The sequence below is a fragment of the Halolamina pelagica genome, assembly GCF_900115675.1.
GTDB classification, from domain to species: domain Archaea; phylum Halobacteriota; class Halobacteria; order Halobacteriales; family Haloferacaceae; genus Halolamina; species Halolamina pelagica.
Genome location: NZ_FOXI01000003.1, coordinates 53,812 through 106,326 on the forward strand (window position 1 = coordinate 53,812; position 52,515 = coordinate 106,326).

Sequence of the window (52,515 nt, forward strand, 5' to 3'; positions counted from 1 at the left end):
CTCGCCGAGGTAGCCCTCGGGCGTCGCGACGGCGATGCGGTCGGCGTCGCCGTCGTTGGCGATCCCGATGTCGGCCTCGCCGTCGACGACGCGGTCGACCAGCGCGTGGAGGTTCGATTCGGACGGCTCGGGCGCGCCGCCGCCGAACTCGGGGTCCGCCTCACAGCGCAGGCGCTGAACCTCCGCGCCCGCGGCTTCGAGCACCTCGTCGGTCACGCCCCGGCCCGAGCCGTGCATGGCGTCGTAGGCGACGGTGAGCCCGGAGAGATCCACTTCGCCGCCCTCGTCGGTTCCACCGACGCCGGCTCCCCCGTTGCCGGCGTCCGGTGCGAACCCGTAGGAGGCGACCAGCTCCTCGACCGCCGCCGAGTGCGGGCCGATCAGGTCGTCGCGGGTGACGCTCCCGCGCTCGCTCTCGGGTAGGGCCTCCGGCTCGCGGAGGTTCGCCTCGATGCGGTCGGTGACCGCGGGCATCGCCGGCGCGCCGTCGCCGGGGAAGTACTTGATCCCGTTGTACTCCGGGGGGTTGTGGGAGGCCGAGAGGATGACGGCGCCGGCGCAGTCGCGGTCGACGACGGTCCAGACCGCGGTGGGGGTCGGCACGTCGCGCTCGGGCAGGAGCACGTCGAACCCGTTGTCGGTCAGCACGTCGGCGACGCTCTCGGCGAAGCCGGGCGATGAGGGCCGGGCGTCGTAGCCCACGACGACGGGTCCCTCGGCGCCCTCCTCGCGGAGGTAGTCGGCGACGCCCTGTGCGACGATGCGCACGCGGTCGTCGGTGAACGAGTCGAGCGTCGCCCGCCAGCCGTCCGTGCCGAACTGGATGGCTTCGGTTGGGTCGGTCATGCGCCCGGGTTGGTGGGTGGGAAAGAAAAAGGGGGCTGTCACGTCGCCGGCCGTTTCCGACTCGCTTTTCACCGCCTCGGCTATAGCCCGGATAATGACCCGAGTCGTGGCCGTCAGCGGCAGTCTCCGCGACGGCAGTTACACCAAGGCCGCCCTCCAGTACGCGCTCGACGCCGCCGGGACCGCGGGCGTCGAGACGGACCTGATCGACCTCGCGGCGGTCGACCTCCCGCTGTACGACCCCGACCGGCCGACGGCCGAGGCCGGCGACGCGGAGGAACTGCTCGCCCGCGTTCGCGCGGCCGACGGCGTGATCCTCGGGGCCCCCGTCTACCACAGCTCCTACTCCGCGGCGTTCCGGAACTTCCACGACTACTGCGGCTTCGACGAGTACGAGGAGACCGTCGTCGGCCTGCTGGTCGCCGCCGGCGGCGGCACGATCGCGGACACGCTCAACGACATGCGCAGCACCGTCCGGGGGGTCCACGGCTGGACGCTGCCGACGCAGGTGGGGCTGCGAAACGCCAGCGACCGGTTCGAACCACGGACGCGGGAGCCCGGCCCTGACGAGATCGGGTCGGACGCCGAGTACGCGTTCGTCGACGAGGACCTGCGGGCACGCACCTGCAAGCTCGGCTACCGCGTCGGCACGTACGCCACGCGTGCTCCCGAGTTCATGCGAATCGACGACGAACCCGACTGGTGAGGCCGGTCGACGCGCCGCTACTCACTCGTCCAGTTCCGGCTGCGCCGACTCTGCGACCAGTTGCTCCTTCTCGGTCCGTGAGAGCTGCTTGATCTCGTGTTCGCGTGACATCGCCGCCGATCTGGTCCCGAAGGACTCGACGTGGACCAGCTCCACCGGCGTTCGCCCGCGGGTGTACTTCGCGCCCTCGCCGGCGTCGTGTTCCGCGACGCGCCGGGCTACGTCGGTGGTGTAGCCCGTGTACAGCGTGTCGTCGGCACACGAGAGGACGTAGACGTAGTGCACGCGGGCACAAACACGGCCGAGCGCCTAAGCGGTCCGGTCCGGGTCGGCCGAAAGTGAGGATCGGGGAACCGGCGCGGCCGCGGACCACGCCGGGAATCGAGGCAGTTGGCTGACGATACCCCCCTCAGTGGGTTTCGGTACGGGTCCGGTCCCGTGCGACCTCCGCGATACCGGCGTTCGCAGCGCACGAGGGACAGGCGTCGAGCCGGCCCTCCTCGTCCGCGAACACACGGGCGAAGCGCTCGGAGACGTGTGACCCGCAATGGTCACAACGTGACATCTGGTTCACCGGTATCCACCGGTACCGGCACGCGGGGGTACGCCACCCACGGGTCAATAGGTTTGTGGGTATTCCTGGCACACGCAGGTGAAACGAACGGCACTGGGCCGACGCTGTCGGTTCTCTTCACCATTTGTCGGCTGCATCTCGGCTCGAGCGGCGACGCCAGCGGTTGCGCGACGGGCGGCGAGCTGGTTGCCGTGAACTCTCGCCCCGGGTCGCCACACGTAAAAGTCCCGAAATCGGCGCCTGGCGTGTCCCCTTCGGTCGATTTGGGAAATCTTATTAAGTGGCGTCCAGTAGCAGGAGACGCATATGTCCAACCTTATCGTCAAGGCCGCCGTCAAGGAGTACCTGGATGAGAAGAACGTCGCGTCGGACTTCTACGGTGCGCTGGACGAGGAAGTCGAGGAGCTGCTCGAGGACGCCGCCCGCCGTGCCGAGGAGAACGACCGGAAGACGGTCCAGCCGCGCGACCTTTAAATCCGGCCGTAGCCGTTCCCGCTTTTTCCGAACGAGCGCCGACCAGACACGTCACTCTCGACCGCTGCCGACGGGCTCAGTAGCGGGTCACGTCGACGCCGTCGTCGGTACCGACGTGGACCTCGTCGACGAGGTCGACGAACAGTCCGTGTTCGACGACGCCGGGCGTCGCCGACAGCGTCCGCGCGAGCCCGCTCGGGTCGCCGATCATGCCGAACTCGCAGTCGAGCACGAGGTTCCCGTTGTCGGTGACGACGGGGCCGTCCTTCCGCTCGGCGGCCCGCAGTGTCGGGTCGCCGCCGGCCGACCGGACGGCGTCGGCGACCGGGACGCGAGCGTCGGGGAGCACTTCGACCGGAACGGGCTGTGAGAGCTGTTCGGACTCCTTCGTGGGATCGGCGACGACGACGAACCGCTCGGCGGCGCTGTCGACCAGTTTCTCCCGCGCGTGGGCGGCGCCGCCGCCCTTGATCAGCGCGCCGTCGGCCGCCACCTCGTCGGCGCCGTCGATGGCCACGTCGGGGTCGGTTTCGTCGAGGCTGGTCAGCGGGATCCCGACCTCCCGGGCCAGTTCGCGGGACTGGAAGGAGGTAGGGATCCCCCGCACGTCGAGGCCGGCGTCGACGCGTTCGCCCAGTTCGCGGACGGCGTGGGCGGCCGTGCTGCCCGTCCCGAGGCCGACCACGTCGCCGCCCTCGGGGATGTCGGCCGCCGACTCGCCCGCGCGCCGCTTCGCGTCCTCGCCGCCGCCGGTCTGCTTCATGGAGCGGGGTTCGACTCGGGGGGAAAAAGGTGCGTCGGCGTCCGGGCGGAGGTTGTCAGTCTCCGATACCGACCACGGCGACCCGCCCGTCGTCGAACGAGACGGCCCCCTCGCCACCTTCTGCGACGACCGTCAGCGGCGCCGGCACCGCTGGCCGATCGGTCGGGAACCAGTTCCGGCCCGGCGCGGCGAGGACGAACGCGCCGTCGTCGCCGCCGAGGTACGCGAACCCCTCGGCCGGCGAGCCGTCGATCCCGAACATCGACGTGAGCGCTGCAGCGGCCGCGGGAACGTCGTCGACGACGATGCCGATCTCGCCGATATCGAGCAGCGAGTCGGGACCGAACTGGTCGGCCGAGTTCCGGCCGACTGGCCTCGAACGCCCGTCGCGTGCGAGGAGTTCGAGCACGTTCCCCGCGGGGTCGGCGGCGTAGACGGCCGTGGCGTCGAGGGAGTCGTAGCGAAAGCGCGCCCGTCCGTCGTCGGCCAGCAGGTCGGCGCGGGCACCCAGCCAGTCCGCGGCGCGGTCGATACTGCCACCGGGGACGGAGAACGCGACGTGATAGGTCGGGTCGATGTCGGGCGCTGCCGGTCGGAACTCCACCGCGGATGCGCCGATCGCGACGACGAACCCCTCGGCGGTGTCGCTCACGGGGAGTCCGAGCCGCTCGGCGTAGAACTGGCGGAGGGTTTCGGGCTCGGCGGTCGCGAGCGTGACGTGCCGGAGGCGCATCACTCCAGCCGGTCCAACACCGCTTCGGGCTCGTACGCCAGCGAGAGCGAGCGCGAGCGCCCGCGACCCTCCACGTCGGCGTACTCGGTCTCGAGCACGCCGAGCTGTTCGAGCTTCTTGACGATCTCCGAGTAGCGCGTGTAGCCGAGGTCCGTCTCCTGGTGGAAGGCCTCGTACACGTCGCCGGCCTGCTCGCCGGCGTGTTCGGCGACGACGCGGACGAGCGCGCGCTCGGACTCCGAGAGCTCCCGGAGGCTGCGCGCGAGGTGGACGTACTTCGAGCGCTCGTAGGCGTCCTCGATGTCCTCCTCGGAGACGGTGCGGGAGCCCCGCATCTCGGCGTTGAGGCCGGCCCGGCGCAGGAGGTCGATCCCGACCCGGAGGTCGCCGCTCTCGGCGGTGAGTTCGGCGACGCGGTCGAGCTCCGGCGCCGAGAGCACGCCCTCGTGGAACCCCCGCTCGACGCGCTCCCGGAGGATGTCGACGATCTCGGGGGCGTCGTACGGCGGGAAGTAGATGTCCTCCGGGCGGAACACGCTCTGGACCCGGGAGTCGAGCTCGTCCATCACCGACAGCGAGAGGTCCGAGGAGACGACGACGACGCCGATCCGCGCGCCGGCGTGGGTCTCGTGGGCCCGGAGGAGGGAGTACATCGTGTCGGAGGCCTCGTTCTCGTAGAACAGATAGTTCACGTCGTCGAGCGCGACGATCAGGACCTCGTCCTCCTCGACGAGCCGGTCGGTCACCTGCTCGAACAGCTTCTTGAACGAGACGCCGGAGGAGGGCGGTTCGTAGTCGAAGACGCTCTGGAACAGCCGCGAGAACACCGCGTACCGGGTGGAGTCGACCTGGCAGTTGACCCGGACGGTGCGGACGTTCGGCGCCTCGACGCCGAGTTCGCCGAACAGCTTCTGGACCGCCGTGGTCTTGCCCGTGCCGGGCGGGCCGCGGATCACGGTGTTGAGCGGGCGGGAGCCCCGGACGGCCGGCCGGAGCGCGTACTTGAGGCTCTCGAGCTGGCTCTCGCGGTGTTTGAACGTCTCGGGGACGTAGTCGACCTCGAAGACGGACTCGTCGCGGAACACCGACTCGTCCCAGGAGAGCATGCCGTCGGGGTCCCCGGTCATGGCTGAGTGTGTCGGCGGTGACCACTTAACGGTTTACGAGGAGTGGGTGCGGTGTTTGGACTGTGTGGCCCGACCAAAAGCGCTCCTCGCTCCCGTTGGTCGCTCGTCGGCCCGCGCTCACTACGTTCGCGCGGTGAGAAATCGGTGTCCAGTAGTCCGGCTCAGGCAAGCGGCGTCCGCTCGACCACGGTCCCGTCGTAGTTCGGGTACTGTTCGACGATCTCGCCGTCGTTGACGTCGCCGTCCTCGATCATCTCCTCCAGCAGCCACCACGCCACCTCGACGTGGTCGGACTTCACCGTGTAGTACTCCTCGGGCACGCCGAGTTCCTCGAAGCGCGCCGGGTCGGCGTAGCTCTTGCCGTACACCAGCGTCCCGTCGTCGGTCACGTCGTCGAACTCCCGGCGGACGTTCCGGGCCATGCGCTTCAGCCGCCGACGGTGCTGGGCGGCGTCTTTGAACACCGAGGTGCAGAAGTACACCTTCTCGTGGTCGCCCATCACGTCGAGGATGTCGCCGCGGCTGTCCTCGACGGCGCTCATGTGCCCTTCCTTGCGTTCGAAGCCCTCCTCCTGCATCCGGCGGTAGTTGCCGTCGGACATCTCGAACTCGTTGATGTTGCAGAAGTCGGCGGCGCCCTCGTCGATGAACTCCATGAACTCCGGTTCGGGCCGGATGCCGGGGATCTCGAACGCCGGGGTCAGCCCCTCCTCGCGGGCGATGTAGAGGATCTCCTCCCACTCGGTGCCGTGCATGTCGCCCCAGAGTTCCAGCGGCGGGTGGAAGCGGATCTCGTCCAGTCCGGCCTCCGCGAGCCGGCGCATGTTCTCCCGGCCGCCGGTGATGCCGGTGTAGAGGTGGATGTGGTGGTCCTCGCCGAACTCGTCCTTCAGCAGTTCGATGTAGTGGCAGGTGCGTTCGAGCACCTCCTGGGGCTCGCCCCCGGTGATGGAGGAGCCCAGCGCGTCCATCTTCTTCGCCTCCGCGATCACGTCCTCGTCGCTCTCGACGGGCCGCTCGTTGGCGTACACCTGCTCGACGTTCTTCCGGTTCTCGCCGAGGGGACAGTAGAAACAGTCCCGCTGGTCACAGTAGCCGTAGACGAACATCACCATCTTGCCGCCCTTGGCGCACTGTTCACAGCCCTTCGAGATCATCAGTTACCAGTGCTACCCAGCCGAGCCCCAAAAACCGCACGATACGGCCGTGTGCCGCCGTCTCACGGACTCACGCCGACGCCGGCGCAGCCTCACGACTCGGCGCGGAACCGGACCTCGATCCCGTCCGGGCCCGTGACGGCGACGGCGCCGTCGACGGTGGTCGACCCGTACTGGCTCGCCTCGAGTCGGTCCCGGAGCGCGTCGAACGCGTCGGCGTCCGGGAGCACGACCTCGAACCAGGCGAGCCCGGTCCCCGACGCCGGCTCGGAGCGGCGGTGCCACGTGTTCGCACCGAGGTGGTGGTGGTAGCCGCCGGCGGAGACGAACCGCGCGTCCCGCATCGTCGTCTGGCGCTCGAAGCCGACCGCGTCGACGTAGAACTCGGCGAACGCGTCGAGCGAACTCACTTCGAGGTGGACGTGCCCCACGTCAGTGCCGTCCGGGAGCCCCGACGCTCCCCCGGCGGCGCGCGCCACGGCGTCGAGGTCGAGCGGGTCCGTCCCCATCTCGACGCGCCCGTCGTCGGTGTGGGGCCACTCCGAACGCGGGAAGTCCCGGTAGACCTCGACGCCGTTGTCCTCCGGATCCGCGAGGTACAGCGCCTCGCTGACGCGGTGGTCCGAGGCGCCGTCCAACTGCCAGCGGTCCTGGATCCGCGCTAGCGCGTCGCCCAGCGCCGCGCGCGAGGGCACCCTGAAGGCGGTGTGGAACAGCCCGGCGCTCTGCGGGGGTCGAGGCGACACCTCGGCGGCCGCGTCGAGGACGAGCAGCGGCGCGTCCGCGACGCCGAGGACCGCCCGCGACGACGACTCCGAGAGCGGCTCCAACCCCACGACGTCCCGGTAGAACGCGGTCATCTCCCCGAGGTCGTCGACCTGAAGCGCGGTTCGGCCGATACGTGTTGCCGCCGGGAGGCGGTCCGTGTCGGGTCCCATCGGTATCAGTTACTGCGACTGTTCGGCTCGGCGCCGTATATCGCTGCGGGAACAGGAGCCGACCGCCGCGGCCGGATGGTTCTCCCCTCAGCCCTTCAGCGCGTACCAGAGCATCGGCGCCGCGAACAGCATCGAGAACGATCCGGCGGACACCGCCACGAGCACCCTGCCGTCGCCGGCGTCGCCGAGCAGTAGCCAGAGCGCCGGTCCCATCGCCAGCACACCGAGCCCGAACAGCGCGACGGCGCCGCCGAACAGTAGCAAGGCGGCGGCCCCAAGCGGCGCCAGTAACCCGTAGGAGAGGAGGTGAAGTCAGCGGTTCGTCTCGGGCGTGACTGTCCACGAGAGCGATCCGAGGCTGTCGATGGAGGGCTGGTCGGGGACGGGGTCCCGGCACATAGATCAACATCGCTGGCAGCGGTCTTGAACGTTCACTTACCAAACGTTGATTGGCTGGCGCTCCGACGCCGCCCGTATGGTCCCGCAGCCCTCCACCGACCGAGCGACGCCGGCGATGGGTCGGCGCCGGTTTCTCACCACTGGCCTCGCCGCCGCCAGCCTCGCCGGCGTCCCGGTCGTCGGCGCGCAGTCCGATCCGGAGCCACCGGGCGTGGTCCAGCGCCGGACGTACGAGAACCTCCGCGTCACCGGAACCGCCGAGGCTCACGGCGGGGGGCGGATTTTGGTCGGTCGGGAGTGGCCCCGCCCCGACCCGGACGATCCGGTCCGGATCGCGCTCGCCGACGCCGGCGGCGCGATTCGCCAGCGCGCAACGGTCACGCCCGAACTCCCGGAGGAGCCCCACGCTGCCCCGGATGTCGTCCGAACCGACGACGGCTACGCCGTCGCTGCCGGCCCGTGGCTGGCACGCCTCGATTCGGACCTCTCGCTGCGAACGACCGGGAAACACGCGGGAGACATCGGCGCCGCACGCGGGACGACACTCGTCTCGACCGACGACGGCTTCGTCGCCGGGTTCACCGAGTGGCTCCCGAACGCGTTCTGGACGTGGCTGGTCAGCTTTGACGCCGACGGGCAGTACCGCTGGCACCGGGAAGTCAACACCAACGGCTCACAGACACTCGATTTCCTCCTCCCGAACGGCGACGGCGCCGTCGTCGCCGGCGGGACGTTCCCGTGGCTGAGCGAGTTCGGCGCCGACGGTGCGTCCCGACAGATTGAGCTGCCGGACGACCTGCCTGATGGCGTGCTGACCGCCGGTATTCGGGACGGCGATGGGGTTATTCTCTGTAGCGGTACGGACGCCGCACGACTCGACGCCGCGTACGAAATCGACTGGACACGGGAGTACGACGCGCTCGGGGACGAGTACGCGGAGGACATCATGCCGACCGACGACGGCGGGTTCCTGTTCCGGACGACGCTGGTCGATGAGGGTGACTTTACGCTCGCCAAGGCGGACGCCGAGGGCGAACTCCAGTGGCACCACTCCTATCGGGTCGAAACGGAGAACCCGGCGGAGATTCACACGCTGGCCGAGGTGTCCGCGGGCGAGTATCTGCTCGGCGGCGGCGCGAACCTCTCGGCCGACGGCTGGGCACTCGTGTTCTCCGACGCGCAGACGCCGACGCCGGCCTCGACTGCGACACGAACTTCGACGCCGACAGCAACGGAGCGGACTATTTCGACGCCGACTCCCACGCAGACGACTGCGGCGTCAACGACGACCGGATCCGGATTCGGTACCGTCGCTGCCGTGGCGGCGCTGGCCGGGACGCTCGTGGCCGCGCTTCGGCGGGCCGATGACTGATCGACCCCCGAAAACAGATATGCCCCCGCTGTCTACACACGACTAATGCTGTTGGTCCTCGCAGTCGACCTCGACGACGACCTCGGTCGCAAGACCGGGATCTCCACGCCCGTGCTGGGCCGGGAGAACGTCGAGGACGCCGCCACGCGGCTCGCGACCGCCGATCCCGAGGACTCCGACGTGAACGTGCTGTTCCAGGCGATCCACACCCGCGACCAGCTCGAACGCGAGGACGAGGAGGTCGCGGTCGCCGCCGTCACGGGCGTCGACGGCAGCGACGTGAAGGCCAACCGTGCCGTGGGTGAGGAGGTCGACACCGTGCTCGCGGCGCTCTCGACCGGCGAGAACGTGCGTGCGATCGTCATCACCGACGGCGCACAGGACGAGTCGGTCCTCCCGGTGATCCGCTCCCGCGTGCCCATCGACGGCCTGCGACGGGTCGTCGTCCGACAGGCCCAGGACTTGGAGTCGATCTACTACACGATCAAGCAGGTGCTGGGCGACAAGGAGACCCGCGGCACCCTGCTGGTCCCGCTCGGCGTCCTCCTGCTCGTCTACCCGATGGTGCTGATCGCCAACGCGTTCGACGTGGCGGGCGTCTCCGTGCTGGGTGTGCTCTCCGGCGCCCTCGGCCTCTACACGCTGTTCCGCGGGCTCGGGCTGGAGGAGGCCATCGACGACGCCGCGGAGGACGCCCGCCAACTGCTGTACGCCGGCCGGGTGACGCTGATCACCTACGTCGTCGCCGCCGCGCTGGTCGCCATCGGCGGCTGGCAGGGGTACCAGGCGGTGACCGCCGACGCATCGAACCTGTCGCTGCCGACCCAGACCGCCGTCTTCGTCCACGCCGCGGTGAGCTGGGTCGCCGCGGCCGGGGTGACCTCCAGCCTCGGGCAGGTCACCGACGAGTACCTCGACGGCGCGTTCCGCTGGCGCTACCTCAACGCCCCCTTCTACGTGCTCGCGATCAGCATCGTCCTCGACGCGGTCTCGGGCTTCTTCCTCCCCGGCGAGGGGGCGATGGCGATGACTGACCTCGCGCTCGCGCTGACGGCCGGGACGCTGCTCGGCGTGCTGAGTACGCTCACGTTCGCCATCGCGGAGAACCGGTTCCCGGCGAGCGCGGAGGCGGCCTGACCGGCGGCGCGGGGCGGTCCCCTACCGCTCCCGGCTGACGACGTACTCCGCCAGCTGTTCGAGGTACTCCCGGGCTTCGCCGTTCTCGACGGTCGCGGTCGCCAGCGCGTCGAGCGCGCGGTCGGACTCCGCCGTCGCCCGCCTGTCGGCCTCCTCGGCGGTGAGGTCGGTCACCTGGATCAGCGACGGGCGGTCCATCTCCTCGTCCTGGCCGGCGGGCTTACCCAAGTCCGCGGCGTCGGCGGTGGCGTCCAACACGTCGTCGCGCATCTGGAACGCGACGCCGACGCGCTCGGCGTACTCGCCCATCGACTCGACCGTGAACCCGTCGGCGCCGGCGGCGATGGCGCCGACCTCGGCGGCGGCACGGAACAGCGCGCCCGTCTTCCGCCGGGCGAGCTCCATGTACTCGGCCTCGTTCTCGGGCTCGGCGACCAGTTCGGTCGCCTCGCCCTCGCCGAGTTCGACCATCGCCTCGGCGACCACGGTCATCGCGTGCTCGTTCGCCGAAAAGAGCGCGAACGCCTCGCCCAGCAGGCCGTCGCTGGCGACGATGGCCGGGCCGTAGCCGTACTCCGCCCACGCGCTGGGGTTGCCTCGCCGGAGCTCCGAGCGGTCGATGATGTCGTCGACGACCAGCGAGGCGTTGTGGACCAGTTCGATCCCGACGGCGAAGTCGACGGCGTCCTCGGGGTCGCCGCCGGCGGCCTCGCAGGCCAGCAGCGTGACGGCGGGCCGGACGCGCTTCCCCCCAGAGAGCGTGACGTGTGACAGTCGCTCGGCCAGCGCGGGTGGCTCCACGGACTCGACGAGCGTCGACAGGCGCTCGTCGACGAGTTCCACCCGGCGGTCGAGCGTCTCCATTACCGTCGTATCGGGGCGGTTCACCCAAGTACGTGACGATAGCCGCCGGTCTCGCCCCTCTCGAAAAACCGCAGCATTATGCCCCGCGCGCCCGAAGCGCCGCCAATGGGAGTTCTGGAGGACAAAGCGCGGGCTCGCACCTTCTACAAGTATCTCTCGCGGGTGTACGACACCGTCAACCCGCTGGTCTGGAACGAGGAGATGCGCGACGAGGCGCTTTCCCGGACCGGGATCGAAGGGGGCGACCGCGTGCTCGACGTGGGCTGTGGCACCGGCTTCGGCACCGAGGGGCTGCTCCAGTACACCGACGACGTACACGGGCTCGACCAGAGCGTCCACCAACTGGAGAAAGCCTGGGCGAAGTTCGGGAAGACCGACCGGGTGAAGTTCTACCGCGGCGACGCCGAGCGCCTCCCCTTCGCCGCCGACAGCTTCGACCACTACTGGTCCTCCGGGTCGATCGAGTACTGGCCCAACCCCGTCGACGCCATCGAGGAGGCCCGCCGCGTCACCAAGCCGGGCGGCACCGTCCTCATCGTGGGTCCCGACGAGCCGAGCAACAGCCTGTTCCACAGGATCGCCGACGCCATCATGCTGTTCTACGACGCGGACGAGGCCGACCGGATGTTCAGCGAGGCCGGCTTCCCCGAGCGCGAGCACGTCGTGATGCAGGCAAACCCCGGGAGCCCGCGGGCGATCGTCACGATCGCAACCGTCCCCGAGGAGTAGCCTCGCGAGTCCCCGCCCCCCCTCACTCGTCGATGCGCGTCGAGAGCGACGCGAACCGGTGGTCGCCGTAGAGCAGGTCGACCGTCAGCCGCGCGCCCGCCTCGGGGGCGGGCTCGTTCGTCCCCGCGACCCGGAGCGTCGTCGTCTCCCCGACGGTCCACTCGTCGTCGGTCTCGGGGTTGAACGCGCCCCCCGGGCCGCCGTGGAACCCCTCGGCGGCGAAGAACGGCACCGGCGGCTGGTGGGCGAGCGGCTCGCCGTTCACGCTGATCTCGACCCGGAGCGCGTGCACGTCGACGGCGTCGCCGCCCTCGTGGGAGAGCGTGATGCGGTCGCCCTCGGCCGCCACGTCGAACGACGCCGTCGGCGGTGAGACCCCGAGTGCGGCGGCTTGGCCGAACAGGACGGTGCCGAGAACGACGGCGACAGCGACGGTGATCCCGACGAGAACCACCGCGCCGAGCGCCGGGGAGACGGCGCGGTCCGAGTCGGTCGGTGCGGGGATGGCGTCGGTGGGGAGCACGCCGGGGTTGGTCGCGCTCCCCTACTTCAACTCTCGGTCAGCCTTCGATCTCCGGCGGCTCGGTCGCGTTCGTCTCGACGTAGGCCGCCGTCGTCTCGTCGCCGACCGCGAGGACGGTGTAGCTCCCCCGCGGGGAGACCGCCCAGATCGTGCCGTCGTCGCCGGTTCGGCCGATCTCGGTGCGTTCGGCCTGGCCCTGACTCAGCGTGACCGCGAGGTCGATCGGCTCGCCCGACTCGGCGTCGGTGACGGTGATCCGCAGCGGCCCGCCGGGGTAGGTGCGGTTCACGCTGACGTTGATCCCGTTGATCGTGTTCGACGCGACCGAGTCCGACCGGTACTGTTCGAGCGAGAAGCGCTGATACTCCTTGAACACGCGCTCGGAGCCGCTGTCGACGAACGCGGTCAGCGAGCGGCCGCCCCCGGAGACCGTGACGATGTTGGTCGTCCCGGAGGTCGTCGCCGAGGGATCCCCGTACCGGAAGATATCGGGGTAGCTCTCCCGGGTCACGTTGACTGCCTCGCTCGGCTCCATCGTCGCACCGTTGTCCCCGGACTTGACTGCACCGCGGAACGCCTCGCGGTGGTAGTAGCCGTCGTCGACGGTCGCCAGTTCGTACCCCTCGGGGCCGGTGGTCACGAAGAACTGTGTCGGGTCGTCGACGCCCCGAACCGCGTCGACCGCGCGCTCACGGACGGGCCCGCCGAACGTGCGGAGCTCGTACCGGATCTCGGTCGGCCGGGAGAGGCTGAACCCGTCGATCCCGTCGGCGAGTTCCGTGAGTCTGACCATCCGGGCCTCGAGCGCGTCGGCTTTCGCGGAGACGGTCGCCAGCTCGATCACGAACTCCTCGGCGGTCAGTTCGCCGGCGTTGAACGCGCGGATGGCCTCCTCCTGGCGGTCGCGTAGCGTGATGATCTCGGTCTCGACGGTCGAGGACGCCTGGATGATGCGACGACTGCGTTCGCTCTCGTCCTCGGCCGCGCGGATGTACTCGACTACTGCGGCGGTCTCGACCTCGACGGCGGTGACGTTGCCGTTGAACTCCGCCGCCGGACCCAGGTTCAGCGTCGCGCCGTCGACTTCGCTCCGCTGGACGGCACCGTCGGGCACCACGAGCACCCGGGTCTGGTTGCTCCGGTTGAACTCTCCCTCAACCTGTGCCGGCGTGGTCGTGGCGACGGTGTCGCGGGTCTGGAGGCTGTCCGTCGGCGCCGCCGGCGGGGCGCCGGCCGCGCCGATACCCGCCGGCACGGCGAGAGCCAGGGAGAGGGCGAGTGCGGCGATGATCGCGAGGGACCTCATCAGCGATACCTACCGGGGCCTCTCCCTTAAAACTCGCCGGAGCGCCCCGGAGGGGTGATAGAAAGCGTTTTGCCCGGGCGCTGTCACGCTGGGAACATGCGGTACGTCGTCGTCGCCCTCCTGTTAGTCAGCGCACTCTCGGGCGTAGGGGTGGCCCAGGAGTCGCCCGACGTCGCTGCAGCGACGACGACGTTCGACGTTGACCTCCGGGCCGACGGCGACGCGGACTGGACGGTCCGGACGACGATCCCGTTCGACACCGAGGACGAACGGGCGGGGTTCCGGACGTTTGCCGAGGAGTTCGAGGACGGTGAGGCGGCGGCCTCACCGGGGATCGCCTTCTTCGAGTCGGCCGCCGGGGCGGCGTCGACGGCGGCCGATCGGGAGATGTCGATCACGGGCGTCGAGCGTGACTACACCGTGGGCAACGCTTCCGGCACGCTGGTGCTCCACTTCCAGTGGACGAACTTCCTCGACCCCACCGGGGACGGCTACGAGCTCAGCGACGCGCTGCTGACCGAGGACGGGACGTGGCTCCGTTCCCTGGAGTCCGGCCAGGAGGTCCGGATCCGAACGCCGCCGGGCTACGAGATCCAGCGCAGCATCGAGGCCCGACAGGAGAACGACTCGCTGGTCGTCACCGGCCCCGAGTCGTTCGATCCCGAGGAGTTCTCGGTCACCTACGCCGCCGAGGAGAGCCCGGGCGAGTCGCCCGACGGTCCCGTCGACCCCGACGAGGGGGTCGACGCGCTCGCCGCGGCGCTGCTCGGCCTGCTGTTCCTGGTCGTACTCGTGCTGGCAGTGTGGCGCTGGCGCGGTGACGAGCCGATCGCCGCGGACGGCGACGACTCGTCGCCGACGGAGCCCCCGGTTACCGACGCGGACGAGTCCGACGAGGACGAGGGTGGCGTCGACCCCGAACTCCTCTCGGACGAGGAGCGCGTCGAGGCGCTGGTCGAGGCCAACGGTGGCCGGATGCGGCAGGCGGATATCGTCGCGGAGACCGACTGGTCGGACGCGAAAGTCTCTCAGCTGCTCTCCCGGATGGCCGAGGAGGGTCGCGTCGAGAAGCTCCGACTGGGTCGGGAGAACGTCATCTCGCTCCCCGACGACGAGGGCGAGGAGTAGGGTCCCTTCGCGGGCTCATCCGCGTGAAGGCATAGCGAAAGGATTTACCCCCAGCCACGGGAATTTCGTGCCGATGAAGGTTCTGGTAACCGTCAAGGAGGTGGCAGCCGTCGAGGACGACTTCGAGATCGACGGGCTATCCATCGACGATCGGTACCTCGAGTACGACCTCAACGAGTGGGACGACTACGCCGTGGAGGCGGCGGTCCAGATCGCCGAGGCCGCCGACGAGGACGTCGAAGTCGTCGCCGCCACCATCGGCCCCGAGCGCAGCGAGGAAACCATCCGGATGGCGCTGGCGAAGGGGGCCGACCGCGCGGTCCGTGTCTGGGACGACGCCATCGCCGACCAGACCCTGCTCGACGTGAACGCGAAGGCGAGCGTGTTCGAGCAGGTGGTCGCCGAGGAAGAGCCCGATCTGGTGCTGACGGGCGTGCAGGCCGCCGACGACGCCCTCGGCGCCACCGGCGTCGCGCTGGCCAACCGCGTGGGCTACCAGTGGGCGGCGGTCGTCAACGACCTCGACTACGCGGCGGGCGACGACGTCGCCACGGTTCGGCGCGAACTCGAGGGCGGCGTCGAGGAGATCACCGAGGTCGACCTCCCGGCCGTGCTATCGATCCAGACCGGGATCAACGAGCCCCGCTACGCCAGCCTCCGCGGGATCCGACAGGCCCAGCAGAAGGAGATCGCGCCCCACGACCTGAGCGACCTCGGCCTCGACGCCGAAACCGTCGACGGCGCGCTCGAACTGACCGACATGTACGAACCCGAGAGCGAGTCCGACGCGACCATCTTCGAGGGCGGCGCCGAGGAGACCGCCACGGAGTTGGCCAACGTCCTGCGGGACAAGGGGGTGGTCGGCGAATGAGCGACGTGCTGTTCGTCGCGGAACACCGCCGCGGCGACCTGCGCGACGTGAGCTACGAGGGGATCACCGCGGGCCGCGAACTGGCCGACGCGCTCGGGGGCGACCTCCACGTCGCCGTGATCTCCGGCTCCGTCGAGGCGTTCGCGGAGTCGCTGAACACGCCGGCGGTCGACGCCATCCACACTGTCGAGGCCGGCGAGGAGTTCGACCACGACACGTACGCGGCCGCGACCGAGGCACTCCACGCCGAGCTCGACCCGGCCGCACTGCTGCTCCCGAACTCGGTCAACGGGCTGGACTACGCCCCCGCAGTCGCCGACTCGCTGGGGCTGCCCTACGCGAGCGACGCCGTCGACGTCGCGTACGACGACGGGCTGACCGTCACCCGCGAGATGTACGGCTCGAAGGTGGAGACCACCGTCGACGTGGCCGGCGACCAGTTCGTCGTCAGCATCCGGAGCGGCGAGTGGCCGGCGGCGAGCGGGGCCGGCGAGGCGTCGCTCGAGGCGTTCGAGTTCGACGCCGACTCGGTCGACGACGGCGCCCGAGTGCAGGGGTACGAGGAGGTCGGCAGCGGCGACGTGGACATCTCCGAGGCCGACTTCCTGGTCTCGATCGGCCGCGGGATCGAGGAGGAGGAGAACCTCGACCTGATCCGTGACCTGTGTGACGCGACCGGGGCGACGCTGTCCTCGTCGCGGCCGATCGTCGACAACGGCTGGCTGCCGAAGAACCGACAGGTCGGGCAGTCCGGGAAGCAGGTGACGCCGGACGTGTACCTCGCGATCGGGATCTCCGGCGCGGTCCAGCACGTCGCCGGGATGAAGGGCGCGGAGACGATCATCGCGATCAACACCGACCCGAACGCGCCGATCTTCGACATCGCGGACTACGGGATCGTCGGCGACCTGTTCGACGTGGTGCCGGCGCTGATCGAGGAGTTCGAGTAGAACCTTTTGCTGCGGGCCCCGGAGGGCCCTGGCAAAAGCCTTCCTCGCTGCCGTCGGTCGCTCGTCGGCCCGCTCGCTCGGGCGTCGCCCTCGCTCGCGGTGACCAGTCGGTGACCGGACCGCTTCGCCGCGGTGACCACCTGTCGACCGCGAACCGTTCGACGCCCCGGAACCGGCCTGATCCACCGCTCGCTTTCGCAAACACCTTATACGGCCCGGAAAAACCACGAACTGATCAGCTAATGCCCAGACCGGAAGTTCTTGATCGGATCAAGGAGGCGGAGGCCGACGCCGACGAGATCATCGAGGAGGCTCGCCGGGAGAAGGAGGAGCGGATCGCCGAGGCCCGGGACGAGGCCACCGAGATCCGTGAGACGGCCGAACGGGAGGCCGACGAACTCGAAGAAGAGCGCCTCGCGGAGGCCCGCGAGGAGATCGAGCGGGAGAAAGCGGAGATCCTCGAGGAGGGCGAGAAAGAGCGCGAAGCCCTGACCGAGGCGGCCGAAGAGAACGTCGAGGAGGCCGTGGAGTACGCGGTCGACCAGTTCGAGGAGGCGGTGCATGCTCAGGCCTAAACGGATGAGCAAGCTCTCGGTGGCCGGCTCCAAGCGGGTGATGGGGTCGGCTATCGAGGTCGTCCACGACGCCAACGTCCTCGACGTCTCCGAGTACGACGGCTCGTGGGACGGGTTCGAGCCGGGCGATCCGGAGGCCGAAGCCGAACAGGCCTCCGAGAAGCTCGTGACCGTCCGCTCGATCAAGAGCATGCTCGACATCGACGCCGAGTCGGTCGAGACCGACCGCTCCATCTCCGAGGAGGAACTGGCCACGACGCTCCCCGAGATCCAGGACCGCGTGAACGAGCTCGACGACGAGCGCGACGCGCTCCGGAACGAGCTCCGGGGTGTCGAGGAGCGGCTCGACGCCGCACGGCCGTTCGTCGACCTCGGGATCGACATGAACCTGCTCTCGGGCTACGACAGCCTCGAAGTCGCGGTCGGGCGGGGCGACGCGGACTCCGTCGAGCACGAACTGCTCGAGGCCGACGGCGTCCGCCAGTACGAGATCTTCACCGGCGACGACGTGCTCGCGGTGTTCGTCTACCCCAGCGAGCACGCCGAGGACGTGCTCGACGAGGCGCTCGTCGGCGCCGCGTTCACGGGCATCGACGTGCCCGACGCCGAGGTCGCGCCCGAGTCCTACGTCCGCGAACTCGAGAGCGAGAAGGACCGCATCGAGTCCGAGATCGAGGAGGTCGAGGCCGAAATCGCCGAGTTCGAGCGCGAGCACGCCGAGTTCCTGCTGGCCGCCGAGGAGCACCTCTCGATTCAGGTTCAGAAGGCCGAGGCGCCGCTCTCCTTCGCCACGACGAAGAACACGTTCGTCGCGGAGGGATGGATCCCGACCGAGGAGTACGAGCGAGTCAACGCCGCGCTGAAGGAGGCGCTCGGCGACCGGATCGAGGTCGAGGAGGTCGAACGCGCCGCGTTCAAGTCCGACGGCGAGGCCGTCCACGAGCAGGGCGAAGCCGTCGCCGACGGCGGCACCACGATCGGCTCGGACCAACCGCCGGTCGTGCAGGACAACAACGGGCTGGTCCAGCCCTTCGAGGTGCTGGTCGAGGCGATCGGTCGGCCCAACTACAAGGAGTTCGACCCGACGGCCCTGCTGTTCCTGACGTTCCCGGTGTTCTTCGGGTTCATGATCGGCGACGTCGGTTACGGGCTCGTGTACACCGCCATCGGCGGCTTCCTCTACACGCAGTACGACAGTCCCGGCTTCAAGAGCATGGGCGGCGTGACGATCGCGGCGGGGCTGGCGACGGTCGTGTTCGGTTTCCTCTACGGCGAGATATTCGGCCTCCACACCGTCAGCGAGGTCGTCTGGGGTGGTCACGCACCGCTGCACAAGGGGCTCATCCCCGAGTACAGCTACTGGGTGCCCGCGTGGATCCTGGTGAGCGCCATGGCCGCGCTGGTCCACCTCAACCTCGGCTACGTGCTGGGCTTCTTCGAGGAGCTCCAGTTCCACGGGCTCGAGGAGGCGGTCACGGAGAAGCTCTCGTGGATCTTCGCCATGAACGGCCTCTGGATCTTCATCGCTAGCAAGTGGTTCCAGGGCTCGAAGCCCGGGTTCATCTTCACGGTGTTCGATAGCGGCCCCGAGGCCGCCTTCGAACTCGGCTTCAGCGGCTTCCCCGTGATCGTCGGGCAGGCCGGGATCGGCCTGTTCCTGCTGGGAGCCGTGCTGCTGTTCCTCGGCGCGCCCGCCGAGGTCGTCGAGATCTTCGACGCGCTGGTGAACGTGCTCTCCTACGCCCGACTGGCGGCGGTGCTGCTGGCGAAGGCGGGGATGGCCTTCGCGGTCAACCTGTTCTTCTTCGGCGTCGCCGTCACCGGCGAGGGCGAGGAGGCGTCGTGGCACTTCATGACCGGCAAGGCCTACGAGGTCGGCGACATGTACCACGGTCACGAGGTGACCGAGGTGCTGTTCGGCGGCCTGATGCACGGCGGGGTCGCCTCGCTGCTCGGCGGGATCCTCGTGCTCGTGCTCGGCCACATGCTGGTGCTCGCGCTGGGTGTCACCAGCGCCGGCCTGCAGGCGGTGCGTCTCGAGTACTACGAGTTCTTCTCGAAGTTCTTCGACGGCGGCGGCCGCGAGTACGAGCCGTTCGGCTACGAGCGCGTCCACAGCCGCGAGGAGTAGCGGGCCGCTCGGTTTTTCCTTCGCGCTTCGATCAGTCCCGGTGAGCGACGACGCCGTCCCGATTCTCTCCCCACGTGTGTGCCGGTCTCGCACGCTCTCTTCGGCGCCTTTGGGAAGGTTTATGACCGTCGTGGGGCCAACTACGCCTGTTCGGAGACGACCGACTACGAATCCGAGTGGATACCCCTATGTTCGAAAACGCACTCCAAGTCGCAAGCCTCGTACTGCAGGACGCAAGTGGTCCGGCCATCACCTCGACGGGTATGGCGGCCCTCGCGGTCGGTCTCGCCGGTCTCGGTGCCGGGTACGCCGAGCGTGGGATCGGGTCCGCCGCCGTCGGCGCCGTCGCCGAAGACGACGATCTCTTCGTGCAGGCCCTGATCCTGACGGTCCTGCCGGAGACGATCCTGATCTTCGCGCTGGTCGCCATGATCCTGGCGTAACTTTCCTCTCCCTTTCCGCTCATGAGCTTGGAAACCGTCGTCGAGGACGTTCGAGACGAAGCCCGCGCGCGTGCCGAGGAGATACGCGAAGCGGGCGAGAGCCGGGTAGAGGAGATCATCTCGGAGGCGGAGGCCGACGCCGAGGAGATCGTCGAGCAGCGCGAGCAGGAAGTCCAGACACAGATCGACGAGGAGCGCGAACAGGCGCTGTCGAGCGCGAAGCTCACGGCCAAACAGAAGCGCCTGGAAGCCCGTCGTGACGTGCTGGAGCGGGTCCGCGAACAGCTCGAGGAGCGCGTCGCCGAGATCGACGGCGAGCGCCGCGAGGAGCTGACCCGTTCGCTGCTGGATGCGGCCGCCGAGGAGTTCGACGACGACGCGGACGTCGAAGTCTACGGCCGCGAGTCGGACGAAGCGATGCTGACGGACCTGCTCTCGGAGTACGAGGGCTGGTCGCTCGCCGGCACCGAGGACTGCCTCGGCGGCGTCGTCGTCGAGAGCGAGAGCTCCCGCGTCAGCGTGGACAACACCTTCGACTCCGTGATCGCGGAGGTCTGGGACGAGGAGCTCAAACGCATCAGCGAACGCCTCTTCGAAGAATGAGCGCAACCGGCAGTTCCAACCCGGAGTACGTCAACGCTCGCGTGAGCGCCCGGCGTGCGACGCTGTTCGACGAGGAGGACTACCGGAAGCTGCTGCGGATGAGCCCCGACGAGATCTCCCGCTACATGGAGGAATCGACCTATCAAGGACCGATCAACCGGCTGGGATCGCGGTTCTCGGGCGTCGACCTGATCGAGTACGCCCTGAACGCGGGACTGGCCGAGACGTTCGACGAACTGCTCGCGTGGGCGAACGGCCGCCTCTACGAGCAGGTCGCCCGCTACCTGCGGAAGTTCGACGCGTGGAACGTCAAGACCGCCGTCCGCGGCGTCTACGCCGGAACCGACCCCGAGGCGGTCGAGGACGACCTCATCCGTGCCGGCGAGTTCGACGACGCGCTGCTCGACCAACTGGTCGAGGCGGAGAGCGTCGACGCGATCGTCGACCTGCTCGACGGCACCATCTTCGGCGACCCGCTCGCCGCGGCCGCCGAGGAGTACGACGAGTCCGGCATGCTCGTCCCGCTGGAGAACGCCATCGACCGGGCGTACTACGAGAACCTGTTCGAGGGCGTGACAAGCGCCAGCGGCGCGGGGCCGGAGTCGGCCTACGCCGAGTACCTGCAGGCCGAGATCGACTTCCGCAACGTGCGCAACGCGCTGCGACTCGCACGGAGCGGCGCGGAGGTCGACCCGGCCGAGTACTTCATCGAGGGCGGCACGCTGTTCACCCCCGAGGAGCTCTCGACGCTCTCCCGGAACCGCGACCAGCTGGTCGAGCACATCCGCGAGAGCCGCTACGGCGACGAACTCGCCGGCGCGCTGGACGAGATGGCCGAAGCGGACAGCCTCATCGGCTTCGAGCACGCCATCGACGCCGCGCTGGTCGAGCACGCCCGCAACGCCGGTCACGCCCACCCGATGTCGGTGTGTCCGGTGATCGCGTTCGTGCTCGCGAAGGAGCGTGAGGTAGACAACATCCGTGCCATCGCCCGAGGCACGCAGGCGGGGCTCGACCCCGAGGAGATTCGGGCGGAACTGGTGGTAGAATGAGTCAGGAGATCGCCGTGATCGGGAGCCCGGAGTTCACGACCGGGTTCCGCCTCGCCGGCGTCCGGAAGTTCGAGGACGTCCCCGACGAGGAGAAGGCGGATCGGCTCGACGACGCCGTCGCGTCGACGATGACCGACGACGACGTGGGCATCATCGTGATGCACGACGACGACCTCGACTACCTCTCGCGGGGGACCCGCGAGGACGTCGAGACGAGCGTCGAACCGACGCTCGTGACGCTCGGCGGTGGCGCCGGCAGCGGCGGACTGCGCGACCAGATCAAACGAGCCATCGGGATCGACCTGATGGACGACGAGGACTAATAATGAGTCAGGCAACAGACGTCGCCGCGGAAGACCGCGGCCAGATCGAGAGCGTGAGTGGTCCGGTCGTGACCGCCGTCGACCTCGACGCCCGGATGAACGACGTCGTCTACGTGGGCGACGAAGGACTGATGGGCGAGGTTATCGAGATCGAGGGCAACGTCACGACGGTCCAAGTGTACGAGGAGACCTCGGGGGTCGGCCCCGGCGAACCCGTCGTCAACACGGGCGAGCCGCTGACGGTCGACCTGGGTCCGGGGATGCTGGACTCCATCTACGACGGCGTCCAGCGCCCGCTGGACGTGCTGGAGGAGAAGATGGGGTCGCCGTTCCTCGACCGCGGGGTCGACGCCCCCGGGATCGACATGGAGCAGACGTGGGAGTTCGAGCCCACCGTCGAGGAAGGCGACACCGTCGAACCCAGCGACATCGTCGGCGAGGTCCCCGAGACCCAGACCATCGACCACAAGGTCATGGTCCCGCCGGACTACGAGGGCGGCGAGGTCGCCGCCGTCGAGGCCGGCGAGTTCACCGTCGAGGAGACGGTCGTCGAACTCGCAAACGGCGAGGAGATCCAGATGCACCAGGAGTGGCCGGTGCGTGAGGCCCGCCCGGTGGAGGAGAAGCAGACCCCGACCGAGCCGCTGATCTCCGGCCAGCGCATCCTCGACGGCCTGTTCCCGCTCGCGAAGGGCGGGACGGCGGCGATTCCGGGGCCGTTCGGTTCCGGGAAGACCGTCACCCAGCAGAGCCTCGCGAAGTTCGCCGACGCCGACATCGTCGTCTACATCGGCTGTGGCGAGCGTGGCAACGAGATGACCGAGGTCATCGAGGACTTCCCGGAACTCCCCGACCCCCAGACCGGGAACCCGCTGATGGAGCGGACGACGCTCATCGCGAACACCTCGAACATGCCGGTGGCCGCACGGGAGTCCTGTGTGTACACCGGGATCACCATCGGGGAGTTCTACCGCGACATGGGGTACGACGTGGCGCTGATGGCCGACTCCACCTCCCGGTGGGCCGAGGCCATGCGCGAGATCTCCTCCCGACTGGAGGAGATGCCCGGCGAGGAGGGGTACCCGGCCTACCTGGCCGCGCGCCTCTCCCAGTTCTACGAGCGAGCCGGCTACTTCGAGAACATCAACGGCAGCGAGGGGTCGATCTCGGTGATCGGCGCCGTCTCGCCGCCGGGCGGTGACTTCTCGGAGCCGGTGACCCAGAACACGCTGCGTATCGTCAAGACGTTCTGGGCGCTCGATGCCGACCTGGCCGAGCGCCGGCACTTCCCGGCGATCAACTGGGACGACTCCTACTCGCTGTACCGGGATCAGCTCGACGAGTGGTTCGAGGAGAACGTCTCGGCCGAGTGGCCCGACCGGCGACAGTGGGCCGTCGACATCCTCGACGAGGAGGGCGAACTCCAGGAGATCGTTCAGCTCGTCGGGGAGGACGCCCTGCCCGACGACCAGCGACTCACGCTGGAGGTCGCCCGCTACATCCGTGAGGGCTGGCTCCAGCAGAACGCCTTCATCGAGGTGGACCAGTACTGTCCGCCCGAGAAGACGTTCAAGATGCTGGGCGCGATCAAGACGTTCGACGACGAGGCGTTCGAGGCGCTCGAAGCCGGCGTCCCGATCGACGAGATCACCGCCATCGACGCCGCGCCGAAGCTCAACCGCATCGCAACCACTCCCGACGACGAGGTCGACGAACACGTCGAGGAGCTGAAAGAGGAGATCGAAACCCAGCTTCGCGAGCTCTACTGATGAAAGAGTACAAAACAATCACCGAGATTTCGGGCCCGCTCGTCTTCGCGGAGGTCGACGAGTCCATCGGGTACGACGAGATGGTCGAGATCGAGACTGCCGACGGGGACACGCTCCGTGGGCAGGTGCTCGAGTCCGCCGACGATCTCGTCGCGATCCAGGTGTTCGAGGGCACGAGCGGTATCGACCGCAACGCGTCCGTGCGGTTCACGGGCGAGACGCTGAAGATGCCCGTCACCGAGGACCTCCTCGGGCGGGTGCTCGACGGCTCGGGCAACCCCATCGACGGCGGTCCCGACATCGTCCCCGACGAGCGACACGACATCGTCGGCGAGGCGATCAACCCCGTCTCCCGGGAGTACCCCGAGGAGTTCATCCAGACCGGCGTCTCCGCCATCGACGGCATGAACACGCTGGTCCGGGGCCAGAAGCTCCCGATCTTCTCCGCCTCGGGGCTGCCCCACAGCGAGCTCGCGCTCCAGATCGCCCGGCAGGCGACCGTCCCCGAGGAGGACGAGGCCGGCGAGGAGTCGGAGTTCGCCGTGGTGTTCGGCGCCATGGGGATCACCCAGGAGGAGGCGAACGAGTTCATGGACGACTTCGAGCGCACCGGCGCGCTGGAGCGCTCGGTCGTGTTCATGAACCTCGCCGACGACCCGGCGGTCGAGCGGACGGTCACGCCGCGGATGGCGCTGACCACCGCCGAGTACCTCGCCTTCGAGAAGGGGTACCACGTCCTGACGATCCTGACGGACATGACCAACTACTGCGAGGCGCTCCGGCAGATCGGTGCCGCGCGGGAGGAGGTCCCCGGTCGGCGTGGCTACCCCGGGTACATGTACACCGACCTGGCCCAGCTCTACGAGCGGGCCGGCCGCATCGACGGCCGCGAGGGCTCGGTGACCCAGATCCCGATCCTCACCATGCCCGGCGAGGACGACACCCACCCGATCCCGGACCTGACGGGGTACATCACCGAGGGGCAGATCGTGATGGACCGCGACCTCGACAGCAAGGGAATGGAGCCGCCGGTCAACGTCCTGCCCAGCCTCTCCCGGCTGATGGACGACGGGATCGGCGAGGGGCTCACCCGCGAGGACCACGGCGACCTCAAGGACCAGCTGTTCGCGGCGTACGCACAGGGTGAGGACCTGCGCGACCTCGTGAACATCGTCGGTCGCGAGGCGCTTTCCGAGACCGACAACAAGTACCTCGACTTCGCCGACCGCTTCGAGTCCGAGTTCGTCGATCAGGGGTTCCGAACCAACCGCGACATCGACCGGACGCTCGATATCGGCTGGGAGCTCATCTCGCTGCTACCGAAGACGGAGCTCAACCGTATCGGCGAGGACCTCATCGAGGAGTACTACGTCGAGGACGCCGACGTCGACGACGACGCCGGCTCCGAGGAAGCACCCGCGGACGACTAAGCCCGATCGCGGCGCGTGCCCGCGAGCGACCGCCGTATCGCTCGTCGGAACCGATGCCGCGATCGTGTAGACAGTCCCGTGCGACGACGGTTTCTCCCCTCCGCGTTTCTCTCCCCGTTCTCACTCGGCAAAGCGCGACCCCGTCCTTCGCGCGTGTGCGAGGAACGATCGAGCGGCGCCGACGACCGCGTCGACCCGGCGACCGCTGGTCCTTCGGTCGAAGCGCGGGGCCTCAGCAGGTTACTTAAACAACCGCGTGATACACGTTAGCAAACCGCTGAATCGGTTACGTGCGGCGGTCTCTCACGGGGTGACCACAACATCTTTATAGAACCACGGACAATCTATCGGTGAACATGAGTCAGCGACAGCGCATGGGTAACCAGCCCATGATCGTACTTTCCGAGGACAGCCAGCGAACCTCCGGGCAGGACGCCCAGGAGATGAACATCACGGCCGGGAAGGCCGTCGCCGAGTCGGTCCGCACCACGCTCGGACCCAAAGGCATGGACAAGATGCTCGTCGACTCCTCGGGCGGCGTCGTCGTCACGAACGACGGCGTGACCATTCTCAAGGAGATGGACATCGATCACCCCGCGGCCAACATGATCGTCGAAGTCTCCGAGACCCAGGAGGAGGAGGTCGGCGACGGCACCACGACGGCCGTCGTCGTCGGCGGTGAACTCCTCGACCAGGCCGAGGAGCTCGTCGAGTCCGACGTGCACCCGACCACGATCGCGCAGGGCTACCGCGCGGCCGCCGAGAAGGCCAAGGAGATCCTCAACGAGGAGGCCATCGAGGTCACCGCGGACGACTACGACACGCTGACCAAGATCGCCGAGACGGCGATGACCGGCAAGGGCGCCGAGACGGCCAAGGACCAGCTGGCCGAGCTCGTCGTCGACGCCGTCCTCGCGGTGCAGGACGACACCGGCATCGACACGGACAACGTCTCCATCGAGAAGGTCGTCGGCGGCTCCATCGAGAACTCCGAGCTGATCGAGGGCGTCATCGTCGACAAGGAGCGCGTCAACGAGAACATGCCCTACGCCGTCGAGGACGCGGACGTCGCGCTGTTCGACGGCGCCATCGAGGTCAAGGAGACCGAGATCGACGCCGAGGTCAACGTCACCGACCCCGACCAGCTCCAGCAGTTCATGGAGCAGGAGGAGGAGCAGCTCCGCGAGATGGTCGACCACCTCGTCGACGTTGGCGCCGACGTGGTGTTCGTCGGCGACGGCATCGACGACATCGCCCAGCACTACCTCGCACAGGAGGGCATCCTCGCGGTCCGTCGTGCCAAGAACGACGACCTGAAGGGGCTCGCCCGATCCACCGGCGCGACGGCCGTCTCCGCGCTCGAGGACATCGAGGAGGATGACCTCGGCTTCGCCGGCAGCGTCGCCCAGAAGGACATCGGCGGCGACGAGCGCATCTTCGTCGAGGACGTCGAGGAGGCCCGCTCGGTCACGCTGGTGCTCCGCGGCGGGACCGACCACGTGGTCGACGAGCTCGAGCGCGCCATTGACGACTCCATCGGCGTCGTGGGCACGACGCTGCTCGACGGGCAGGTGCTGCCCGGCGGCGGCGCGCCCGAGGTCGAACTCGCGCTCCAGCTCCGCCAGTTCGCCGACTCCGTCGGCGGCCGCGAGCAACTGGCCGTCGAGGCCTTCGCCGACGCGCTGGAAGTCATCCCGCGCACGCTCGCCGAGAACGCGGGTCTCGACCCGATCGACTCGCTGGTCGACCTGCGCGCCAGCCACGACGGCGGTGACTTCACCTCCGGCCTCAACGCCTACACGGGCGAGGTCGTCGACATGGAGGAGGAGGGCGTCGTCGAGCCCCTCCGAGTGAAGACCCAGGCCGTCGAATCCGCCACCGAGGCGGCGACGATGATCCTGCGCATCGACGACGTGATCGCCGCGGGCGACCTCGCCGGCGGTCAGGTCGGCGACGACGACGGCGGCGACGAGATGCCGCCGGGCGGCGGCGGCATGGGCGGCATGGGCGGCATGGGTGGCATGGGCGGCGCCATGTAAGATCGGTCCCCGCCGTTCCCACCACTGCACCGCTGTCCGACCGGGGTCGGATCGGTTCCCCGATCGCGCGACGACTCCCCGAACCTTTCTGCACTTCCGCTGCGCTCGGCCCGGTATTTATTTGTGAGTCCCGCGCCTCCTCTCAACCACCCGACTGGTCCGTCGGGTTGTCAGAGGCAGGCCGGCGGGTCCTTCCGGCCCCGCTGTGTTCGATCTGGTGCAGTGCCCGTCCAGGGCACACGCTTTCACTCGTGAACCGTCCGGAGCAGCGCCTCGAGCTCGTCGACGAACCCCTCGAACATCGCTTCCCCCTTCGCCGCACTGACGGCGCTCACGTCGCCCATCGCCCCGGAGTCGGACCACTCGGCCACGTCGAGGGTGACGTTCAGCGGCCCGGAGCCCAGTAGGTCTCCGGGCGCCTGTTCGTACTCGGTCTCCCACTCGGTCGCCTGCATGCGCTCCTCGTCGACGAGTTCCGGGTGCAGGTGGAGCATCATCGAGGTCTCCAACTCGCCGCCGTGAGCCATCCCCCCGAGGTCGCTCTCCCGTACGTCGTCGAGGAAGTACTCGCCGAGTTCGAAGTACGTCAGCCCTAGCACTTCCGTATCCGGCTGTTCGGCGCCGACGCGCTGGGTCGCCGCCGCGATCAGCGGGCGGTTGCCCCCGTGGCCGTTCAGGAAGAGCACCGTGTCGAACGCGTTCCCCAGTGCGCTGTCGGCGATCTCGGAGAGCGTGTCGCTGAGCGTGTCGAACTCGGCGCTGACGGTGCCGCCGAAGGGGAGGTGGTGCGGCGAGTGGCCCAGCCACAGCGGCGGCGTCGTCAGCACGGGAACCTCGTCGGAAACGCGCTCGGCGCCGGCGGTGGCGACGGCGTCGACGAGGACCGTGTCGGTGCCGGTCGGGAGGTGGTGGCCGTGCTGTTCGAGGGCGCCGACGGGGACGATCAGGACCGATCCCTCGCGGTCGGCGATCTCGGCGATTTCGGGGTACGGCTTGGCGGCCCACGCGACGGAGCTGGTGGTGTCGACCATGGGGTGAGTTAGCAAAGGAGTGAGAAGTAGGTGTGGGTGGCGGCGACAGAAGGGATAGGTGGGATTCGAACCACGGAATCCGCTGTGTGCGTCGAACGACACGTCCCGCTGCTCGCGGCTTCGCCGCTCGCTTCCCGAGGCGCTCACTTCGTTCGCGTCTCGCTGTCGCTCGACGGTCGTACGGGCACGGTGGGATTCGAACCCACGACCACCGGATGGCTCCCCCCGCGGGACCGCCGGGGTTAGAAGTCCGACGCTCTGTCCAACTGAGCTACGCGCCCTCACCGGACAATCTGCCTCCGAGCGCAAAAACGGTCGGGTTCGTCCCGTAGCCCTTAACCCCGATAGCCGAGAACCTCGACCCGAATGCGAATCATCGGCACCGTCGGGCTACCGGGCAGCGGCAAGGGCGAAGCCGCCACGGTCGCCCAGGAGGCGGGCATCCCGGTCGTGACGATGGGCGACGTGATCCGGGAGGAGACCCGCCGCCGCGGGCTCGACCCGAGCGAACACCACGGCGAGATCGCCAAGCAGCTCCGCGAGGAGGAGGGCGAGACCGCCATCGCCGACCGCTGTATCCCGATGGTCCGGGACGCCGCCGAGGGGCAGGACGGCGAACCCGTCGTGCTCGTCGACGGCCTGCGCTCGATGGCGGAGGTCGAGCGCTTCGTCGACGCCTTCGGCGAGGACTTCCTCCTGCTCTCCATCGAGGCCCCCTTCGACCTGCGGGCGAAGCGGCTGGGCGATCGCGGGCGCGAGGCGACCGACCTCGACCGCGAGAAGCTCCGCGAGCGCGAGGAGCGCGAACTCGGCTTCGGGATGGGCGAGGTGATGGACGCCGCCGACCTCACCATCGAGAACGACGACACGCTGGAGGCGTTCCGGGAGCAGGTCGAGGCAGTGCTCGAGCGGGGTGCGGCCGCGATCGACGAGCGGGACTCGGCCGGCAGCCGGACGCAGTCCGGCGACGTCACCCGGGGTGAACAGCGATGATCTACAGCGTCGACGTGACCATCGAGGCGCCGGTACAGGGCACCGAGGTCGCCGACCGCGTCGAGGACGCCGTCACCAACCTCTTCCCCGACGCCGAGTTCCGGCGCGAACCCGACCGGTTCGTCGCCGAGAGCCACTCCCTGGACGCCTTCTCGGACGTGCTCCACGAACAGGAGATCCTCGACACCGCCCGCCGGGAGTTCCTCAACGGGATGGACGGGGAGGGGTTCGCGTTCTCACTGAAGAAACAGCCCGCCTTCGAGGGCGTGGTCAACTTCGCGGTCGGCTCCGCGGACGAACTCGGCGACATCCGGGTCCGCGTCGACGTGCGCGAACCCGACGTGGAGTCGTTCGTCGACCACGTCGCCCCGCCGACCGAGGAGGGGCGCCCGGTCGACCCCGACGAGCGGTGAACCGATGGACGGGTCGGTCGAGGCCGGCGCCCGCGCCGGCGCGCTGCTCGCGGCGACCGGCGTCGCCGCCGTATTGACCGGGAGCCCGTTCCTGTTCCCGAGTCTCGGCCCCTCCGCGTACCTGCTGGCGACGGCGCCCGACGCGCCGGCCAGTCGGCCGCGGAACGTCCTCGGCGGCCACGCGGTCGGCGTCGTCGCGGGGCTGCTGGCCACGCACCTGATATCGCCCGGCCTGGTCGTGATCGAGCCGTTACCGGCGTTCTCGCCCGGGATGTTCCGCCTCGGCGCCAGCGCGATCGTCTCGGTCGCGCTGACGACCGGCGGGATGCTGGCGACGGGGTACGAGCACGCGCCGGCGTGTGCGACGACGCTCATCGTCGCGCTGGGCCTGCTCTCGACGCCGATCGAGGGGGCGATCGTGCTCGCCGCGGTACTGCTGTTGGTTGGCACGGACGCGCTGTTACCGGTCAGAGCGTGAGTTCGACGACCGCGAGCAACACCACGACGCCGAGCACGTCGCAGGTGTTCGTGACGACCGGGATCACCACGTCGTCGGGATCCAGCCCGTAGCGGTACGCGCCGTAGGTCGCGACGAGCGTGACTGCCACCGCGAGCACCGCCAGCGTCACGCCGCTGGCGAGCGAGATCCAGACGACCGTCCCCACGGCCAACCGAGCCCCGCCGAGCAGCGAGCGCAGCGCCCACGCGCCGGCGCCGACGGCCGGGAACAGCGTCCCCGCGAGCGCGACGGTGGCGACGGCGTTGCCCGCGAGCATCTCGTCGGTCGGCGAGAAGGAGAGCGTCCCGAGGTGGAAGGCCGTCGAGAGCCGCGAGGCGAGGACGCTCCCGAGGTTGCCCGCCGTGCCGATGGTGACGGGGACGAGCACCAGCAGCGTCGGGTAGCGGTAGAGGTCGGCCTCGAACGCGCCCAGCACCAGCCCCGACCCGACTTCGACCATCGTCAGCACGAGCAACACGGGCAGCATCGCCCGGGTGATCGCCCGGACCGACCACTCGGTCGTCACGCGCCACCCCCGGCGGCGAGCACCAGCCGCACCGCCAGCAGCAGGAAGGCGAGGCCGAACACGTCGCCGGTCGTCGTCACCACGGGGCCGACCAGCGTGTCGGGGTCACGCCCGCGGCGGTAGCCCGCGAACACGACGACCACCACCACCGCGGTCAGCGCGACGCCCGAGAGCAGCCCGGTGACGAGGCTGATCGCGACCAGCGTCGCCACCGGTGCCACGTCGTCGCCCAGCGCAGTGAGGATCAGGAACACCGCGACGGCGGCGACGACGCTGGCGAGCAGCCCGTTTGCCAGCGCGGCGGCCATCGCCCCGCGCAGCCGTCGGTTCCCGAGGTCGACGCGCGGTTCGACCAACCCCTGGTGGAGCCCGGTCGAGAGCCGTGCGCCGAGGCTGCCGTAGACGTTCCCCCGCGTCGCCAGCAGCGCCGGGACGAGCACCAACAGCCCCGGTACCGCCCGGAGTTCGGCCTGCATCCCGCCGAGGACAAGCCCCGCTAGCAGGCCGCCGACGAGGCTCACGACCAGTGCGGGTAGCGCCGCCTCGTAGGCCTCGCGGGCGACAGCGAGGAGGGTCATCGACCGGAGACACGACGCCGCGGGTGAAAAAGCTCCGCCGGCGCTACTCCTCGCCGCGCATCACCGCGATCGCGCCGAGCAGGGCGAGCGCGACCACGAGCCCGCCCCCGAGCGTCGCGAAGGCGGCGTCGTACCCCCGCGTGTCGATCAGGTAGCCGGTCACGCCCGGGGCGACGGCGCCGGCGGTCATCAGCACGGTCCGCACCACGCCCAGTCCCCCGCCGGCGGCGTCGTCGGGCAGCAGCGACATCAGGAACGCGCTCCGGACCGGCCGGAACCCGTGGGCGCCGAGGCCGAACACCACGACGGCGGCGGCGACGGCGACGACGCCCTGCACCGAGAGCAGCAGCGCCGCGCCGGCGACGGCGGCGCCGACGGTGACGAAGAGCATCGGCAGTCGCCCCACGCGGTCGGTGAGTTCGCCCGTGCCCAACTGGATCAACGAGACGACGAACAGCCCGGAGTAGAGCGTGTTCGCGACGCCCGGCTCCAGTTCGGCGGCCTCGGTCAGGTAGAGCGGGAGGAACGCCACCACGCCGTTGTACGCGAACGCGAACGCGACGGTGACGCCGACGAACAGTCCGACTCTCGGGACCGTCATCAGCTGCAGGTAGCCCGCCACCGACCCGTCGATCCCGCCGTCGCCCGACGGCGCCGTCGTTCCCTCGTCCTCGAGGTGTCTGGGAGTCCGGCGGACGAACAGCACCGTCAGCGCGGCGACGATCAGCGCGCTGGCGAGGAAGAGGCCGCGCCAGTCCGGCAGCGCGTAGGTGACCGCGAGGGGCGCGACGACGCCGCCGAAGGCGGCGACCGTGTCGAGCACCCCCAGCGCCCGCCCCGTGCGATCCCGGTGGACGGCCGCGAGCAGGCGCACGGCGACGGTCTTGTGGGCGCCGGTCCCCACGCCGATCAGTAACATCCCGCCGACGATCGCGAGGAACTCGCCCGGCACCGACCTGACGGGGCCGGCCGGAAGCGAGAGGTCCGGCAGCGGGACCGGCACCACGAGCGCGAGCGAGCCGACGGCGGCGACGACGGCGCCGCCGGCGATCACCCGGACCGGCCCCTGCCGGTCGGCGATCACGCCGGAGGGGAACTGCATCAGCGCGTAGAGGGTCATCAGCGCCGAGAACGCCAGCCCGGCCGCGGTGTTCGAGACGCCGAAGGCGGCCTGGAACGGTTCGAACAGCGGCGGGAACAGGTAGCGCACGAACTTCGCCATGAACCACAGCAGCGAGGTGAGAATCAGCGCGTCGTAGCGCGCGAGGCGGCGAAGCTCCATCCCGTCGGCGCTACCCCGGCCGCGGGGAAAAAGCGCGCGGATGCGGCGAGTCTCTACCTATCCGAACGGCCCCATGCCGCCCATCCCGCCGCCGCCGTCGCCGCCCTGCATCTTCTTCATCATCCGCTGCATGTCGCCGTCGCCCATCCCCTGGAACTGGTTCAGGGTCTGGTCCATCATCTTGTGCTGCTGGAGCAGTTCCTGGACCGTCTCCTCGTCGGTGCCGGAGCCGCGGGCGATGCGCCGGACCTGCTGGGCGCCGATGGAGCGGGGGTTCTCCAGTTCCTCGTCGGTCATCGAGTCCATGATGACCTCGAAGTTGCGCATCCGGTCCTGGGTCACGTCCATCGCGTCGTCGGGGAGCTGGTCCATCATCCCGCCGCCCATCCCGGGGATCATGTCCATCACCTGGTCGAGCGGCCCCATCTTGTTCATCGCGTCCATCTGGCGCTGCATGTCCTTCAGGGTGAAGTTCCCCTCCAGCATGTCCTCGGGCTCCCAGTCGTCCTCCTCGTCGCCGGTCTCCTGCATCGCGCGCTCGACGCGCTCGGAGAGCTGTTTGAGGTCGCCCATCCCGAGCAGCCGGGAGATGAACCCGTCGGGCTCGAAGCGCTCGATGTCCTGGACGGTCTCGCCGGTCCCGAGGAAGGCGATGGAGGAGTCGGTCTCGTTGACCGCGGTCAGGGCGCCCCCACCCTTCGCGGTCCCGTCGAGTTTGGTGATCGTGACGCCGTCGATGCCGATCGCGTCGTCGAACTCCCGGGCCTGCTCCTTGGCGCCCTGCCCGATGGCGGCGTCGAGCACCAGCAGGTTGCGGTCGGGGTCGACCGTGCGCTCGATCTCCTCGATCTCGTCGATGAGTTCGGTCTCCAGCGCGTGTCGACCCGCGGTGTCGACGATGCGCACGTCGGCGTCCTCCGTCGCTTCGAGGCCGTCGCGGGCGATCTTGACGGGGTCCTCGGCGTCGGGGTCGCCGTAGAACTGCACCTCGGCGTTCTCGGCCATCTGCTTGGCCTGCTGGTAGGAGCCCGGCCGGAACGTGTCGGTCTGGATGACCGCCGGGCGCAGCCCCTTCTTCGCGAACCACCAGGCGATCTTGGCGGCGGTCGTCGTCTTCCCCGACCCCTGGAGGCCGGCGAGCATGATCGTCTGGGGTTCGAGGGGGATCTCGGTGGAGTCGCCGACGACCTCGACCATCTCCTCGTAGACGATCTTGAGGATGTGGTCCCGCGCGGAGGTGCCGCCCGGCGGCTCCTCGTTCAGCGCGCGCTCCTCGATGTTGGAGGAGAGATCCATCACCAGGTCGACTTCGACGTCGGCCTGCAGCAGCGAGCGCTGGATCTCCTTGACGATCTCCTGGACGTCGTCCTCGTCCAGGCGGGACTTCCCGCGGAGCTTGTCCATCGTGCCCCGCAGAGAGCTCCCGAGATTGTCGAGTACCATCTTACCCCTCCCTTGACGGCCGATCCATAAACGCTTGTCCGTCCGAACGGAGCCGCGTCGGCTTCCCCGTCGCTACGCGTCAGCGAGCGTCCACACGTCGGCGTCCTCGCCCGTGCGCGTGTCGCGCTCGGCGACGCCGTCGATCAGCTCCCTGGCGAACGTCTCGGCCTCGTCGAGGGCTGCGGGAACGCCGGCCTCCAGCCGGCCGAACGCCAGCTCCGCACCCGTCCCCAGCGCGACCGGCGAGTCGTCGATGACGCTCCCGTCGGCGTACACCGCCCGAACCTGCGCCCGGCCGTCGGCGTCGCGGGCGAGCACGGCGGCGTCGGTTCCGACCGCCCCGGCGACCTCGGTAGCCAGCCGCGTGAACGGCTCGATCCCCGGGTTCCCGCCGTGGTCGACCTCGTAGCCCCGGCGCTTCCCGTCGAGTTCGCGCCGGAACTCGTCGGGGTCGCCGACGGCCGCGCCGCCGCAGTCGCCGAACGCGGCGATCCGCTCGGCGTGCTTGCTGCTGACGGTGTCGTTGCTGACGACGAGGCGGTCGGCGGCGACGACGGCGCCGCCTTCGGTCTCGAACGCGACGACGGTGGGCATGGGGGCGGATTGGGCCCCCGACGTGAAAACCTCCACCCTGCGTCGGAGTTCCCAAGTGTGCCCGCCGCCAACCCCGACCGAATGCCCTCCCGACGCGAACTGCTCGCGACGATCGGCGCCGGCGCGGCGGTCGGTTTCGCGGGCTGTACCGGCAGCGACTGCACGCCGACCGAGCCCGCGGGGATCGACTGGCCCCAGCCGGGCGGCGATCCGGGGAACACCGCCGCCGTCCCCGACGGCTCGGTCCCCGGCCGCGTCGGCGACCGCTGGCGCACGCCGATCGTCCCCGACGCCGACCTGCTCGCCTTCGCGGGCGCGGTCGTCGACGGCGACCGGATCGTCGGCCTCGCCCGGATCGCCGAGACGGGCCTCTACACCGAGTACGACCTCGGGGACGGGAGTACGGGAACGCGGGTTACCGTCCCCGAGCGGATCGCCAGTCCGCCCGTCGCCGTCGCCGGCTCCACCGCGGTCGTCTCCGCGACCGACGACGGCGCGGAGCTACGGCTACTCGGCAACGGCACGGGGGCCGGTCGATACGCGCTCGGCGACGCCCCGGCCACCCCCCGGGCCGCCGGGACGACGCTGTTCGGCGGCGACGCCGACGGCGCGTTCGCCTACGAGGTGACGGGCGGGGGGGAGCGCTGGCGCCGCGAGTTCGGCGACGAGGTCGAGGGCGGCGCGGTGTCGTTCTCGCCGGCCGTCGACGACCGGCGGGCCTACGTCGCCGTCACCAGTTCGAGCGACCGCGGGATCTACGCGCTGAACCGGTCCCATGGGGAGGTCAACTGGTCGATCGCGGGCCCGCGCGCGACCCGGGCGCCCGTGCGAACCGGCTCGCTGCTACTCGTTCCGACACCGTACGAACTACTCGCGTTCGACGCCGAAACCGGGGAACGGCAGTGGTCGACGCCGACGCCGGCGGATCGGCGGACGTTCCGATCGCCCGCGGGAACCGGGGCGGGCCCGGTCGTCGCCGACGGCGCGGCGATCCACCGGCTCGATCCGGAGACGGGCGACCTCGGCTGGTCGGTCGACTTCGACGGGGTCGGTCGCCCCGCCGTCGTCGGCGACGCCGTGCTCGCGTCGAACGGCGAGGCGACTCGGGCGCTCGAACTCGGGGACGGCAGCGAGCGCTGGCGGCTCGACGACGTGTCGCTGGTCGCGCCGCTTGGCAACGGGGTACTCGTGCGTCGCGAGGACGAACTGATCGCGTGTACGGCCTGCGAGAACTGAGGACGGGACCCGGGGCTACTCCTCGTCGGCGAGCAGCTCCGCGACCAGCGCCTCGGGGTCGAACTCCTGGAGGTCCTCGTACCCCTGCCCGGTGCCGAGGAAGAGCACGGGCCTGCCCGTGACGTGGGCGATGGAGATCGCCGCGCCGCCCGAGGAGTCGGCGTCGGCCTTCGTCAGGATCGCGCCGTCGATCTCGGCGGCGTCGTCGAATTCCTTGGCGCGCTCGACCGCGTCCTGCCCGGCGACTGCCTCGTCGACGAACAGCGTCATCTCGGGGTCGACCACGCGGTGGATCTTCTCCAACTGGGTCATCAGGTCGTTGGAGGTGTGCAGGCGACCGGCGGTGTCGCCGAGCACCACGTCCACGTCGTTGGCCTCGGCGTACTCGACGCCGTCGTAGATGACCGCGGCGGGGTCACCCCCCTGCTCGTGGGCGATCACCTTCCGGCCGACGTTCTCGGCGTGCTCGCTGATCTGCTCGCTGGCGCCGGCGCGGTAGGTGTCGCCGTTGGCCAGCACCGAGCTGTAGCCGCGCTCGCCCAGCCACTCGCTCATCTTGGCGATGGAGGTGGTCTTGCCGACGCCGTTGACGCCCGTGAACACGATCGTCACGGGCTTGTCGGCCTCGGCGATGCGCCGCTCGAAGTCGAACTGGCCGACGGAGATCACGTCAACCAGCGCGTCGTGGAGCGCGTCCTCGACCAGTTCGGCGGTCGTGTCGACCTGTTTACGGCTCTCGCCGATCAGTCGCTCCCGGACTGAGTCGAGGATTTCCTCGGCGACGCTCATCTCCACGTCGCTCTCGAGTAGCGCCATCTCCAGCGACCAGAGCGGCTCCTCGAGGTCTTCCTCCTCGATGATGACCCGCCCGGTCGCGAGGGCGGCGGCCTGGCGTAGGCGGCCGGGACCGCCGTCGTCGTCCGTCTCCTCGCTCGGCTTGCGGTCGGGCGCCGCGGCGGGCGTCGAGGACTCGTCTTCGTCGTCGGCTGCCGCTTCCGCCTCGGCGGCGGCTTCGGCCTCCTTCTCCTCGACTTCCTCCTCGACGTCCTCGCGGAACGAGCCGAGCTTATCCTTCAGTCCGTCGAACATGGGGCCTTACTGGTCGTCTTCCGCCTGCTGCTGCATCTGCTGCATCTGCTGTTGCTGCATCTGCTGTTGCATCTGCTGGGCGCGCTGTTCGAGCTCCTGGCTCTCCTGCTCGAGGTCGGCGATCTCCGAGCGAACCTCGCTGATGCGGTCGTCGAGGGACTCCTTCTTCGACTTCAGGGCGTCGATGGCGTCGGTACTGTCCTGCTCGGCCGCGTAGCCGCCGCCGAGGTCGACGATGATCTCGTCGATGTCCTGAACCTCCGCGCGGAGGTACGCGCCGCCGCCGAGGGGGACCTGGACCGTGGAGCCGGAGTCGAGCGTCTCGATCGCCTCGATGGCGTCGTCGACGCCCTCCTTCTCCGCCTGGAACTCCTCGATCTCGGCTTCCTTCTCCTCGATCTCGACGTCGAGCTCCTCGAGCTCCTGGGAGAGCTGCTGCAGCTGCTGCTGCTGCTGCTGGCCACCACCCATCATGCGGCGGTCACCTCCGAGATCTCGATCTCGGTGCGTGCGAGGTTGTGCTCGGCGCCGAACTGCGAGAGCACGTGCTCCTGGGCGACCGATTCGTTCTCCGCGTCGACGCTCCGCTCGAAGGCCTGGCGACCGTCCCGGGCCTCGAACGTACCGCTCACAGTAAACTGACTCATACCCGAGAATGGCCGGGCGAGCGGGAAGTAGCTTCCGAAAGGGTACTCCCGGGCTCACCACAGCCACGGCATCGAGCGCCGCGGGAGTGACACGGCGGTCACTCCGGTCACTCGCCGTTGTCGGACTACGTCCGGCTGGCAGACGAGAGCTTTGCTCTCGTCGACGTGGCTTCGGCTCAGTCCAGGTAGCCCAGCGTGTCCTCGATACGCCCGAGTTCGGGTCCGGTGGTGTCGCGGCCGACGACGTAGCCCGCGTCGTTCGCGACCAGCCCCGAGCCGACCAGCGGGGCGCCGTAGTTGATCGTCCCCACGTCGGCGTACACGTCGAGCAGGTCCTCGACGACCTCCAGTTCGGGCTCGCGGGCGCCGGGCTGACAGAGCACGCCCTCGTTCGTCGCCACCGCGGCGGTGCCCACCGTGTCCACGTCGCCGAGCGAGCCGCGCTCGACCGGGACCGAGAGCGCCTCCGCGACCGCGTCGACCTGCTCGTCGGTCAGGTCCGGGTGGACGTAGGCGCCGCTGTCGTTCGCGAGCACGACGTTGCCGGCGGCGTTGATCCGGCCGGGCAGCCCGTAGACGGGCCGCTCGGTCGCCGACTCGATGCGCTCGTGCTCGCGTTCGGTGACCCGCCCGGAGACCAGCAGGCCGTTCTCGTTCCCGACCGAGAGCGCGCCGACGGTGTTGGAACCGGCGACGGTGGTCGGCAGGGCGTCGACGCCGAGCTCGTCGCTCATCCCCTCGATGACGTCCTCCTCGGCGTCGGGGCGGATCAGCAGACAGTCCTCGGTCGCTCGCGCGAACACCCCGACGTACGAGGAGCCGGCGAAAGCCGCGCGGAACACAGCGTGTTACTCCGCCGGCTCCGCCTCGACGACCGTCTCGCCGTCCTCGTCGAAGCGCGCGGCGCGAACCCGAATCGAGCTCGGGGGCTTGCTACGGCCGCGCTCCCAGACGGTCTCGTTGACGGCCGGGTCCAGACGGACCTCGTCCTCATCGACGGAGAACTGGGTCGCGAGGTGCTCGGTGACGATCGCCATCGCGGCGTCGGCCCGCTCCTGCTTGGGCGCGTTCTTGGCGTCTCGCAGCGGGACGGTGACGACCCGCTCCTCGAAATCACTCGCGCTCATTACTCGTCGATGTTAGACCGCCGCCAGTTACGCCGCTTCGGGTTGCGGGTGACTTCCATGTCCGTCTTCATCATCACCCACGCGGGCACGCGGGAGTTCTGTCGCTCCTTCTTCCCGAGTCGCTTCTTCTGTGCTTTCGACTTCTTCCCCATAGTGGCCGTGAGTTCCCTCGCTCGACGTAAAACGCTGTCCATCCACGCGCTCAGGGGAGTGACTCGTACCCCAGATGCAGTTCGAGTGTGACCCCTTCGCCCTCGCGGGCGGCACGGTGGGCACCACAGGCCCGGTGGTTCCCGTCGAGCAGTACCGGCGGCCACTCGTCGGTCTGCTGCCACGCGACCGCGGCACCGAACTCCTCGTCGGCGTGCTCGGCGAACCACGCGATCTTTTCGGCGGCGTCCGGGAAGTCGTCGACGACCACGGGATCGTCCAGACGGGTGACCGCGCCCGCGACGGTGCCGTCGCCGGCGAGGTGGTCCCACGCGGGTTCCGGAAACGTGCCGAGTTCGCCGAGTTCGCCGCCGGTCAGTTCGACTGCACGCCAGTCGAGTCGGCCGTCGACGACCGGCTCTGCCGGCTCTCCGTAGGTGTCGGTCAGTTCTCGACGGAGTCGTTCGCGGTCCCAGTCGGTCGGGTCGGCGTCGGGATACTGCTCCTTCCGGGCCTCCCGCTCGATCCACTCGCGGAGGACGGTCTCGACGGCGACGGACGCACCGCGCTCGATCCAGTCGGTCACGGGCTACGTGCTGTCGGGAGAACGACCAAAGCGATTGCGGTCGGGCAGCGGTTCAGTTCCGCGTCGACTTGGAGCTGCCCTCGTTGTCGGGCGAGGAGAACTCCGCTCCCTCGACGGCCTCGGCGGTCTCGACCTGCTTCTCGATGTCGACGTGCCAGCGGTCGACCTCGTCGTCGTACTCGGCCAGCCGGTCGCTGACCTCCGCTTTCAGCTCGTCGTCGTTGACGTTGACCTCGAAGACGAACTCGGTCTCGCCGCCCCGGGAGCTCCGCTGGATGTTGGCGCTGATGAGCTCGTTGTCGAAGTAGTACGGCGCGAGCTGGGTCATCACCTTCCGGTAGACGGTGTCCTCGACGGTCCGGATCGCCTTCCGGCCCGCGGAGTCCGCGGCGCGGGTCGCGTAGTCGATCGAGTCCTGCCAGCGCTGCAGCGCGCCGTCGTTGTCGCCCTTCTCGACCTTCTCGTAGGACTCGGTCAGCTTCTCGCCCGCCGACTTGATGTCCTCCTCGGGGCCTTTCCCTTCCCGCTCGCCGGGCCCCTCGTTGATGCTCGCCTGCTCCGAGGTCTTCTCCTCGACGTCCTCGCCGAGTCGCTCGTGGGCCTTGGGACGCCACTCGTCCCACGCCTCGAACGCCTCGCCCTCGACACCGGCCTCCCGGAGCGCGCGGGTGATCCGTTCGCCGTGTTCGACGATGTCGCCCCACGAGCCACGCTGCTTGAAGCCCGCGATGCTCTCCTCCATCTTGGTGGAGCGAACGGCGCGACGACACATAAGTCCACGTAGTCCCTGTGCACGTACCGCACGGCGGTGATGCCGGTCGTACGCCCCCGTTCGGCTCGCCCGCGACGGCGCGCCACGAGCGACGGGCCGTCGACGACGAACGGCGGCCCACTTTTCTCCCCCGCGCCCCCAGCCACGGTCGATGACCGACGCGCTCTCGCTCGACGCCCCGGCGCCGGCCCGGCCCGACGGCGTCGACGCCGACTGCTGGCTGGCCTGTATCGACTGCGGCGAGACGTACCCGCCGTTCGCGGCGGTGCGCTACGCCTGCGACGACTGCGGCGGCCTGCTCGAAGTCCGCTACGCCGACCTCCCCGACTGGGACGCGTTCGACGGCCGCGGCGTCTGGCGCTACGCCGCCGCGCTGCCGTTCGAAACCGGCCGAACCGGCCCACTCGACCTCGACGAACCGGCCGGCGACGGCGGCCGACAGGGCGCCGCCGACCCCTGCGGCGTCAGTCTCCCCGAGGGCGACACGCCGCTCTACGAGGTTCCCCGGCTCGAGGACGAACTCGGGGTCGACCGCCTGCGCGTCAAACACGAGGGGATGAACCCCACCGGGAGCTTCAAGGACCGCGGGATGACCGTCGGCGTCGGCGCCGCCGCCGCGGTGGGCGTCGACCGCCTCGCCTGCGCGTCGACGGGCAACACCTCCGCCGCGCTCGCGGCCTACGGCGCCCGCGCCGGCCTCGAGACGCTCGTCCTCCTGCCCGCGGGCAAGGTCGCCGCCGGCAAGGTCGCCCAGGCCGCGCTCCACGACGCCCGCATCCTCGAGGTCGACGGCAACTTCGACGACTGCCTCGACCTCGTCCAGGAGCTCGCCAACCGGGGCGAGGCGTACCTGCTCAACTCGCTCAACCCGTTCCGCCTGGAGGGCCAGAAGACGATCGGCCTCGAGATCCTCGAACAGTTCCGTGACGAGGAGGGTGGGTTCCCCGACCGCATCGTGCTCCCGGTCGGGAACGCCGGCAACACCGCGGCGCTGTACAAGTGTTTCCGCGAACTCGTCCAGGCGGGCGCGCTCCCCCGCGAGGACGTGCCGAAACTCACCGGCGTGCAGGCCGCCGGCGCCGCGCCCTTCGTCGAGGCGATCGAGAACGGGGCGGAGACGGTCGAGCGCTGGGAGACCGTCGAGACGCTCGCGACCGCGATCCGGATCGGCGAGCCCGTAAACGCCCCGAAAGCGCTCCCGGGCGTCCGAGAGACCGGGGGCACCGCCGTCGCCGTCGACGACGCGGCGATCACCGAGGCCCAGCGCGACCTCGCTCGGGAGGGGATCGGCGTCGAACCAGCCTCCGCGGCCTCGATCGCCGGTCTGCGGGAACTCCGCGACCGGGGCGTCGTCGACGCCGACGAGCGCGTGGTCTGTCTGACGACCGGCCACCTGCTGAAGGATCCCGACGCGGCGACCGCGGCGGGCGACGACCCCGAACCGGTCGGCGCCGACGTGGACGCGGTGCTCGAACTGGTGGGGGAGTAGTCGGAACGACGGCTCGCGAGGGTAGCGCTCGCGCTGGCCGGTCGTGAAAAACGGGAGAACGGACCCGCGTTAGCGGATGACGTCGACGTTGCTGTCCCTGTCGTCGGGCTCGTGCCCGCCGCCGTCGCGCGCCGCACCGCCGCGCTGGGTCGCGGTCTGGGCGTTGCTCTTGGCGTCGAAGTCGACGTCCTCGAGGTCGTCGTCCCCGAGCGCGCGCCGGGACTCGTTGGCCTGCTTCTGGGTGCTCGAGCCGAGCACCTGTGCGGACTGGACGCCGGTCATGATGGCCATGACTCGCACCTTGCCCTTGTACTCGTCCTGGATCCGGGCGCCCCAGATGACGTTGGCGCTGGCTTCCAGTCGCTCGGTGATGTTGTCGGCGATCCCCTCAGCCTCTTTCAGCGTGAGGTCGGGACCGCCGGTGATGTGGACGAGGCCGCCGGTGGCACCGCGGTAGTCCACGTCCAGCAGCGGGTGGTTCATCGCGTCGTTGACCACCTCTTCGGTCTTGTTGGAGTCCTGCGTCTCGCCGACGAGCATCACGGCGACGCCGCCCTGATTCATGATCGTGGACATGTCCGCGTAGTCCAGGTTGATCAGCGACGGCTGCGTGATGGTCTCGGAGATACCCTTGACGGTCTCGGCGATGATCTGGTCCATCACCGAGAACGCCTTCCCGATCGGGAGGTTGGGCACGTAGTCGAGCAGTCGGTTGTTGTCAAGGACGATGATCGAGTCGGCCTCCTCGCGGAGCTTCTCCAGCCCCTCCTCGGCCTTGACCGTGCGGGCGCGCTCGACGTTGAACGGCGTCGAGACCATCCCGACGACGATGGCGCCCTGCTCTTTGGCGATGTTGGAGACGACCGGCGCCGCGCCGGTGCCGGTACCGCCGCCCATCCCGGCGGTCACGAACACCAGGTCCGCGTCGCCCAGCACCTCCTTGATCGTCCCCTGGGCCATCTCGGTGGCGCGCTCGCCCATCTCGGGGTCGCCACCCGCACCGAGCCCCTGCGTGAGGGATTTGCCGACGAGGATCTTCGTGTCGGCCTCGATCATCTTGAGGTGCTGTTTGTCCGTGTTGATCGCGACCGTCTCGGCGCCGTCGACGCCGATGTTGTAGAGCCGGTTGACCGTGTTGTTACCGGCGCCGCCGGCGCCGACGATGACGATTCGGGGGTCCCCGAACTCGTCGTCGTCGCTTTCGACGTCCTCCATCGACCGCTGCTCGGCCTCCGCGTTGTCGAGTGCGTCTTGAACGATGTCCTGCATGTATTACACCTTGGCCCAGCTGCGATCGCGACTCGTCCCCTCGGACGCGTCGCTCTCGTTGATCATTTCGCGGACGGCCGACCGGATCGCCTCGCTCCGGTTCGGGAACTCCCCGGTCTCGACCATCTGTTCGACCTCTTCCACCTGTTGTCGCGGTATTCGCAGTGTGACACGCTCCATTGTTGGTTTCCCCCGGTAAGACGAACCGGCGCGAGCCGTCGTCCACAGTCCCGTCCGGCCGGGGTCCCCGCCCCGTCCGGCGCTGTAAGACGACCGTCTTACGCGTACCTACCAACGTAGCTATCCATTAAAAAGCTACCGCCGATTTCACCGGAATGTAAGACACATCCGTCGGACAGCGACTACGGGCGATCGAACACGTCGGAGTTCGGGTTGCGGCGCCCACACCCCGGACAGAACGTCCAGTCCGCCTGGATCTCCTCCCCACACTCGCAGTGAGCCCGGCGTTCACGCTCCTCGCCGCAGTTCGGACAGAACGAGTGTCCGGGTTCCAAGCTCTCTCCGCACTGTTTACACACGTTCTCCTCTTCGCCCCTCGTCTCGTCGTCGGCAGTCCGACGCGCCGCCCCGTCGACGGCTGTCGGCGCGGCGCCGTCGAAGCTGATGTTGACGGTGAGCTCCGGCGTTCCGGGCTCGTCGTCGACGCGCACCTCCGGTGTCGCCGCCACCTCCCGCCCGTTCCCCACCTCGGGGTGCCGGTCGAGGAACTCCCGTAGCGCCTCGCGCATCACCTCGCTCTTCGAGGCGTCGAGCACGTCCAACTGCTCGACGAGCGCGTCGTCGGCGCGGAAGGTGATCTTGCTCATGGCCCGAGGTTGACAGGGACGCGTTAAGTAGTTTCCCCAGCGCGTGCATCCGTCGCGCTCGCGCACGCGTAAAAGAACGATAGCGTCCCCTCGGAAGCCATAAACCCCCTGCGCCGATTACTACGGGTATGGAGTACGAGGAGCAACTCGACCGGGCACTCGAGAACGTGCCCGAACTCGGGGGGAGCGACGACCGTCTCAGCGTCCCCGACCCGGAAGTACAGAAAGACGGGGCGTTCACCCGACTCACCAACCTGAAGGAGATCGCCGACGCGCTCTCGCGGGACGCCGAACACCTCCACCGCGAGATCCAGGGCGAACTCGGCACCGCCGGCCAGCTCGGCGAGGGCCGCTCGCGCTACAACGGGAGCTTCTCCGCGAAGGAGTTCCAGGCGGCCATCGACAGCTACATCGAGGAGTTCGTCCGCTGTTCGGAGTGTGGCCTGCCCGACACCCGGCTGGTCAACGAGGACGGCACGATGATGCTGCGGTGTGAGGCCTGTGGGGCGTTCCGCCCGGTCTCCAAACAGTCCACCTCCAGCAGCCAGCAGACCTCCACCGAGATCGAGGAGGGCGAGACCTACGAGGTCGAGATCACCGACACCGGCCGGAAGGGCGACGGCGTCGCCAAGCGCGGCGACTACACCATGTTCGTCACCGGCGCCGAGGAGGGCGAGACCGTCCGCGCCCGTGTCAACAACGTCTCGGGCAACCTCGTGTTCGCGCGGAAAGTGAACTGATCCGGCGCTCCCGGTCACGCTGGCCGCCACTCCCTTGTCCGTCGGCCCCCGAACTCCTCGCATGGCCGACGATATTCCCGCAGACGAGAAGGCGAAGCGCCGCCAGCGCGAGCGCCACGAGCGCCAGGCCGAGATCCTGGAGGAGTTCGAGGAGGCCGTCGACGACGTGAAGTTCCCGGTCCACTCCGCCGAAATCCGGGCGGAGCTCCGGGACGCCCCGGACGAAGTCGTCGGCGAGGGGGAGTCGCTCGGAAGCGTGCTCGATCGTCTCGACGACGAGTACGAGGACCCACAGGCCGCCCGCGAGGCGATCCTCGAAGAACTCGGCGAGGCCGAGCACGCGAAACCCGCCGAGACCGAGCGCAAGGAAGCCGCCGAGACCGAGCGCGAGACTACGGGCGTCGTCGACGAGATCGACGACGACGAGTTCTGAACCCGCTGCAGCCTGTTTTCACCTACTTTCGACGACGGCACGCCGCTGGAGCACGACCGTCGCGACGGCGACGACGACGACGGCGACCAGATGGCCGACCACCGCGGCCACGAGCACCGGGTGATCGAGCACGAACGGGACCAGCATCACCTGCACGCCGGCGAACAGGACGTTGAGCGTGTCCAGTCGGGTGAGCTTCCGGGTGGTCCCCGCGTCGAAGCCGTACCGGATCGCACGCCAGAACCCCACCACCGTCGCCCACCAGCAGGCGCCGATGCGGTAGATCACGTCCCAGCTGATCAACAGCAGCAGTACGACCGCCACCACGGGCGGCTCCGACCCCAGCAGGTCGGTCAGCAGCGACCCGCCGTCACCCGGGTCGACGACGAACAGGTAGGTGACGAACAGCACGAACGCGAGCACGCTGAGCGCCAGTTCGATGCTGGAGCCGAACAGCAACCGACGGTACCCCTCGGGTGGCTGAAGCTGGCGGACCGTCCGACTGAACGTCAGCATCAGCCAACTCCCCGCGACGGCGACGGCGATGGCTGCGGTGGCGGCCGGCACCGCGGTCCAGCGGTCGTAGACCCCGGCCACGACGAGGACGATCGCCTCGAACACGACGAACTGAGTGACCAGCGCGGCCCGGTCCGAGAGGTCGAGTCCCGGCACCGCACCGATGAGGCTCTCGTACACCCACGTCTCCCCGTACTGTGGCGCCATCAGCGACCGCCCGGGGCGGCCGCCTCTCCCCCGATCGCCCGCTCGACGGCCGTCTCGAACGGCGTGAGTTCGACCGGCACTAGCGACCGAATGCGGTCGTCGGTCACCACCACGTCCGTCGCCATCCCGTCGATCAGGGGGTAGGCCACCCCGGCCGGCACGTCGGTGACGAGGTCGACCCAGTACGCCGAGAGCCGCGGCGTGAGGACGGGAATCGGGATGATGATCGGCTCTCGTCCCGTGAGGATCTCCCCGACCGTCGCGAGCATCTCGCGGTAGGTCAGCACCTCCGGGCCGCCGATCTCGAACGTGTCGCCGGCCGTCTCGGGGGCGTCGAGGACCCCCACCAGATACGCGATCACGTCGGCGATCGCGATGGGCTGGACCCGCGTCGAGACCCAGCGCGGCGTGGTCATCACCGGGAGCCGGGAGCTGAGCTGCCGGACGATCCGGAAGCTCGCGCTCCCCTCGCCGATGATCACGGCCGCACGGAGTACGGTCAGGTCGTGCGCGCCGCGGCCGAGCACCGTCTCGACCTCCCGGCGCGAGCGGAGGTGGGCCGAGAGGTCGTCGCTGTCGACCCCGAGGCCGCTGAGGTAGACCACTCGCTCGACGCCGGCCCGTTCGGCCGCGTTGGCGAAGTTGTGTGCGCCCCGTCTGTCGCGTTCCTCGAAGCCGTGACCGCCGCCCATCGCGTGGATGAGGTAGTAGGCGGCGTCGACGCCGGCCAGCGCGTCCGCGAGTCCCGCAGGTTCGAGCACGTCGCCCTCGAACACGGTGACGCCGTCCGGCGGGTCGTACCCCGTTCGGTCCCTGACGAGTACGGACACGTCGTGTCCGGCGTCCAGCAGCGCCGGAACCAGCCGTTGCCCGACGAAACCGGTGGCGCCCGTGACGAGAACGTCCATACGACCGAGAGGTCGCCGTGGTGCTTAGGTGCTGTGACGGTAGCGACACCCCATCACCCGCCGTCCGCTCGAACGACCACCGTCAGCGCCGTCTCGCCGCGGTCGTCGACGACCCGGAGGTCGTACGCCACCGCGAGCAGGTGGGTCTCGTCGGCCCGTTCCTGCACCACGATCCCGCCGATCGCTTCGCAGTCGCCGAACAGCCGCCCCGGCCCGGCGGGACAGTTCGCCGCCGCCCACGCGCTCGCGGCGCTGCCGTTGCGCTCGATCCGGACGGCGACGCCGCGCTCGACCTGTGCGGTCTCGATATTCCGCTCTCGATCCGTGAGCGACGCGTTTACGAGCCGAACCGCGCCGTCGCGTCCCGCCCACGGATGGCCCGTCACCTCGCCGCCGGCGTCGTACACCGCCCGTTCGAGCAGCCGGACCGTCTCGCTTCCGGGCGTCTCGGGCTCGGTCGACGCCGCCACGTCCCCGTGGTAGCCCAGTTGGAGGTACGCGAACCCGAGCGGAACCAGCGCGAGCGCGAGCACCGCCGCCGCGGCGAGCACCATCTGCCCCCGGTTCTCGCGGCTCACACGTACCACACCCAGATCGTGACTCGGCCGCCGACGGTGGGCACCGTCGCCCGGCCGGTCGGCACGTCGGTCGGTCGCTGGAACCCCACCGCACCGTGTGGCGTCAGCACCCTGTACATGAGGTTCCCCGGCAGGATCCGCTCGATGCGGTGAGCCAGGGCGTCGCGCTCGCGTTCGAACGCGCTCGCCGATCGAGTCACCTCCGAGAGCCGAGTCAGCCCGTCGTGACGCGGCGGCTCGCGGGAGAGCACCGTCCCGGCGTCGTCGGCGTACCGGTCGAGTTGGGCCTCGTCGACGCCGGCGGCGGGGAGACCGAGCGCGAAGGTCGCGGTCGCCGCGAACAGGAGGAGCACCCCCACCCCCGCCTCGACCATCGTGAGCGAGAGCTGGCCGCGATCAGTCATCGACGGTCACCCGGAGCGTCGCCTTCTCAGTTCGCAACGGCGTCGACTCGATCCCGACCTGTGCGGTGCCGCCCTCGAAGCCGAGCGTCGTCGTCTCGTCCCGCGAGGGCTCGACGACGAACTGGCCGGCGAGGCCGCCGGGGTCGTGGAGCACGATCCGCCCGTTCACCCGGACCGTCTCGACGGTCGATCCGGCGGCGAAGGTCAGTTCCACGCGGTCGGTCCGACGGGGGAGCGTGAGGTCGTCGCCGTTGTCGACGGCCACTGACCGCGAGCGTGTGGTTCGCTCGGCGACGAGCACCACGCGCTCGACAGTCGCGCCTGTGGGGTCGCCGCGTTCGACCAGCGTCTCGCCGCCGAGTTGAACTCGCACGGATCGGTTCGCGGTCGGCGGCGCCAGCGAGTCGAGCGCGGCGGGCGAAAGCTCCGCGACCGCTTCGCCGTCGAGGACGTTCTCCCGAACCGTCGTGGCCTCGGCGCTCACCAACCGTTCGGCGGCGACGCCGGCGACGCGGCGGTCGCCCGGGTCCCGGTCGGCACCAGCCAGCGCGCCGTCGGCGACCACCAGCCCCAGCGTCGCGGCCGACACCAGCGCGGTCAGCGCGACCGCCAGCGAGAGCAGGTTCGCCTGCGCCCGCGTGCCGTTCATCGCTCCCCTCCGAGCTCCTCGCGCGCGGTGAGTTCGACGTGCAGTCCGTCCGCGGTGTCGGTCACCAGCACCACCGCGTCGTCGCTGCTCCGCCACGCGCCGTCGACGCGGTCGACGCGTTTCGGGAGTGCGAGGCGGGCGCTGGCGTCGACGGCCGACGACGGATGATCGAGTACCAGCGTCCGGTTCTCGACGACGATATCGTAGTTCTCGCCCCGGATCGACCGCGGCAGATCGACGCGATGGACCGTCCGAACGGCTCTCGCGCTCGGCGGAACGGCGTTCTCGACGCGCTCGGCCGCAGCGACGACGGCGCGGTCGCCGACTTCCCCGCCGACCGCGTCGCGGTAGTCCGGGACCGCGCCGCCGTAGAGCGCGGTCGTGAGCACGCCGACGAACAGCACGACGACGCCGACCTCGAGCGCCTTCCCGACCGCCGGGGTGAGCGCGCGGTCGTCACCGCCGAGATCGCGGCTCACGTCTCCACCTCCAGTTCCGTCTCGTGGAGCACCAGGTATCCCGTCCGCTCGCCGGGGAACCGTGCGACGACGCTCGGGTACGTGTCGCCGTCGAACGTCCGACGGCGCACGCTGGCGTTCCCCTCGGCGAAGTAGTCCGCCCACGCGCCGGGGGTCGCGGTCTCGATCGCGAGGCGGTACGCGCCCTCACCGAGCGCTCGCCGGTCGTGGCTCGTGTCGGTCCGCAGCGTCGCCGTAACGCCCTCCCCACCGACCGAGACGGTGTCGCCGGTTCTCAGCACGGGTAGCCCGAGGAGCAGTAACCCGTCCCCGGTCGCGATCGGCGGCGCCTCGTCCAGTACCGACGCGTTCCCGCTGCCGCGGGCGACGCCGCCGGCGAGGAACGTGACCCGGCGATCGCCGGCCTCGAACACGAGCGCGTTCGCCCGGTGTTCGGCCACGACGCCGTCGTCGTCGAGCACGCGGACCGTGCGCGGTTCGACCGTCAGGCGTCCCTCGCCGAACGCGAGTTCGTGGCGGTGGATCCCCGTCGACTCCGAGGGCTCGATCGCGGCCAGCGAGTCGGCGACGCGGTCGGTGTCAACGGCCGCGGCGTTGCTCTCGATCACGGTGCCGACCCCCGCCGTGAGCGCGCCCATCGAGACCGTCGTGATGGCCAACAGGAGCGCGACGCCGACGACGTGGGACTGCGCGCGCCCTTCCGGTCCGTTCTCGCTCACGCCAGCCCCACCCCCGCGAACACCGCGGCCGCGAGCGCGCCGAGCAGGCTGGAGTGCAGTAGCGCGTCGTAGGGACCGCGGCTGGCCATCCCCGCGAACCAGCCCGCGGCGATCGCGGTGGCGACGGCCACGACGGCGAAGCGGAAGCGCTCCCGCTCCGGCCGGATCGCGTCGGGGTCGAGCGCGAACCCCGCGGAGCCCGGCATCGCCGACAGCTGTGCGAACCCGTCGAGGACGTAGAGGTCGACAGCGACGACGATCCCGACGACCAGCAGCGCGGTCACCCAGCCCACCGCGACGTACACCGCGAGGTCGCTCCGCAGCGCGCGTTTCTCGTGGTAGAGCTGGCCCACTTCGGTCTGAAGCGTCTCGAACACGGCCTCGGTGTCGCTGCCGGCGTTGAGCGCGCCCGTCACCAGCCCCATCGTCTGGGCCGCGAGCGGCGTCCCGACGCGATCGACGAACCGGGAGAGCGCTGCGGTGCGGCGGTCGGTCCCGTTCGGACTGTCCGACAGCGAGAGGTCGAACGCCAGCGACGCCACGTCCGGCCCGAGCGGGCCGAGGTCCACGTCCTCGGCGACTCGCGCGACGGCTTCGCCGAAGGGGCGGCCGAGCCCGACGTGGCCCGAGACGACGTGGACGAACTCCTGGATCTCCCGGTCTTTCGCGTCGTCGATCCGCGCGCGTCGGAGGGCGACGGTGCCGACCGGCACGCCCCACGCCACGTAGCCCGCGAGCAGGGCGGCCAGGGGGTGGATCCCGGCGACGTGGCCCGCACTGACCCCGACGGCGGCGAGCGGCGCGAGCACGACGCTGGCACTGGCGGGGTTCGTCGGCGTCGAACGGATGGTCTCGACTGCGCTCTCGGGGCGGCCGTAGGTCACCTGTCGCTCGGTCGGGCGGAGGTGGCCGACCGTCGACGCCGCGCCGGCGCCGACGAGCAGTACGAACCCGGCGGCGCCGTAGATCAGCACCGCACGCAGGGTGATCGAGCCCAGCGGCGTCGAGACCGGCCGCGAGAGCCCCGGCGCGAGCACGCTCATCACGGTGAGCACGACCACCAGCAGCGCCGGCATCACCAGCAGCACGACGAACAGCTCCGCGATCAGTTCGAGGAAGCCCTCGTTGCGCCGCTGGGCCTGGGAGCGCTGGTGGCCGAGCATCCGCGCCTCCAGGTCGAGGTAGTTCGCCAGCGCGTCGCCGCCCTGCTCGCTGTGCTCGCGGAACTTCAGCAGGAACGGCGCGAGCGTGTCTCTCGACGGCGTGTCGCGGGCGACCCGGCGCAGTCCCTCGTTCAGGCTTCCGGTGAGCGCGGCGGTGTTGAGCACCTTCCGCGCCGCGACGGCGGTCTCGCCGTAGGCGTCGTTCTCGGCGACTTTTCGCAGCATCGCCCGCGGGCCGTCGGCGCCCGAGGAGAGCGCGTGGAGGTACCGGGCCGCGCCGGGGAGCGTGCGCTCGATGTCGGCCTGCCGGGCGCTCGCCAGCCAGCCGAGGTAGCGACCGCCGAGCGCGACCACTGCCCGCCGGGTGACGAACCCGACCGCACTACCGACGACGATGCCGACGACTAGGCGGGGCGGGCGCGGCGCCACACCCACGGGTGCGACGCGGGCGAGCAGGCGCGCAACCCCGTCGTACGCGCCGGACGGCGCCGCCAGCGCGATCGCGAGCGTGGGGACGACCACGAGCACTGCCGTCACCCACGCCAGCCCGTGGAGTCGCGCGACGTACACGTCGAAGCCGATCCCCAGATCCGTCCCGCGGTACTGTTCGCGGTGTGCGCTGTGGCGCGCGGCGTCGGCCTCGCTCGCGAACAGCGTGTACAGCGTCCGGTCGAGCACCGAGAGTCGGGGGCCGGCGTCTCGCGTCCCCGTCTCGCCGGTTCGGGCGCCTCGTTCGAGACTCATCGCTCACCCTCCCGCGGCCCGTCGTCGCCGCCGTCGGCGACCGCGGTGCGCTGGAGGCGCTCGACGGTCGCGGCCTCGTCGGTTCGGAGGTTCGCGAGCAGGTCGAACAGGGCGTCGAACTCGGTCACCCCCTCGTCGTCCAGGAACTCGACGTAGCGCCGTTTGCGACGGAACTCCCCCTCGACGGCGTCGGCCGAGCGGTCCGTCGCGGCCGCGATCCGGTGGAACAGCCGGAAGCCGCGCTCGTCGGGGGTCGCCGGGTCGGACGGGCCGGCAAGCGAGAACGAGCCGTCGACGTCCCGGCTGAACACCTCGTTGCAGTGGATCGTGGTGTCGCCCTTCTCGATCACCTCGCCCGCGCCGGGCGGGAGCCGCTCGGCCTGTTCGGGCGAGAGGAACTCCACCGCGCGGGCCACGTAGCGCTCGCCGTTGGAGTGGTGCGGGAAGACGACGAGGTCGATCTCCTCGAGGAGGTAGGCCGGAACGTCCTGCTCGACGACGCGGTTCACGAGCGTCCGGACGTCCTCGGCGTGGGTGGTGCCGACGACGCCGTGGCCCGTGTTCACCGTCTCGGCGAACGTCTCGAAGCTCCCGGGCGTGTTGATCTCCGCGATGACCTCGGTATCGGGGTTGAGGTAGTTGGACTCGGTCATGAGGTCCGCCATCGTCACGCGCTTGTACTCGCTCTCGTGATCCCGCGTCGTCAGGGAAACGCCGGTCTCGTGGGGGAGTCTGACCTCACGGCTCCCCTCGTCGATGGAGACCGGGCGGTCGTCGAAGGGGACAAAGGGCATGTGGGCGTTCATCAGCGTCGTCTTCCCGACCCCGGTCGGCCCGGAGAACAGCACCACACCCTGATGCTCGTAGCAGAGCCACAGCAACGCCACGAGGTCGACAGAGAGCGTGCCCCTCCGGAGCAGATCGACCGGCGTCATCGCCTCGGCGGCCTGCTTCCGGATGGAGACGTACGGGCCGCCCTCGCTGATGACCGGGAGCGCGACCGCACAGCGAACCGTCTCCTCGATGCCCGGCGGGTCGAGGTTGACCTTCGCACTGGGGTTCGAGGCGTCGAGTTCGACGCCGTCGCCCGCCGCGAGCTGGGTGACGACGTTGACGAAGGAGCTCTCGGCGTCGAACGCCAGGTTCGTCGGCACCCGGGCGCCGTCGGCGATGTCGCTGCGCGGTACGACTTTCACGCGCTCGCCGACGCGGTTGGCCTCGATGTCCTCGAGGTTCGGGTCACGGATCGGCACCGTCAGCGGCCCCTCGCCGACGTAATCCCGGAGGACGTGGTAGACGAGGTCGTCCAGCCGGTCCTCGGCGTAGCGGTCGTCGACGGGCGGGATCCCGACACCCAGATCCGCGAGCGCCGAGCGAACCCGATATCGGGCTGAGGCCAGCCACTCCCGGGTGTTCCGCCCCGTCAGTCGGCGGGAGAGCAGCCGGCGGGCGCGCTCGGCGA

The 52,515-nt window shown here is 69.7% G+C and carries 62 protein-coding genes and 1 tRNA gene (2 of these 63 cut by a window edge); 24 read left to right on the plus strand and 39 right to left on the minus strand.

Annotated elements, in window-relative coordinates; translation table 11 throughout:
- A protein-coding gene (locus tag BMZ83_RS04940; protein ID WP_074876288.1) for a phosphoglucomutase/phosphomannomutase family protein crosses the window boundary here: on the minus strand, nucleotides 1–846 show its 5' portion. It extends 606 nt beyond the left edge of the window; the window shows 846 of its 1,452 coding nt (coding positions 1–846); the start codon lies at nucleotides 844–846; its stop codon lies beyond the left edge, outside the window.
- Nucleotides 847–940: 94 nt separating this feature from the next.
- Here BMZ83_RS04940 and BMZ83_RS04945 point away from each other — a divergent pair, with 94 nt between their 5' ends.
- Nucleotides 941–1,552, plus strand: a complete 612-nt coding sequence (locus BMZ83_RS04945; RefSeq protein ID WP_079990113.1) for an NADPH-dependent FMN reductase — start codon at nucleotides 941–943, stop codon at nucleotides 1,550–1,552.
- A 21-nt stretch (nucleotides 1,553–1,573) separates the two neighbouring features.
- Here BMZ83_RS04945 and BMZ83_RS04950 read toward each other — a convergent pair whose 3' ends face one another.
- The gene (locus BMZ83_RS04950) at nucleotides 1,574–1,837 is read right to left on the minus strand and encodes a GIY-YIG nuclease family protein (RefSeq protein WP_074876290.1); all 264 of its coding nucleotides are present in this window, start codon (nucleotides 1,835–1,837) and stop codon (nucleotides 1,574–1,576) included.
- 124 nt (nucleotides 1,838–1,961) lie between these two features.
- Nucleotides 1,962–2,117, minus strand: coding sequence for a DUF7563 family protein (locus BMZ83_RS17515; RefSeq protein WP_176330522.1), 156 nt, complete (start codon nucleotides 2,115–2,117; stop codon nucleotides 1,962–1,964).
- Nucleotides 2,118–2,432: 315 nt separating this feature from the next.
- Here BMZ83_RS17515 and BMZ83_RS04955 point away from each other — a divergent pair, with 315 nt between their 5' ends.
- On the plus strand, nucleotides 2,433–2,600 hold the full coding sequence (locus BMZ83_RS04955) for a DNA-binding protein (protein ID WP_049981520.1): 168 nt from the start codon (nucleotides 2,433–2,435) through the stop codon (nucleotides 2,598–2,600).
- Nucleotides 2,601–2,676: 76 nt separating this feature from the next.
- Here BMZ83_RS04955 and rpiA read toward each other — a convergent pair whose 3' ends face one another.
- The 6 genes from rpiA to BMZ83_RS16760 all read right to left on the minus strand — a co-directional run bounded on the left by rpiA (nucleotide 2,677) and on the right by BMZ83_RS16760 (nucleotide 7,582).
- A complete protein-coding gene (gene rpiA / locus BMZ83_RS04960) occupies nucleotides 2,677–3,363 on the minus strand; it encodes a ribose-5-phosphate isomerase RpiA (RefSeq protein WP_074876292.1) in 687 nt (228 codons plus the stop codon).
- A 55-nt stretch (nucleotides 3,364–3,418) separates the two neighbouring features.
- Entirely contained in the window at nucleotides 3,419–4,096 is a 678-nt protein-coding gene (locus tag BMZ83_RS04965) for a VOC family protein (RefSeq protein ID WP_074876295.1), read from the minus strand.
- Nucleotides 4,096–5,223 (minus strand): ORC1-type DNA replication protein, encoded by a 1,128-nt coding sequence (locus BMZ83_RS04970; protein ID WP_074876296.1) that lies wholly within the window; start codon nucleotides 5,221–5,223, stop codon nucleotides 4,096–4,098. Before BMZ83_RS04970 ends, BMZ83_RS04965 begins: the two co-directional genes overlap by 1 nt.
- A gap of 161 nt (nucleotides 5,224–5,384) precedes the next feature.
- The gene (locus BMZ83_RS04975; RefSeq protein ID WP_074876298.1) at nucleotides 5,385–6,380 is read right to left on the minus strand and encodes a radical SAM protein; all 996 of its coding nucleotides are present in this window, start codon (nucleotides 6,378–6,380) and stop codon (nucleotides 5,385–5,387) included.
- Between the two features lie 92 nt (nucleotides 6,381–6,472).
- On the minus strand, nucleotides 6,473–7,318 hold the full coding sequence (locus BMZ83_RS04980) for a VOC family protein (protein ID WP_074876300.1): 846 nt from the start codon (nucleotides 7,316–7,318) through the stop codon (nucleotides 6,473–6,475).
- Between the two features lie 87 nt (nucleotides 7,319–7,405).
- On the minus strand, nucleotides 7,406–7,582 hold the full coding sequence (locus BMZ83_RS16760) for a hypothetical protein (RefSeq protein WP_166623206.1): 177 nt from the start codon (nucleotides 7,580–7,582) through the stop codon (nucleotides 7,406–7,408).
- A 211-nt stretch (nucleotides 7,583–7,793) separates the two neighbouring features.
- On the opposite strand from BMZ83_RS16760, the gene BMZ83_RS04985 reads away from it, so the two are divergent.
- Together BMZ83_RS04985 and BMZ83_RS04990 are read left to right on the plus strand one after the other, a co-directional pair.
- Nucleotides 7,794–9,089 (plus strand): hypothetical protein, encoded by a 1,296-nt coding sequence (locus BMZ83_RS04985; RefSeq protein WP_074876302.1) that lies wholly within the window; start codon nucleotides 7,794–7,796, stop codon nucleotides 9,087–9,089.
- Nucleotides 9,090–9,134: 45 nt separating this feature from the next.
- Complete coding sequence (locus BMZ83_RS04990) at nucleotides 9,135–10,226, plus strand: DUF373 family protein (protein WP_074876304.1); 1,092 nt, start codon at nucleotides 9,135–9,137, stop codon at nucleotides 10,224–10,226.
- Between the two features lie 21 nt (nucleotides 10,227–10,247).
- Here BMZ83_RS04990 and BMZ83_RS04995 read toward each other — a convergent pair whose 3' ends face one another.
- Complete coding sequence (locus BMZ83_RS04995) at nucleotides 10,248–11,090, minus strand: polyprenyl synthetase family protein (protein WP_074876306.1); 843 nt, start codon at nucleotides 11,088–11,090, stop codon at nucleotides 10,248–10,250.
- 105 nt (nucleotides 11,091–11,195) lie between these two features.
- On the opposite strand from BMZ83_RS04995, the gene BMZ83_RS05000 reads away from it, so the two are divergent.
- The gene (locus BMZ83_RS05000) at nucleotides 11,196–11,819 is read left to right on the plus strand and encodes a methyltransferase domain-containing protein (protein WP_074876308.1); all 624 of its coding nucleotides are present in this window, start codon (nucleotides 11,196–11,198) and stop codon (nucleotides 11,817–11,819) included.
- Nucleotides 11,820–11,841: 22 nt separating this feature from the next.
- On the opposite strand, the gene BMZ83_RS05005 is transcribed toward BMZ83_RS05000, so the two are convergent.
- Together BMZ83_RS05005 and BMZ83_RS05010 are read right to left on the minus strand one after the other, a co-directional pair.
- A complete protein-coding gene (locus tag BMZ83_RS05005) occupies nucleotides 11,842–12,342 on the minus strand; it encodes a type IV pilin (protein WP_245748685.1) in 501 nt (166 codons plus the stop codon).
- A gap of 37 nt (nucleotides 12,343–12,379) precedes the next feature.
- Nucleotides 12,380–13,648, minus strand: coding sequence for a DUF7096 domain-containing protein (locus tag BMZ83_RS05010; RefSeq protein WP_074876310.1), 1,269 nt, complete (start codon nucleotides 13,646–13,648; stop codon nucleotides 12,380–12,382).
- Between the two features lie 96 nt (nucleotides 13,649–13,744).
- Here BMZ83_RS05010 and BMZ83_RS05015 point away from each other — a divergent pair, with 96 nt between their 5' ends.
- The 12 genes from BMZ83_RS05015 to thsA all read left to right on the plus strand — a co-directional run bounded on the left by BMZ83_RS05015 (nucleotide 13,745) and on the right by thsA (nucleotide 26,962).
- The gene (locus BMZ83_RS05015) at nucleotides 13,745–14,776 is read left to right on the plus strand and encodes a helix-turn-helix transcriptional regulator (RefSeq protein WP_074876312.1); all 1,032 of its coding nucleotides are present in this window, start codon (nucleotides 13,745–13,747) and stop codon (nucleotides 14,774–14,776) included.
- A gap of 73 nt (nucleotides 14,777–14,849) precedes the next feature.
- On the plus strand, nucleotides 14,850–15,647 hold the full coding sequence (locus BMZ83_RS05020) for an electron transfer flavoprotein subunit beta/FixA family protein (RefSeq protein ID WP_074876314.1): 798 nt from the start codon (nucleotides 14,850–14,852) through the stop codon (nucleotides 15,645–15,647).
- The gene (locus BMZ83_RS05025; protein ID WP_074876316.1) at nucleotides 15,644–16,597 is read left to right on the plus strand and encodes an electron transfer flavoprotein subunit alpha/FixB family protein; all 954 of its coding nucleotides are present in this window, start codon (nucleotides 15,644–15,646) and stop codon (nucleotides 16,595–16,597) included. Before BMZ83_RS05020 ends, BMZ83_RS05025 begins: the two co-directional genes overlap by 4 nt.
- A 242-nt stretch (nucleotides 16,598–16,839) precedes the next feature.
- Nucleotides 16,840–17,172 (plus strand): ATP synthase archaeal subunit H, encoded by a 333-nt coding sequence (ahaH, locus tag BMZ83_RS05030; RefSeq protein WP_074876318.1) that lies wholly within the window; start codon nucleotides 16,840–16,842, stop codon nucleotides 17,170–17,172.
- On the plus strand, nucleotides 17,159–19,303 hold the full coding sequence (locus BMZ83_RS05035; protein ID WP_074876320.1) for a V-type ATP synthase subunit I: 2,145 nt from the start codon (nucleotides 17,159–17,161) through the stop codon (nucleotides 19,301–19,303). Before ahaH ends, BMZ83_RS05035 begins: the two co-directional genes overlap by 14 nt.
- A 188-nt stretch (nucleotides 19,304–19,491) precedes the next feature.
- A complete protein-coding gene (locus BMZ83_RS05040) occupies nucleotides 19,492–19,746 on the plus strand; it encodes an ATP synthase subunit K (protein ID WP_054583090.1) in 255 nt (84 codons plus the stop codon).
- A 21-nt stretch (nucleotides 19,747–19,767) separates the two neighbouring features.
- Complete coding sequence (locus tag BMZ83_RS05045) at nucleotides 19,768–20,349, plus strand: V-type ATP synthase subunit E (RefSeq protein WP_074876322.1); 582 nt, start codon at nucleotides 19,768–19,770, stop codon at nucleotides 20,347–20,349.
- Nucleotides 20,346–21,401: a V-type ATP synthase subunit C gene (locus BMZ83_RS05050; protein WP_074876324.1), complete on the plus strand. Its 1,056-nt coding sequence runs from the start codon at nucleotides 20,346–20,348 to the stop codon at nucleotides 21,399–21,401. Before BMZ83_RS05045 ends, BMZ83_RS05050 begins: the two co-directional genes overlap by 4 nt.
- The gene (locus BMZ83_RS05055) at nucleotides 21,398–21,724 is read left to right on the plus strand and encodes a V-type ATP synthase subunit F (RefSeq protein WP_074876326.1); all 327 of its coding nucleotides are present in this window, start codon (nucleotides 21,398–21,400) and stop codon (nucleotides 21,722–21,724) included. The genes BMZ83_RS05050 and BMZ83_RS05055 overlap by 4 nt, the downstream gene beginning before the upstream one ends.
- Nucleotides 21,725–21,726: 2 nt before the next feature.
- A complete protein-coding gene (locus BMZ83_RS05060) occupies nucleotides 21,727–23,493 on the plus strand; it encodes an ATP synthase subunit A (protein WP_074876328.1) in 1,767 nt (588 codons plus the stop codon).
- Nucleotides 23,493–24,923 (plus strand): V-type ATP synthase subunit B, encoded by a 1,431-nt coding sequence (locus BMZ83_RS05065; protein ID WP_074876330.1) that lies wholly within the window; start codon nucleotides 23,493–23,495, stop codon nucleotides 24,921–24,923. The genes BMZ83_RS05060 and BMZ83_RS05065 overlap by 1 nt, the downstream gene beginning before the upstream one ends.
- 389 nt (nucleotides 24,924–25,312) lie before the next feature.
- Nucleotides 25,313–26,962, plus strand: a complete 1,650-nt coding sequence (thsA, locus tag BMZ83_RS05070; protein ID WP_074876833.1) for a thermosome subunit alpha — start codon at nucleotides 25,313–25,315, stop codon at nucleotides 26,960–26,962.
- Between the two features lie 245 nt (nucleotides 26,963–27,207).
- On the opposite strand, the gene BMZ83_RS05075 is transcribed toward thsA, so the two are convergent.
- Together BMZ83_RS05075 and BMZ83_RS05080 are read right to left on the minus strand one after the other, a co-directional pair.
- A complete protein-coding gene (locus tag BMZ83_RS05075) occupies nucleotides 27,208–27,993 on the minus strand; it encodes a creatininase family protein (RefSeq protein ID WP_074876332.1) in 786 nt (261 codons plus the stop codon).
- 181 nt (nucleotides 27,994–28,174) lie between these two features.
- Nucleotides 28,175–28,274: transfer RNA gene (locus BMZ83_RS05080), tRNA-Arg, on the minus strand.
- Nucleotides 28,275–28,359: 85 nt separating this feature from the next.
- Here BMZ83_RS05080 and BMZ83_RS05085 point away from each other — a divergent pair.
- Genes BMZ83_RS05085 through BMZ83_RS05095 form a run of 3 tightly spaced genes read left to right on the plus strand, consistent with a single transcriptional unit; the run spans nucleotide 28,360 to nucleotide 29,877 of the window.
- Entirely contained in the window at nucleotides 28,360–28,986 is a 627-nt protein-coding gene (locus tag BMZ83_RS05085) for an AAA family ATPase (protein ID WP_074876334.1), read from the plus strand.
- Nucleotides 28,983–29,399 (plus strand): RNA-binding domain-containing protein, encoded by a 417-nt coding sequence (locus BMZ83_RS05090; RefSeq protein WP_074876336.1) that lies wholly within the window; start codon nucleotides 28,983–28,985, stop codon nucleotides 29,397–29,399. Before BMZ83_RS05085 ends, BMZ83_RS05090 begins: the two co-directional genes overlap by 4 nt.
- A gap of 4 nt (nucleotides 29,400–29,403) precedes the next feature.
- On the plus strand, nucleotides 29,404–29,877 hold the full coding sequence (locus BMZ83_RS05095; protein WP_074876338.1) for an HPP family protein: 474 nt from the start codon (nucleotides 29,404–29,406) through the stop codon (nucleotides 29,875–29,877).
- On the opposite strand, the gene BMZ83_RS05100 is transcribed toward BMZ83_RS05095, so the two are convergent.
- The 5 genes from BMZ83_RS05100 to BMZ83_RS05120 form a co-directional block, all read right to left on the minus strand.
- Entirely contained in the window at nucleotides 29,867–30,424 is a 558-nt protein-coding gene (locus BMZ83_RS05100) for a magnesium transporter (protein ID WP_074876340.1), read from the minus strand. The genes BMZ83_RS05095 and BMZ83_RS05100 overlap by 11 nt on opposite strands.
- The gene (locus BMZ83_RS05105; RefSeq protein ID WP_074876342.1) at nucleotides 30,421–31,002 is read right to left on the minus strand and encodes a magnesium transporter; all 582 of its coding nucleotides are present in this window, start codon (nucleotides 31,000–31,002) and stop codon (nucleotides 30,421–30,423) included. Before BMZ83_RS05105 ends, BMZ83_RS05100 begins: the two co-directional genes overlap by 4 nt.
- A 43-nt stretch (nucleotides 31,003–31,045) precedes the next feature.
- Entirely contained in the window at nucleotides 31,046–32,284 is a 1,239-nt protein-coding gene (locus BMZ83_RS05110; RefSeq protein WP_074876344.1) for an MFS transporter, read from the minus strand.
- A 57-nt stretch (nucleotides 32,285–32,341) separates the two neighbouring features.
- On the minus strand, nucleotides 32,342–33,727 hold the full coding sequence (locus BMZ83_RS05115; RefSeq protein ID WP_074876347.1) for a signal recognition particle protein Srp54: 1,386 nt from the start codon (nucleotides 33,725–33,727) through the stop codon (nucleotides 32,342–32,344).
- A 72-nt stretch (nucleotides 33,728–33,799) separates the two neighbouring features.
- Complete coding sequence (locus tag BMZ83_RS05120; protein WP_074876350.1) at nucleotides 33,800–34,321, minus strand: Ntn hydrolase family protein; 522 nt, start codon at nucleotides 34,319–34,321, stop codon at nucleotides 33,800–33,802.
- Between the two features lie 57 nt (nucleotides 34,322–34,378).
- Here BMZ83_RS05120 and BMZ83_RS05125 point away from each other — a divergent pair, with 57 nt between their 5' ends.
- Complete coding sequence (locus tag BMZ83_RS05125; RefSeq protein ID WP_177191569.1) at nucleotides 34,379–35,557, plus strand: outer membrane protein assembly factor BamB family protein; 1,179 nt, start codon at nucleotides 34,379–34,381, stop codon at nucleotides 35,555–35,557.
- Between the two features lie 15 nt (nucleotides 35,558–35,572).
- Here the strand turns inward: BMZ83_RS05125 and ftsY are convergent, their stop codons facing one another.
- The 8 genes from ftsY to BMZ83_RS05165 form a co-directional block, all read right to left on the minus strand.
- Nucleotides 35,573–36,646, minus strand: coding sequence for a signal recognition particle-docking protein FtsY (ftsY, locus tag BMZ83_RS05130; RefSeq protein ID WP_074876355.1), 1,074 nt, complete (start codon nucleotides 36,644–36,646; stop codon nucleotides 35,573–35,575).
- 6 nt (nucleotides 36,647–36,652) lie between these two features.
- Entirely contained in the window at nucleotides 36,653–37,117 is a 465-nt protein-coding gene (gene pfdA, locus BMZ83_RS05135) for a prefoldin subunit alpha (RefSeq protein WP_079990114.1), read from the minus strand.
- A complete protein-coding gene (gene rpl18a / locus BMZ83_RS05140) occupies nucleotides 37,117–37,293 on the minus strand; it encodes a 50S ribosomal protein L18Ae (protein ID WP_074876360.1) in 177 nt (58 codons plus the stop codon). Before rpl18a ends, pfdA begins: the two co-directional genes overlap by 1 nt.
- A 176-nt stretch (nucleotides 37,294–37,469) precedes the next feature.
- Nucleotides 37,470–38,135 carry a translation initiation factor IF-6 gene (locus BMZ83_RS05145; protein WP_074876362.1) on the minus strand — a complete coding sequence of 222 codons (666 nt, stop codon included), beginning with the start codon at nucleotides 38,133–38,135 and terminating at the stop codon, nucleotides 37,470–37,472.
- A 6-nt stretch (nucleotides 38,136–38,141) separates the two neighbouring features.
- Nucleotides 38,142–38,420: a 50S ribosomal protein L31e gene (locus BMZ83_RS05150; RefSeq protein ID WP_074876364.1), complete on the minus strand. Its 279-nt coding sequence runs from the start codon at nucleotides 38,418–38,420 to the stop codon at nucleotides 38,142–38,144.
- Nucleotides 38,420–38,572 carry a 50S ribosomal protein L39e gene (locus BMZ83_RS05155; RefSeq protein ID WP_049981178.1) on the minus strand — a complete coding sequence of 51 codons (153 nt, stop codon included), beginning with the start codon at nucleotides 38,570–38,572 and terminating at the stop codon, nucleotides 38,420–38,422. Before BMZ83_RS05155 ends, BMZ83_RS05150 begins: the two co-directional genes overlap by 1 nt.
- 50 nt (nucleotides 38,573–38,622) lie before the next feature.
- Nucleotides 38,623–39,156: a hypothetical protein gene (locus BMZ83_RS05160; RefSeq protein WP_074876366.1), complete on the minus strand. Its 534-nt coding sequence runs from the start codon at nucleotides 39,154–39,156 to the stop codon at nucleotides 38,623–38,625.
- 52 nt (nucleotides 39,157–39,208) lie between these two features.
- The gene (locus tag BMZ83_RS05165; protein ID WP_074876368.1) at nucleotides 39,209–39,898 is read right to left on the minus strand and encodes a DUF5828 family protein; all 690 of its coding nucleotides are present in this window, start codon (nucleotides 39,896–39,898) and stop codon (nucleotides 39,209–39,211) included.
- 181 nt (nucleotides 39,899–40,079) lie between these two features.
- Here BMZ83_RS05165 and thrC point away from each other — a divergent pair, with 181 nt between their 5' ends.
- A complete protein-coding gene (gene thrC / locus BMZ83_RS05170; protein ID WP_074876370.1) occupies nucleotides 40,080–41,417 on the plus strand; it encodes a threonine synthase in 1,338 nt (445 codons plus the stop codon).
- 69 nt (nucleotides 41,418–41,486) lie between these two features.
- Here the strand turns inward: thrC and ftsZ are convergent, their stop codons facing one another.
- The 3 genes from ftsZ to BMZ83_RS05185 all read right to left on the minus strand — a co-directional run bounded on the left by ftsZ (nucleotide 41,487) and on the right by BMZ83_RS05185 (nucleotide 43,513).
- Complete coding sequence (ftsZ, locus tag BMZ83_RS05175; RefSeq protein WP_074876372.1) at nucleotides 41,487–42,686, minus strand: cell division protein FtsZ; 1,200 nt, start codon at nucleotides 42,684–42,686, stop codon at nucleotides 41,487–41,489.
- Between the two features lie 3 nt (nucleotides 42,687–42,689).
- Complete coding sequence (locus BMZ83_RS05180) at nucleotides 42,690–42,866, minus strand: ribbon-helix-helix domain-containing protein (RefSeq protein ID WP_049981184.1); 177 nt, start codon at nucleotides 42,864–42,866, stop codon at nucleotides 42,690–42,692.
- Between the two features lie 182 nt (nucleotides 42,867–43,048).
- Nucleotides 43,049–43,513: a double zinc ribbon domain-containing protein gene (locus tag BMZ83_RS05185; RefSeq protein ID WP_074876374.1), complete on the minus strand. Its 465-nt coding sequence runs from the start codon at nucleotides 43,511–43,513 to the stop codon at nucleotides 43,049–43,051.
- A 128-nt stretch (nucleotides 43,514–43,641) separates the two neighbouring features.
- Here BMZ83_RS05185 and BMZ83_RS05190 point away from each other — a divergent pair, with 128 nt between their 5' ends.
- Complete coding sequence (locus BMZ83_RS05190) at nucleotides 43,642–44,253, plus strand: translation initiation factor IF-2 subunit beta (RefSeq protein ID WP_074876376.1); 612 nt, start codon at nucleotides 43,642–43,644, stop codon at nucleotides 44,251–44,253.
- A gap of 61 nt (nucleotides 44,254–44,314) precedes the next feature.
- A complete protein-coding gene (locus BMZ83_RS05195) occupies nucleotides 44,315–44,686 on the plus strand; it encodes a hypothetical protein (protein WP_074876378.1) in 372 nt (123 codons plus the stop codon).
- 18 nt (nucleotides 44,687–44,704) lie between these two features.
- Here BMZ83_RS05195 and BMZ83_RS05200 read toward each other — a convergent pair whose 3' ends face one another.
- The 9 genes in view from BMZ83_RS05200 to BMZ83_RS05240 are tightly spaced (at most 53 nt apart) and all read right to left on the minus strand, a layout consistent with a single transcriptional unit that may run on beyond the window.
- A complete protein-coding gene (locus BMZ83_RS05200; protein ID WP_074876380.1) occupies nucleotides 44,705–45,409 on the minus strand; it encodes a DUF7530 family protein in 705 nt (234 codons plus the stop codon).
- Nucleotides 45,409–46,317 carry an NAD(P)H-binding protein gene (locus BMZ83_RS05205; RefSeq protein WP_074876382.1) on the minus strand — a complete coding sequence of 303 codons (909 nt, stop codon included), beginning with the start codon at nucleotides 46,315–46,317 and terminating at the stop codon, nucleotides 45,409–45,411. The genes BMZ83_RS05200 and BMZ83_RS05205 overlap by 1 nt, the downstream gene beginning before the upstream one ends.
- A gap of 53 nt (nucleotides 46,318–46,370) precedes the next feature.
- Complete coding sequence (locus tag BMZ83_RS05210) at nucleotides 46,371–46,895, minus strand: DUF7261 family protein (RefSeq protein ID WP_143076894.1); 525 nt, start codon at nucleotides 46,893–46,895, stop codon at nucleotides 46,371–46,373.
- Entirely contained in the window at nucleotides 46,892–47,299 is a 408-nt protein-coding gene (locus BMZ83_RS05215) for a DUF7262 family protein (RefSeq protein WP_074876386.1), read from the minus strand. The genes BMZ83_RS05210 and BMZ83_RS05215 overlap by 4 nt, the downstream gene beginning before the upstream one ends.
- Nucleotides 47,292–47,948, minus strand: a complete 657-nt coding sequence (locus BMZ83_RS05220; protein ID WP_074876388.1) for a DUF7263 family protein — start codon at nucleotides 47,946–47,948, stop codon at nucleotides 47,292–47,294. The genes BMZ83_RS05215 and BMZ83_RS05220 overlap by 8 nt, the downstream gene beginning before the upstream one ends.
- Nucleotides 47,945–48,427, minus strand: coding sequence for a DUF7266 family protein (locus BMZ83_RS05225; protein ID WP_074876390.1), 483 nt, complete (start codon nucleotides 48,425–48,427; stop codon nucleotides 47,945–47,947). Before BMZ83_RS05225 ends, BMZ83_RS05220 begins: the two co-directional genes overlap by 4 nt.
- Nucleotides 48,424–49,146 carry a DUF7289 family protein gene (locus BMZ83_RS05230; RefSeq protein WP_074876392.1) on the minus strand — a complete coding sequence of 241 codons (723 nt, stop codon included), beginning with the start codon at nucleotides 49,144–49,146 and terminating at the stop codon, nucleotides 48,424–48,426. The genes BMZ83_RS05225 and BMZ83_RS05230 overlap by 4 nt, the downstream gene beginning before the upstream one ends.
- Nucleotides 49,143–51,053: a type II secretion system F family protein gene (locus BMZ83_RS05235; protein ID WP_074876394.1), complete on the minus strand. Its 1,911-nt coding sequence runs from the start codon at nucleotides 51,051–51,053 to the stop codon at nucleotides 49,143–49,145. The genes BMZ83_RS05230 and BMZ83_RS05235 overlap by 4 nt, the downstream gene beginning before the upstream one ends.
- Nucleotides 51,050–52,515: the 3' portion of a type II/IV secretion system ATPase subunit gene (locus tag BMZ83_RS05240; RefSeq protein ID WP_074876396.1), read on the minus strand. 784 nt of this gene lie beyond the right edge of the window; the window shows 1,466 of its 2,250 coding nt (coding positions 785–2,250); the start codon falls outside the window, past its right edge; its stop codon occupies nucleotides 51,050–51,052. Before BMZ83_RS05240 ends, BMZ83_RS05235 begins: the two co-directional genes overlap by 4 nt.

What these genes read in the sequence shown, in the direction of transcription:
- BMZ83_RS05155 (WP_049981178.1), bottom strand. Translation starts at nt 38,572, where the DNA reads ATGGGGAAGAAGTCGAAAGCACAGAAGAAGCGACTCGGGAAGAAGGAG.
- BMZ83_RS05110 (WP_074876344.1), bottom strand. Translation starts at nt 32,284, where the DNA reads ATGGAGCTTCGCCGCCTCGCGCGCTACGACGCGCTGATTCTCACCTCG.
- BMZ83_RS05000 (WP_074876308.1), top strand. Translation starts at nt 11,196, where the DNA reads ATGGGAGTTCTGGAGGACAAAGCGCGGGCTCGCACCTTCTACAAGTAT.
- BMZ83_RS05180 (WP_049981184.1), bottom strand. Translation starts at nt 42,866, where the DNA reads ATGGAGCGTGTCACACTGCGAATACCGCGACAACAGGTGGAAGAGGTC.
- BMZ83_RS05065 (WP_074876330.1), top strand. Translation starts at nt 23,493, where the DNA reads ATGAAAGAGTACAAAACAATCACCGAGATTTCGGGCCCGCTCGTCTTC.
- BMZ83_RS04990 (WP_074876304.1), top strand. Translation starts at nt 9,135, where the DNA reads ATGCTGTTGGTCCTCGCAGTCGACCTCGACGACGACCTCGGTCGCAAG.
- BMZ83_RS05200 (WP_074876380.1), bottom strand. Translation starts at nt 45,409, where the DNA reads ATGGCGCCACAGTACGGGGAGACGTGGGTGTACGAGAGCCTCATCGGT.
- BMZ83_RS04970 (WP_074876296.1), bottom strand. Translation starts at nt 5,223, where the DNA reads ATGACCGGGGACCCCGACGGCATGCTCTCCTGGGACGAGTCGGTGTTC.
- BMZ83_RS05165 (WP_074876368.1), bottom strand. Translation starts at nt 39,898, where the DNA reads ATGGAGGAGAGCATCGCGGGCTTCAAGCAGCGTGGCTCGTGGGGCGAC.
- BMZ83_RS05085 (WP_074876334.1), top strand. Translation starts at nt 28,360, where the DNA reads ATGCGAATCATCGGCACCGTCGGGCTACCGGGCAGCGGCAAGGGCGAA.
- BMZ83_RS05185 (WP_074876374.1), bottom strand. Translation starts at nt 43,513, where the DNA reads ATGAGCAAGATCACCTTCCGCGCCGACGACGCGCTCGTCGAGCAGTTG.
- BMZ83_RS05060 (WP_074876328.1), top strand. Translation starts at nt 21,727, where the DNA reads ATGAGTCAGGCAACAGACGTCGCCGCGGAAGACCGCGGCCAGATCGAG.
- BMZ83_RS05235 (WP_074876394.1), bottom strand. Translation starts at nt 51,053, where the DNA reads ATGAGTCTCGAACGAGGCGCCCGAACCGGCGAGACGGGGACGCGAGAC.
- BMZ83_RS05050 (WP_074876324.1), top strand. Translation starts at nt 20,346, where the DNA reads ATGAGCGCAACCGGCAGTTCCAACCCGGAGTACGTCAACGCTCGCGTG.
- BMZ83_RS05035 (WP_074876320.1), top strand. Translation starts at nt 17,159, where the DNA reads ATGCTCAGGCCTAAACGGATGAGCAAGCTCTCGGTGGCCGGCTCCAAG.
- BMZ83_RS05190 (WP_074876376.1), top strand. Translation starts at nt 43,642, where the DNA reads ATGGAGTACGAGGAGCAACTCGACCGGGCACTCGAGAACGTGCCCGAA.
- BMZ83_RS05075 (WP_074876332.1), bottom strand. Translation starts at nt 27,993, where the DNA reads ATGGTCGACACCACCAGCTCCGTCGCGTGGGCCGCCAAGCCGTACCCC.
- BMZ83_RS05120 (WP_074876350.1), bottom strand. Translation starts at nt 34,321, where the DNA reads ATGCCCACCGTCGTCGCGTTCGAGACCGAAGGCGGCGCCGTCGTCGCC.
- BMZ83_RS05195 (WP_074876378.1), top strand. Translation starts at nt 44,315, where the DNA reads ATGGCCGACGATATTCCCGCAGACGAGAAGGCGAAGCGCCGCCAGCGC.
- BMZ83_RS05020 (WP_074876314.1), top strand. Translation starts at nt 14,850, where the DNA reads ATGAAGGTTCTGGTAACCGTCAAGGAGGTGGCAGCCGTCGAGGACGAC.
- BMZ83_RS05040 (WP_054583090.1), top strand. Translation starts at nt 19,492, where the DNA reads ATGTTCGAAAACGCACTCCAAGTCGCAAGCCTCGTACTGCAGGACGCA.
- BMZ83_RS05015 (WP_074876312.1), top strand. Translation starts at nt 13,745, where the DNA reads ATGCGGTACGTCGTCGTCGCCCTCCTGTTAGTCAGCGCACTCTCGGGC.
- rpl18a (WP_074876360.1), bottom strand. Translation starts at nt 37,293, where the DNA reads ATGAGTCAGTTTACTGTGAGCGGTACGTTCGAGGCCCGGGACGGTCGC.
- BMZ83_RS05205 (WP_074876382.1), bottom strand. Translation starts at nt 46,317, where the DNA reads ATGGACGTTCTCGTCACGGGCGCCACCGGTTTCGTCGGGCAACGGCTG.
- BMZ83_RS04975 (WP_074876298.1), bottom strand. Translation starts at nt 6,380, where the DNA reads ATGATCTCGAAGGGCTGTGAACAGTGCGCCAAGGGCGGCAAGATGGTG.
- BMZ83_RS04965 (WP_074876295.1), bottom strand. Translation starts at nt 4,096, where the DNA reads ATGCGCCTCCGGCACGTCACGCTCGCGACCGCCGAGCCCGAAACCCTC.
- BMZ83_RS05150 (WP_074876364.1), bottom strand. Translation starts at nt 38,420, where the DNA reads ATGAGCGCGAGTGATTTCGAGGAGCGGGTCGTCACCGTCCCGCTGCGA.
- thrC (WP_074876370.1), top strand. Translation starts at nt 40,080, where the DNA reads ATGACCGACGCGCTCTCGCTCGACGCCCCGGCGCCGGCCCGGCCCGAC.
- BMZ83_RS05045 (WP_074876322.1), top strand. Translation starts at nt 19,768, where the DNA reads ATGAGCTTGGAAACCGTCGTCGAGGACGTTCGAGACGAAGCCCGCGCG.
- BMZ83_RS05010 (WP_074876310.1), bottom strand. Translation starts at nt 13,648, where the DNA reads ATGAGGTCCCTCGCGATCATCGCCGCACTCGCCCTCTCCCTGGCTCTC.
- BMZ83_RS04985 (WP_074876302.1), top strand. Translation starts at nt 7,794, where the DNA reads ATGGTCCCGCAGCCCTCCACCGACCGAGCGACGCCGGCGATGGGTCGG.
- ftsZ (WP_074876372.1), bottom strand. Translation starts at nt 42,686, where the DNA reads ATGCAGGACATCGTTCAAGACGCACTCGACAACGCGGAGGCCGAGCAG.
- BMZ83_RS04995 (WP_074876306.1), bottom strand. Translation starts at nt 11,090, where the DNA reads ATGGAGACGCTCGACCGCCGGGTGGAACTCGTCGACGAGCGCCTGTCG.
- ftsY (WP_074876355.1), bottom strand. Translation starts at nt 36,646, where the DNA reads ATGTTCGACGGACTGAAGGATAAGCTCGGCTCGTTCCGCGAGGACGTC.
- pfdA (WP_079990114.1), bottom strand. Translation starts at nt 37,117, where the DNA reads ATGGGTGGTGGCCAGCAGCAGCAGCAGCAGCTGCAGCAGCTCTCCCAG.
- BMZ83_RS17515 (WP_176330522.1), bottom strand. Translation starts at nt 2,117, where the DNA reads ATGTCACGTTGTGACCATTGCGGGTCACACGTCTCCGAGCGCTTCGCC.
- BMZ83_RS05215 (WP_074876386.1), bottom strand. Translation starts at nt 47,299, where the DNA reads ATGACTGATCGCGGCCAGCTCTCGCTCACGATGGTCGAGGCGGGGGTG.
- thsA (WP_074876833.1), top strand. Translation starts at nt 25,313, where the DNA reads ATGATCGTACTTTCCGAGGACAGCCAGCGAACCTCCGGGCAGGACGCC.
- BMZ83_RS05220 (WP_074876388.1), bottom strand. Translation starts at nt 47,948, where the DNA reads ATGAACGGCACGCGGGCGCAGGCGAACCTGCTCTCGCTGGCGGTCGCG.
- ahaH (WP_074876318.1), top strand. Translation starts at nt 16,840, where the DNA reads ATGCCCAGACCGGAAGTTCTTGATCGGATCAAGGAGGCGGAGGCCGAC.
- BMZ83_RS05115 (WP_074876347.1), bottom strand. Translation starts at nt 33,727, where the DNA reads ATGGTACTCGACAATCTCGGGAGCTCTCTGCGGGGCACGATGGACAAG.
- BMZ83_RS05095 (WP_074876338.1), top strand. Translation starts at nt 29,404, where the DNA reads ATGGACGGGTCGGTCGAGGCCGGCGCCCGCGCCGGCGCGCTGCTCGCG.
- BMZ83_RS04955 (WP_049981520.1), top strand. Translation starts at nt 2,433, where the DNA reads ATGTCCAACCTTATCGTCAAGGCCGCCGTCAAGGAGTACCTGGATGAG.
- BMZ83_RS04945 (WP_079990113.1), top strand. Translation starts at nt 941, where the DNA reads ATGACCCGAGTCGTGGCCGTCAGCGGCAGTCTCCGCGACGGCAGTTAC.
- rpiA (WP_074876292.1), bottom strand. Translation starts at nt 3,363, where the DNA reads ATGAAGCAGACCGGCGGCGGCGAGGACGCGAAGCGGCGCGCGGGCGAG.
- BMZ83_RS05090 (WP_074876336.1), top strand. Translation starts at nt 28,983, where the DNA reads ATGATCTACAGCGTCGACGTGACCATCGAGGCGCCGGTACAGGGCACC.
- BMZ83_RS05055 (WP_074876326.1), top strand. Translation starts at nt 21,398, where the DNA reads ATGAGTCAGGAGATCGCCGTGATCGGGAGCCCGGAGTTCACGACCGGG.
- BMZ83_RS05105 (WP_074876342.1), bottom strand. Translation starts at nt 31,002, where the DNA reads ATGACCCTCCTCGCTGTCGCCCGCGAGGCCTACGAGGCGGCGCTACCC.
- BMZ83_RS04980 (WP_074876300.1), bottom strand. Translation starts at nt 7,318, where the DNA reads ATGGGACCCGACACGGACCGCCTCCCGGCGGCAACACGTATCGGCCGA.
- BMZ83_RS05025 (WP_074876316.1), top strand. Translation starts at nt 15,644, where the DNA reads ATGAGCGACGTGCTGTTCGTCGCGGAACACCGCCGCGGCGACCTGCGC.